Source organism: Zobellia sp. 1_MG-2023 (assembly GCF_030549125.1).
Taxonomy (GTDB): Bacteria; Bacteroidota; Bacteroidia; order Flavobacteriales; family Flavobacteriaceae; genus Zobellia; species Zobellia russellii.
In genome coordinates this window covers 1-57,671 of the sequence record NZ_JAUOSY010000011.1, presented here as the reverse complement: position 1 = coordinate 57,671, position 57,671 = coordinate 1, and the positions used below count along the sequence as shown (strand labels likewise).

The following is a 57,671-nucleotide window of genomic DNA, read 5'->3' as shown; positions in this document are numbered from 1 at the left end:
ATAGATTGTGGTGGTTTATGTTTTCTAGCTTCTTGTTGAAACCTATGTAGAACAATAATGAAGATGGAGCAAAAGTTTTCTTGTTCCAGTAGGCTTCTGAATATTGCCTGTGTTCGGGGTCTAACAAAGTTTCGGAATGATGATAGTCGGCTCCGCTTAAAATTACATCGGCAGAAATATCTTTTCCGTTAATTGTAGCTCCAACGGCAATATTATTAACCACCTTTATTTTTTCTGCTGCTGCATCGGTACATATTTCTACGCCCAATTCTTCCGCTAGGTCATTCATGGCTTTAACCACCTGGTACATACCACCTTTTGGATGCCACGTTCCTAAACCAAAATCGGCATAGTTCATAAAGTTGTAGAAAGAAGGTGTACGATTGGGTTTAGCCCCTAGAAAAAGCACTGGAAACTCTAATGTAGAAACCAATTTAGGGTTCTTAAATTTTTTACGAACTTCTCCGCTAATCGTTTTAAAAAACTGGTCTACTCTTAAGGCCGTCTCAGGGGTAATGAGCTCTAAAGGTGATAGACCTGGCCGTAACACAACTTTATTTATGGCTATATCATAGTTCTTCTCTGCCTTTGCAATGAAATCCTTTAGGTGATTAGCACTTCCAGGTTCAATACGTTCAAATTCTTTGCAAATATCATCCATGCAATCACCAATGGTGATATTGTCGTCCGTAAAAAATATTTTATAAGCAGGATTTAATTTATCTAGCTGATAAAAATCTGCTGTTTTCTTTCCAAAGTCATTGAAGAACGAGTCAAAAATGTCCGGCATCCAGTACCAACTGGGCCCCATATCAAAAGTGAATCCGTCTCTGACCAGTTGTCTGGCCCTACCACCTACGGTTTTGTTCTTCTCATATATGGTTACATCATGACCTGCTTTTGCCAAGTAGCATGAGGCCGATAGTGAAGAGAAACCTGAACCGATTATGGCAATCTTTTTTTTCATTATTAGAGTAGATTCATTTTAAAGCTGTTCAATAATTTTATCCATTGAATTAAAAATCTCTACGGTATCGGGTAAACTTTTTGAATCTATATGCTGGGTTTGGTGACCTAGTAACCAGAGCTTTTTATTTGAATAGTTTGATGCGAGTTTGTCAAATTGATAAACATAGTCGTCTATTTTGTCCTTGGTAGGTGAAACTGTAAAATATGACACAAATGTTGTGTTGGAAAAGGTCTTCATTATTTCTTCTAGGTTCTCTAAGGGAACGGTTTGACCCAGGTAGACAGATTTGTACCCGTGCAGGGCAAATTCATAGTTAAGATAGAGCAATCCTAATTCATGAATTTCATTTTCCGGTAAATAGGCTACAAAAGTTGTGCTATTGTTGCTAGCGTCCCTTTCTTGAAGTTCTTGGCTGTTGATAAGAATTTTTTGTTTAATAAGGTTAGATACAAAATGCTCGTGAGCAGGACAAATGGTATCTGTTTGCCATAAAAGACCCAATTCGTTCAGGAGTGGTATAAAAACTTCTTTAAACACTTCAGAAAACGATTTTTCAAAAAGAAGAGTTCTATAGGTTTGGTTAAAGAGCTGTTGGTCAAAATTGATCATAGCAAGTTTAAACTCATTAATAACATTACTCTTATCATTTTTAGAGGTTAACTCCGTAACCAACTTTGGAATCTTTCTCTCATCTAATTTGGCAATCTTTGATATTTTATGACCATAATTATAAAGTAGAGTAATGTTTAGGAGTTTTTGCAGACTTTCTAGGCTATACCTTCTAATGTTGGTATCTGTTCGCTCCGGAGAAAGCAAGTTGTATCTTTTTTCCCATATTCTAATGGTATGAGCTTTTATTCCAGAGAGGTTCTCAAGATCCCGTATTGTGAAGGTTTTTTTTAAAGTGTTCATTCTTTTTGTAAAAATGTTAAACGAAATTACGTTTTTTTTCCCAAGATGCTCACTTGAAGTGTGCTCTTTTGCGGAAAAAATTGATTAGATAAGGAGAAGATAAGAAATATAGATAGAAAAAAACCATCAACGAATCTCATTGATGGTTTAATGTGCGCACGAGAAGACTCGAACTTCCACGGCCTAGTGGCCACCAGCCCCTCAAGCTGGCGCGTCTACCAATTCCGCCACGTGCGCATGAGGGTTTTATCAAGTGCTCAGATCAAAGTGTTAAAGATTTACAAACCTTGCGGATGTAACACCATATTTATCTAAGCAGGCTGCAAATATCCACAAAATTTATATTGTTTTCAAACTACTTTGATAAATAGCTTAAGAATCATGGTAACTCTTTGGTAGATAGGTAACTGATTTTATCCTTTTGCATAACAAGATTTAATTTTTAATAGAAAAAGTGATTTCACCTAGTTTTTTTAGGTAATTAGTCATTCATGTGTTTCTTTGGGTAAATGGCTTAACCAATATAATTTTCCATTCGTCTACAGTTGTAGGCTATTCGTCTATACCTAATAAAAATTACATTATTTATTTAGGAGCTTTGTAGTTCACATTAATAATGAGGCTATGGATATTTTATTGATTGAAGACGATGCTATTGAAGTAATGAAATTACAGCGAACTGTAAAGAAACTAGAACTCAAGCATAATATCATTGAAACGAAGAACGGTGAAGATGCTTTAAAAATCTTGAAATCAGGGAACCGATTACCGGATATTATTCTACTTGATTTAAATATGCCTAGAATGAACGGTATTGAGTTTTTAAGTATTCTAAGGGCAGATGATGTTTTAAAATACCTTCCTACAGTTATTCTTACAACTTCCGAAAATAGAGCGGATTTATTGGAGTGTTATAAAATTGGAGTGGCGGGCTACGTTATTAAGCCTTTGAAATACGAAGAGTACGAATCCAAACTACATAAAGTTCTTGACTATTGGAACATCAATCAATTAGTGAAAGGCTAACAATATATTGACTTTCACAACAAAAATTCGTTAGTACATACTACTTTTCCTACTTTTATTGATAAATAGAAGTATATGAAAGGTATAGTTTTTACGGAATTTTTGGAAATGGTAGAGTCTAAGTTCGGTCTTGAGACTCTAGATAACATTATTGAAAATGGTCAGTTGGCCTCAGAAGGTGTCTATACATCTGTAGGTACGTACGAATTTAATGAGATGGTTACGCTCATAACCAACCTTAGTGAAGAAACTAAAATTCCGGTTGGTGATCTTATATATGCGTTTGGTCTATACCTTTTTGCAGGTCTGGCCAACTCGCATCCTGAGGTTATTAAAAATTACAATACTCCACTAGGTCTACTTTATTGTATTGAAGACCATATTCATGTGCATGTCAAGAAGTTGTACCCTGATGCGGAACTACCTTCTTTTAAAATTTTGGATAAAACGGACACCACAATTTCTATGGTATATTCTTCTTCTAGGGGGTTGTATCGCTTAGCACATGGTCTTATAGAAAAAGCTTTTGAACATTTTGGTGGTACGGCAACAATTACCTATGACCTCTTGAAGGAAGATGGAACCGAGGTTAAATTTGATATTGTTCAAAATGGATAGCAGTAAAGAGATTGAACTTCTTAAAAAAGCCTTAGAACGTCAGAAAAAAGCGCGTCAACAAGCTGAAAAAATCTTAGAGCAAAAATCTACAGAGCTTTATGAAACGGCACAGCGCTTAAAAGAGGCCAATGGCAAGTTAGAAAATTTGCTTACAGAAAAAGTTTCGGAGTTAGATGGTGTCTTCGTTAACATTATAGATCCTTATGTAGTCATGGATCTGCAAGCCAACGTTATAAAGATGAATACTTCGGCCAAAGATTTTCTAGGGTATGACAATACCAAGGAAGACGTTAACTTAACGGGCCTTGTACATAAAAAATACCTTCAATATACTGCTGAATCTTTCAAATACCTTTTAGAAGTAGGGACACTTAAAAATTACCGAGCAAAAATTAATGTTAAGAACGGTGATGAGAAATGGATAGAGATTAATAGTAGTCTTATTTATAATACCAAACAAGAACCCATAGGGGCTCAAGGTATCATTAGAGATATTACCCAAGAAATGGAAATCAAGGAGTTGTTGGCACAACAACGCAAGCAACTGGATGTCATTGTGGAAAACTCACCTTTAGGCATTGTTCTAAGCGTTGGAGGTGAAATCATAAAAGCAAATACTACCTTCACGGAACTTCTGGGCTATTCGGAAAGTGAACTCAAAACCATGAAGTTGGATGACTTTTCTAAGGAGGAGGAAAGTTCTGGATCAGAAGATGTTGTACAGCAAATGCAGGAAGGAAAAACCGATAAGGCAGTTGTAATAAAAAGATACTTCAAAAAAGGAGGAGGCTGTTTGGTTGCAAAGACATCCGTAAGTGCTGTTAGAGGCGGAGACGGTAAGTTAAAGTACCTGTTGGCCATGATAGAAGATATTACAAGAGAGCGTGAGGCCGAGGAAAGACTGAGATACGAACGGGAAAAATATGCAAACATCATTGCAAACATGAATCTTGGTCTGGTAGAGGTAGATACAGATGATGTAATACAACTGGTAAACCAGAGCTTCTGTAACATGAGCGGTTTTAAAGAAGAAGAACTTCTAGGTAAAAAGGGAACCGAGATGCTAAGGGTACAGAATAAGAACGTTTTAGAGCACGAGGATGAAAAACGAATGCGGGGTGAATCCGATTCATACGAGCTGGAGGTTATTGATAAAAGTGGAAAAAAGAAACATTGGTTAGTTAGTGGAGCACCACGTTATGATAATGATAAAAAACTAATTGGTTCTGTAGGAATACATTTAGATATCACCAAGCAAAAGTTACTGGAACTTCAAAAGGAACAATTGGTAAAAGAATTGGAACAAAGCAACCAAGGTCTTCAGGAATATGCACATATTGTTTCCCATGACTTAAAATCCCCTTTACGGAGTATAAGTGCATTGGCAACATGGATTCAGGATGATTACAAAGATGTACTGGACGAAGCAGGCCAGCAGAACTTAACCTTAATGCAAGAGAAAGTTGCCTCTATGGATAAGTTAATTCAAGGTATCTTGGAGTATTCTACCGCAAATAATTCGGAACTGGACAATTCCAGTGTTGATTTAAATGAAGTAGTAGAAAATATCAAAGAGAGCATCTTTATTCCAGAGCATGTATCCCTTGTGGTGCCCAAGGTCTTACCAACAATTGTTGCGGATAGTACAAAGATGCATCAGCTGTTCCAGAATATACTTTCTAATGCAGTGGTTCACATAGAAAAGGAAGTAGGGCTGGTAGAGGTGTTATACGTAGAAAATACTACGCACTGGCAGTTCTCTATAAAAGATAATGGTGTAGGGATTCCAAAGGAATACCATAAAAAAATATTCGAAATTTTTCAGTCTATCGGAGCAAATGAAAGATCAACAGGAATAGGGCTTTCTATTGTTAAAAAAATAATTGACCGCTATGAAGGCGAAGTATGGGTAGAGAGTGAAAAGGACATGGGTACGGAGTTTCACTTTACCATAAAAAAAGAACCAACTAACCTTAATAGCTAAAAATGAAAATCAAACAGGCCGTAAAGGAACCGGGGCAACCGTTCAAAATTGTATCAAAAGTAGAATCTACTTTAAAGGAACCTCTTGTTTTGGTCTTTGGAAATAGATACGCGTTGGAAGATGCCAAGCTTTATGATGAAGTAAGAAGTATATTTCCGGACGGAAATATTGTGTTTGGTAGCACGGCTGGTGAAATCATAGGCGATTCCGTAAGGGAAAATACAGTCTCCTTGACCGCTATTGAATTTGAAAAATGCTCATATTCCATAAAGAGAAAGAACATATTGGAAATTGAAGATGATTTTAAATTAGGCGAAACTCTTCTTGAGGAATTTCCTAAGGAAGGTTTAAAACATATATTCTTGGTATCCGAAGGAAGTTCTGTTAACGGCAGTGCTTTAATCCAAGGTTTTGAGGGTGTTAGGATAGATAATATTGGCCTTTCGGGAGGTTTGTGCGGAGATGATGACCGTTTTGAAAGAACTCTCGCTTCCTACAATGAAAGCCCAAAGGAAGGCGAAATTATCGCTATCGGGTTTTATGGGGAGTCCCTAGAAATTACAAGCGCCAATTTTGGCGGGTGGACCCCTTTTGGTCCCGAACGGATTATTACAAAATCTAAGAACAATATACTTTATGAACTAGATGGTCAGCCGGCATTAGATCTTTATAAAAAATATCTGGGGGATAAAGCAAAAGAATTGCCAACATCGGCTTTGCTATATCCGCTTAATGTACGCATTAACGAAGACGAGGAACCTCTGGTTCGTACCATTCTTACCATTGATAATACTGCAAATACTATGACCTTGGCGGGAGACGTGCCTGAGGGAGCCCGTGTGCAATTAATGATGTCTACTGTAGATGATATAGCAGATGGGGCAAATACGGCCGCTCAATTTGCTATGAAGGACAGAAAAAATAAACCGGAACTGGCTATCTTAATAAGTTGCGTAGGAAGAAAATTGGTAATGGATCAGAGAACGGAAGAAGAGGTAGAGGAAGTAATATCCGTCATTGGTGATAATGCAGCGGTTACCGGATTCTATTCTTATGGAGAAATGGCGCCATTTGCTGGCCAAGATGCCTGTAAGTTACATAACCAAACTATGACATTAACCTTATTTAGCGAATAATGCACGCTCTACTTAAAAGACAGCTAAAGAAAAACCTACCGGCCCACCTTATTGAAAATGAGGAGATGCAGGAGTTTTTTGCTGCTGTAGAAAGGTCATATGAAAATTATGACGATAAGTTAAGTATGATACAAAGGGCTACCGCCATTAGCTCAGAAGAATTGTTCGAAGCCAATAAGGAGTTAAGAAAAGAAGCGGAGAGACAGAAAAAAATATTAGCGTCTTTGGAATTGGCAATGAACAGCTTAAATTCAAATTTGGATGCGGGCGAGCAATTTCAGAACAATTCCGATCAACAGTTTGATGTAGAAAAACTGGCCAAACATATTAGCCATTTGGCCGAGGAGGTAACCAAAATTTCAGAAGAAAAAAAACTGCTTTTACAAGATTTAGAGACTAGGAACGAATCTCTTAATAATTACGTGCAAATGGTATCGCACGATTTAAAGTCGCCTATTCGCAATGTAAACGCCCTGTTGAGTTGGATCAAGGACGATAATGAAAATACCCTTACCCAGGACAGTAAGGAAAATATAGAGTTGGCATCAAGTAATTTGATTAAAATGGACAATTTAATCAATGGTATTCTGGAACATGCCACAATAGGCATCAATATGGAATCCAAGATGAATGTTGATGTAAATACTCTTCTAAAAGAAATAGAAAGTTACGTGCCTTTGCCGGAAAATGTATCTATGGTTTATGGGGCTGGTTTTCCTGTAATTCATATTGAAAAACATTTGATAGAGCAGATTTTTGCCTATTTGATAACAAATGCAATCACAGCTACAAAACATCTGGAAAAGGGCTTGATTACCATAAGTTTTGAAGATGAAGATCAGTTTTGGAAATTCTCGGTAAAAGACAATGGAAAAGGAATACCCCAAAAGCACCAATCCTCTATTTTTGAAATGTTTAAAAAACTTGAAAACAATGACAGTGCCGCAGGTGTAGGCCTGGCATTGGCCAAGAAAATAGTAAAGTTGTACAACGGTTCCATAGAATTGGAATCAGAAGAGAATAAGGGAGCCAATTTTTCGTTTACGATTAAAAAATAATACTATGGAACAGCCCAACCTTAAATATATAAAGGAGTTATCCGGAGATGATATTGAGTTTGAAGAGAAATTTATTTCTATCTTAAAGGACGAATTTCCTTCGGAGAAGGCATCGTATCAAGAACACATAGTCAACAAAGAACTAGCTTTGGCCGCTGATGTTGTGCATAAACTGAAACATAAGTTCAATATTTTGAGCATGGAAGACGCCTATAGGTTTGCGGTTACATTTGAAGAACAGTTAAGAGCCGGAACAGCTGATATGGATTCGGATTTTTTAGTAATTTTAAACAAAATAGAAGATTTTCTAAAAACCATTTAATAGTATGACCTGTATTATCGTAGACGACGAAGCAACGGCACGCGCCATAGTGGAAAAGCATTGCTCTACCGTGGCAGATTTAAATGTCGTTGGTGAGTTTGATAATGCCATAGATGCTATTAAATTCTTAAATCAGCAAGATGTAGATGTGGTTTTTCTGGATATACACATGCCCGGATTTAGTGGTGTAGATTTTGTTCAGACCTTAAAAAATTGTCCTAAAGTAGTGTTGACCACATCAGATACGGAATTTGCCATAGCTGCTTATGAATATGAATCTATTGTAGATTATATGGTCAAGCCCCTAACGGCGGACCGGTTCAATAAGTCTATTCAGAAAATAAAAAATGCACTCGCCAAAAAAGAAACTCCTGTTACGGATATTAAGGCTAAGAGTAGTTCAGATACCGCTCAAGATCTATATATTAATATAGACAAAAGGCTTATAAAGCTTAAGTTTGATGAAATTTTGGTCGTTAAGGCGCAAGGCGATTATATTGATATTAACACAGAGGCAAAAGACTATCGCGTACATACCACGCTTAAAAAAATAAAGGATAAATTACCTGAGAAAACATTTCTACAAATACACAGGTCCTACATAATTAACTTTACGAAAATAATTGATATTGAAGACAACAGTGTCCTCATTAAAAAAATGGTAATTCCCATTAGTCGATCAAATCGTCCGGAACTCATGAGACGATTAAATTTGGTTTAGATTATTTCTACAGTTTTACACCGTTCACCTATAGGTTAAAGCAATTCATCGTAAGTGCTTTCCTATTTTTGAACATGAGGTGTAAATTTGTAACGAATATTTAAGCCATCTACACATGAAAGCAAATCTTTTATACATTTTAAGCTCAAAAGGAGCCGCTATACGTTTGATAGGTGTACTTGCTTCTGTTATTATAGGAATTGTTCTGGCTATTGTTAGCCTATGGAACTATTAAAACTTAGAACCGGTTGGTTCTAAGGATTACACTTTTCAATTCTAAATCTTCACGTAAGATTAAAATCTATAATTAGGAGCTAGAGTTCCTAGAAAATATTCTCATTTTAATTTGGGTTCGTGAGAATACATTTTGTCTCAAGACAATCTTGCTTAATTGACAGGTTGTCTTTTTTGGTTAGACCGATTTTTTTTGCAAATACTATTTTGCGATTTTCTTATAGAATAAAGGTTTTTTGGTCATTAGCCACTTTAATTTTAACCCGATTTCCGTAAACTCAAAACCAGCTGCCGTGGCCGAAGCAATATTGCTATACTTCCCGTAAATGTTACCGGTAAAGCGTTTAGAAAATTTATGGGTTACACCGGCTTCAGCCCTAAAAATTACCGTATTGGGGTCTTCTTCCACTTGTTGCAAACCTGTAGCAGCACTCATCATATATTGGGTGTTCTTAGAAAAATCCCCTCTAAGGTCACCAAAAATCTCTACAGCTTGGTATTTTTCTGGACTAAAATATATAGTAGGTACTTGTTCCGCAAATGAGAGGTACTGATAATTAAGCCCAACTTTCAAGGCCGGTTTCTTCATCACGTTATAATATAATGAAGTAAATAAAAGGTTACGGGTATTATTGTCACTTTGGGTAGTGTGTATGGCCTGCGTATACCAACCCAAATTAAAATTAGTACCCAGGTTATAATTCAACCCAAAATGGTTCATGACAATTTCCCGTTCAATTAGGTCTGCATTAAAGCTTTGAATTTCTCGTTTATAACCTAATTCCAGGTTTTGCAGTTTAAAAGGCTGCAATAATAGTTTAGCATCTATTACGGGTTGGGAATAGGACTCAGAACCAAAACTGGATTTATTCAAACCTAATACCCCTTTAAATAATGTTTTAGGAAACAACTTGTAATCCAACCCTGCGGAAAGCACATGGGAGCTCGCCTTATTATCTGTAATGGAATTGGAGGTTGTTCTAAAGTTATAGGATAAGTTGGTACTTAACTTTGTGGATAATGGTGCTGTGGCGGTGGTATTGGTTGAAAAAGCAACATTTTTACCATTATCAAAAGTATAGGCAAGGTGTTCTTCTAGAGTAGGGGTAAAGGATATGTTCAACTTATCTATAAATCCTAAAGCGTCTTTTTGGTCTTTGAAAACCTTTAAAGTTCCAAATGCAGCTTTGTAAGCTGGAATTATACGATCAGCAGCAAAAAGTGCATTGGCTTTACCTAGATTTCCATCAAAAGATGCACTGTCATTTTTTAAAATAGCATCGTAATTGGCGACACTCTTTTTTGGTGAGCCCGTATAAAGACCGTGCATAGCTTTTAAAGCATAAATCCAATTACGGTTCTTGTATTTGGTTTCTAATACTTCTATTTCTGCTTTTGCCTTTACATATTTTTGGTTCCATATCAAGGCTTGAACATAACGGTCATACGTTTGCTCCTTTAACTTTTCATCATCAACTAACTCAACTTTTTGTTTGGCGGTCGTTGCTACAGTTAAAGCCTGTTTGTCATCTTCTGCTATATGTTCGGCAAGGGCAATTCCGTTTAGTGCGGTAATGGAATCTTTTTGAGAAGTAGCTAAACGCCTGTAAGTTAATTTTGCCTTTTCGGTACTTTTTGTAATTAAATAAAGGTTGGCAAGGTTAAGTAACGCATCTTTATCTTCGGGAAAATCAACAAATATTTCTTTTAAAAGCGTTTCTCCCTTTTTGTAATTCTGTTTATTCACATAAGAATTGGCGTAGCCTAACCTCATATACTTTCTTGAAGTTTTAGCACTTGGGTTATCTGGTTGTATTTCTAAAGCCTTTTCTACCCATTGTAAAGCTTTTTCATATTTTTGGAGGTTACTCAATGTATTAGCATAGCCTAAGACAGCGCCAAAGTTTTCAGGGTACTCTTTTACGAGTTGTGCATACAAAGGTTCTGCTTCTTTAAATTTTTTGGCCCAAAGGAAAGATTCGTTATAGTTTATCTGTATTTCAAAATCACCGGGATAATCTTCTAAAAGATTGGCGAACATTCCTGTAGATTTCTCAGGTTCACCGCTAAGGCCAACAGCACGGCCATAGCAGAGTAGAGCAGTTTTATTCGTTGGGTCATCTATAAGGTAGTCTTTAAAAAAAGTTTCCGCTTGCTCAAAATCCCCTTCTTCCAACAGGGTAAATCCGGGTTGAAGCGGACTTTGTGCTATTCCATAGAGCGATAATAACAGGAAGAAGCAGAATAATTTAAATTTAAACATTAAAGTAGGGTTTTTACCACAAAGATATAACGCCCTTAAAACTGATTTATTGGTGTTCAGTGGATAAATGTTGAGAAAACCTTTTTCAGGGTTGGATACAATAAAAGTTTCTCATTTACAGTTATTTAAAGTCCATTAATAATGCTTTTAGGTCTATTAATACCTATTATGTTATGTATTGTACTACGAGCGAAAATTAACCTACAAAACTTTAAGATATGCCATTACAAATTACAGAAGCACGTGGAATATTCTGCATTCATGGAAACTTGAATAGTACTAATGCAACTATTCTTATTCGTCACATTGGTAGATATTTGGGGTCGGACAAGCAGATAGTGCTCAACTTGGAACGTTTAAAAGGGATGGATGCGAACGGAGCAAACGCATTGCGGCAGTTATATGATTATGCCATAAATAAGAATAGGCAAATAATAATTTTAGGAAAGACTAATGAAAATGTGCTTTCATCTTTACAAAAGATAAATTGTACTTACATTCTTAGGGCTAATCAAGCCTAGTTTTCTTACATGTAAATTTTGTTTGATTGAAAAAGTCGTGCTTCGACTTCATAAAATCGACTCTTTTACGGTTGGTTGTTTATGAAAATATGGTAAACGGGCTTTTTCTCACCATTATCGTCCAAAAGGCCAAAATGACGCTGGCGGACTTTTCGCCACGGTAACCGCCCAACAACCGATGTGGGAATATTTCTGAAATCATAGAGTGTCCATATCATATGGGACAAGTTCTCTTTTTCTACCACGTTTTGAATCGTCTCCATATATTCCTTTTGCTTTTCGTCCGATCCTGTATAAGCGTTCCATATTCCGTCATAGGAAGAATATCCATATTCTTGCAATAGTAGAGGCTTATCGGCTATCTTGTCTTTTAAGGTCGTAAAAGCTTTTTCAAATTCTGGAGCTTCACGGTAATAGTGAAAAGAGACGATATCTAGCTTATCCTGTAAGTTTGTTGCCGCTTCCGGACTAGACCACCCTATAGTTATAGCATGTTTTGGGTCTATTTTGCGAATACGTTCCACAGTCTGTTCCAACCATGCCAAAACCTGTTCTTTCCCTCTAGATTCAAAATCCAGATCGGGTTCGTTTTTAACGTCCCAGGCAATTATTGCTTTATGGTCTTTTAAAGCGTCTACAACTTGCTCTACATGCCGGTTGGTCATTGTCCAATCATGAATACTGTAATTACCATAGAAATCAAAAAGTGTGGGCATGATGTCCAATCCATTTTTCTCTGCTATATCTAAGGTGAGTCTTACCTTTTCTATTTTTTCTTGGTCTACATGTTCTTTGCCAAAGGATTCATAAGGAATAAAGATTCGTAAGCTGTTTACACCCATTTTGGCCATGAGTTTAAAATCATGCTTGATAATGGAGTCATTGAATTTTTTACCGAACATATCCCATGGAGTATCCTGTGGGTAATAATTAATACCCTTAAAATGGAAGTTGTCTAGATTCTGAACCTGAGATTCTATGGCTTTGGGCTCTTCTGGTAAAGAGGTTTCCACCAACTGCCGTATTCTCCAAAAACCGTCTTCCAACAAAAGCATTACTTTGTAATCCGATAGCAGTTTTCGTTTGGTAACCAAGCTTTCGTTTTGGTACACTTCTTCATAGGCTTCAACGTTTTTATCCGTAAAAACTACAAGCTTTCCGTCTGTACTGTAAAATTCCAATTTAGGGTGATGTTCTAGCGTAGTGGTCTTTAAGGTAATCTTGTTTTTAAGGTTGAGGTCCGTGATTTTAAATAGCTCGGTACGCATACTATCCGTATAATAATCGGCTATACCATAAGGCACATTGTTAGCATATGCTGCGTTGCGTACTTGCCAAGCACTCATGTAATCTCTCTCAATTTCACCTAGTGTCTGTTCTTCCATGGGCCTACCTTCGTTCATCGCAACCTCCCACTTTATTTTTGGTAAATAGCTAGCGGAAATATCCTCATGCAAATGAAGCATTGAGGTACGGTCCGCACCCGTATTCAAATACGTCCACGCGCTACTGATGCCGAAAAGAATTAAACCGTTAAGGGCTAAAAACGTTACCAGCAGAAAAATGCGATATAAAGTTCTGTTTATTTTCATTTTAGTTCTACTGATTTAGTCTTTGTTATTCCGGCAGTTTTTATCTGTAACTCATAATTTCCCGGAGGAAAGAAATCCGGTGACAGCTCAAATTTTCCTTCTCCCTGTACTGATGTGGTTCTAAGTACGTCCAATACTTTTCCATCCGAATTTTTGACCGTTAAGGACATTGGCATTCCATCCGGTACCAATTGATTCATGAAACTTTTTAGCGGACCGATAATCAGGGTTCTGTAATTGTCCAAGAAGTGCGTATCGTAATCGGTCACCGAAGCCTTAAAGACAATTGTTACGGGTTTGCTCCTTGCTGCACCGGTAACAAAAGCTTCAACGGACCAAGTAGCTTTATGTTCAGGATGTAACAACCGTGCTTCCGCCTTTCCATTCAGGGTTGTACCCTGAGCTTTAAGTTTTGCTCCTTTATCGTCCGTAATGATAAAGGAAACCAAAGTACCTTCACTGGCAACATTACCAAAGGTGTCCCTGATAATATCGGTTCTGAAAGTAATGACTTGGTTCCCATCTGCATATTCATGGTTTCGCTCATAGAAAATAGTAAAGTCTACCGGATTTGCTGGATAGATAATGGTTGTAAATTCTTTGGAGTCCGTTTCATTGCATGCTGCGGAAATGAGCATACGACCGGATTGCTCTGGTGACCGTACCTTGGTCCATGCCATGAGGTTTTTGGAACGTAAGACTTTTTCCGACTGACTATTTTGAAACTGAACTTTACTTAAAATGGCCGTACTATCGTTTAGTGGATTGTCATATAAATCTGTGGCCACCATAACGAACATGGAGTAATCTTCAGGACCGGCCGTAAGGCTCCTTGGACCTAGATAAGATTCTAAAAATGTACCTCTTTTCGTGTTCACCTGAATGTTTAACTTCCCGCTCATTTTCTCTTGGGAATTGGAAATTAATGACCAATAGCAAATACCCGATTTTTCATAGAAATTTTTGGGGACGTCAAATTCTAGTGTTCCATTAGTATGTGTAGCGTTTAGAAGGGTAGTGCCCACAGCATTTCTAAAGACCAAATGCGGACTAACTTCTTCCGAAGCTTTAAATTTTAGGGAAAAAGGTTCTCCGGCGATAAAATTTTCTTCATTTGTGAGCAGTTCAAAATGTGCATCTATATCTTTTTTTACTTCTTCTGGTTCTTTTGAACACCCTAGAAATAGCATGACAACCAAAATACCAATATGTAGATGATGCGTTCTCATTTGGGATTCCCTATGTAACTGTTCAACTCAAATTTTAAATAGTCAAAACCATTTCCGGAATAGGGTTGGAGTTGGTCTTCCGCATGCGATGTATCTCTATCGGGAAAAAGTTTTTTACTGATTTCCGAGTTGGGACTTCCGTTTACGAAACAATTCTCTAGGCTGCTGTTTATAAGTTTTATATCCGTTAAACAAGCGGGTTCATACTCAAAATAGCGCTTTCTTTGAATACGTACTCCATCGGTCAAAAACTCGTGTTCCACCCACAAAAGGTCTTTGTTTTCACCATAATAGGAAATTAAAAGTTGAGGGATGGTCACTTCCTGTATTCCCGAATTAAATAGCGTACCGCTTATTTTATCGCCTTCAAAAACCAACTCCTGTAGGCTTACCTGTTTGTATAGGTCTGTATTGGCAACATTACCTGCACATTGTAAATTGAATTTAGTGGGTTGTTCTTCAAACGTCATAGGGGTAAACTGGTCAGGATTGAATGTAGGGGGTAAAGTATCCTTTGTAGATGACCATGCGATACCTTCAAAATCTATCCTGAACGTAGTAGTTTCTTTAGGCATTAACTTATGTTTGGCTACGTCCTTGGCGTTGTACGTAGCCAATTCTTTGTTCAAGTCATTGTATAAAGTTCCTTTTATAACCACATCTGCAGGTACATGGTCTACATTTTGCAATTCGCCTATAATGCTATAACTCCCTTGGTACTGCACTAGTTTGGCTTTGAGCACCTCAAGAACTGGTTGTTTCAATACATCTTCATGATGCGTTTGCTGGGTAGTTATTTTTCTCCTACCATGATTAAAGAAGGTAGTGTTGTTAGAAGTAAACAATTGGTCCGGAGGCAAATCATTATCCAATGAAGAGGGTTCTATATACCACTTGCCTTTCTGTTTTATAAGACTGTGGTAATAGTCTTTGTTTATACTTTCCAAAGGGGTAATCCATCTTGTAGCCGCTTTTACTCGTGCACTGGTATCGTTTTCCTGTAAAAATTCAATACCTAATGAATCCAATTTGGCGTAAGAGCTAAGAATGCCATCTGTAACGGAAACCTCTAGCATGTATTGCGCAATGGTTTTTCCGCTATCCGGATTAAGAAATGAATGAGCTTTGTTGAACTCTTTAAAATCCAAGGCATCATAATAAGCTTCCACTACATTGGTAGGAGCTATTTGGTCTACATTCTTGATATAGAATAGATAAATACCGTACCCAAGAACAATTAATAGTATAAAGGCCCAAATATGATTTATAACCACTAGTTTCTTTGGAAAATTTTTGTGCTCAATGGCATACTTCATGAATTCTCCTTGCGGCAAAGCTTTTGCCTTTAATGCCCTGATCCAAATCCATTGAATATTGATCACAAATGCAATCAGCACGGTTAAAATGGGAATGATGCCCCACATCACCTTTAACGCCACGTGAACATCTTCCTTGGGCATAATGGTTGGAAAGGGCGGAACGTTCAGCTTTTCCCAGACCATGATACCGTTCTCCAATTGTTGCAGTCGTTGCCATCCGCAGAAATAGAGAATGGGATCATAGAATTTATCGTTGGAAAAAATGTATTTCAGGTTGTATTTTTCGGGTACGGTCAAAAATTGCTGTAATGAACCAATACCTTCTACGCCCCTAAATTTTGAATTTTCAAGACGTTCAATAGCTCTTGTGGTCAACTCGGGTAAACGCCGTGCAGAATGGTAATTTCCGTCTACGGTCATAGCTCTGGTCTGTGCCGATAACCATGCCATTTGATCTCCGAATCCCAAGGGTAGATAGCGCCAATGGTCATGTGAATCCTGACTCAAGAAATTAACAATAGGCTGCATCTTTATTTTCTGCGGTTGCGATGGTCTAAAATAACCCAGGCTCATAGTGAAAATAACCATGAACAAGATACCGCCCATAATGACGCCACCAAGAATACGGTGGTAAACGCGTCCCCAATATTCTTGAATACGGTCTTTTAGGTCTCCTTCAACCATACGGTAGGCAAACTCCCCAAAAAGGGGCAATGCCATTATGGTAGCCCAGAGTGTAAAGCGATCCAACGTCAAAATATTAAAAGCAGTTTCACCCAACAGTATTAGTGGAAGAGGTGTTGTACCTCCAGTTCCCAAGAGCGTAAGTGCGGAAAAAGATAAACCAAAAAAGATGTATCGCCTACTATAATACCTATAGAATAGAAAAGGGAGGATAAAGGTTAAAATCCCCCAAGGGATAACAAAAAACACGAGTCCGGATGAAGTAACCTCAAGAAAATTATCACGGGAACCATGTGGTATGGGTACTTGGGTAATCGGGTTTTTTTTTGAATTTATCCAGTAGGGCAGGATACAAGTAACGATAAGTACTAAGGAGGAAAATCCAAAAATAACTATTCTCCAAAAGCACTTTTTAAATTGCTTGAAAAAGACCCAAAAACGAACTTCCTTAAAACTATTTACCTGATCTCTGGCAGAATCCATTACAGCCATCCCCAGAAGTGGGAATATGAAAAAAACCATGCCGAATATTGGGGTAACATGATGAGAAGTTACGGTTACCGCTATTAACGACAGACTGGTGGCTATGTATCTGGATTTTCCGGTTTTTACCCATAAATAGATCTCGGGTAAGGAGTGTAGAAGCACCGATAAACCAACGATACTTGGCAATTGACCAAAAATATGAAGGGTTTCCACAAACGTGGAAGAAAATACCGCTAGGAGTGCTGTGTACCCGGCAATTTTTCTGTCTCCTGTCATGAGAAGCCCAAACCTATAGGCGCCGGTAATAAATAGGATAATGCCAACCAATGCTACGCTGAACATTCCAAATTTGAGTCCGCCAATATAAGATAAGATTCCAATGGACTGATGTACGAGTGGAGGATAGGCCTGTACTGTAAAACCTGTATACCAACGGTAATCCCAAGGTTCAAACCAACTATTGGCGTAATGGTCCGCAAAAAATAGATGTATCAAAGCGTCATAGGTAGTCTCAAGGGTAAAGAAGATACTAGACCCGTGAAAAGCGATACCTATGACCAGTGCTAAGATTAATAAAACATTGGTGCGTTGCATTCCTGAATAATTGTCAGAAAATATAACATTATAATGCTATTAATATTGTATTTCGTCGATGGTATTGCTTGTCTATTGCTTTAAGCCATTCATCTACGGTTAAGTGTAGATGGACTTTTATAGGTCTAAATTAAGGTAGATTGACTGAAATTTGTTTTAAAAAAAACGGCCTATCTAAAGCCATTAAAGAACTGTTTTAGTTTCCAATTATTGATTTTTATTGATTTAAAAGGGTTGTTTAACAGACGTTAGAGGGCATCCTAGGAATAAATCATTAATACTCTAATGAAGATGAAGGTTCTGCTTTTGCATGTACATTTTATCGATAAAATGCCGATTAGTTCTATGAAATGCTACATTTTATCGATTATAAGTTTAATCCTACAATAATCTTATAAAATTCCGTTTAGGTATCAAGCTTATATTTTGAACAAAATCTTGCTGCTACATATTTGAATCCCAGATAGCTATATATTTTAAATACTAAAATGTTCAAGAAAGCACATAATAAAATAATTACAGCATAAACTAAGACCACACCAACTATGACCGCCATTAAGTTAATGTTTAAGAAAGTTTCTCAGGAACAATTGTTCATGGGAAGCGTGCTTTTGGTCAATGGGGGAAACTACTTGTATAACCTTTTATTAGGTAGGCTATTAGGGCCGGCTGCATTTTCAGAAGCGGCACTTCTTGTCACCTTATTATTGGTACTATCCTTTATGGGAATGACCTTTCAACTGGCAACGGCAAAATTCGCGGTTATATTCTCTGGTAAGGAATGGGACATTTTTAAGAATATAACCTATCGTCAAGCTAGTGTAGTTGGTCTCATCATTGGAGTACTCATTCTTATTTTTTCTAAACAATTACAAGCACTTTTCAATACGGAAAGTCATTGGATGTTTATCATATTTGGTCTAGGTATACCTATTTACTTTTTTATGAGTGTAAATAGAGGAGCATACCAGGGCAGACAGGAATTTGGAAAACTGTCGATCACCTACCAGACGGAGATGTGGAGTAGGTTGGTGCTTACGATGCTTTTACTTTTTCTATTGGATATAGAACCGGGAACATTGGTGGCATTGGGCATTTTCCTTTCTTTTCTTTTTGGACTTTTTCCATCCGATAGCACATCAATATCCTTTGGGGAAACTAGAAAGCTTGATGCAGAAAACACAAAACGGGTTTCTCAGTTTATTTGGTTGACTGCCTGTTATGAGTTCACGCAAATCATAATCAATAATAGCGATGTGCTTTTGGTAAAGCATTACTTTGAACCTATGGAAGCCGGTCTTTACGCTTCACTGGCCTTAATTGGAAGGGTGGTGTATTTTGTAGCATGGATGTTCGTCATGTTATTGCTTCCGGTAGTGGTGCAAAAACAAAAAGATGGCGAGCCAACAGCTCCCGTTTTATTTAAATATGTATCCTACATCGGGCTACTTTCAGCAGGCATTGTTGTAGTATGTTATTTGTTCCCTGAATTGATAATATCATTAATGTTCGGCGATTCCTATATAGCCATGTCCAGTTTATTATGGCAATATGCTTTGGCAACATCGCTCTTTGCCATCTCCAATATTTTCGCTTATTATTTTTTATCGTTGGATCATTATGTGCCGGTTATATTATCCGGTGTATTGGGTCTTTCGCAAATTGTGTTAGTGGTATTGTATCATGACACTTTAGAAAGTGTGGTGTATATGCAATTAATAGCCATGAGTATATTATTGGTAGTCCAGTTGATGTATTTTTCAAATAAAGAAATAAGAAAGAAAAGTATATCCGAAAGTTGAAAAAATTAAAATCCAGAAATATAATTAAATAGTCCCAAATCTATCAAACCTGTAGTATGAAACTAGCCATTGTAACTGCATATCCGCCCAGTAAGGTAACCTTAACGGAGTACGGATATTATCTTGTAAAGCATTTTAGATTACAAGAAGAAGTAACTGAAATCATTTTAATGACGGATAAGACCGAAGCTCCAAAGGATCTTTCTTTTGAAGGGGAAGGTTGTAAGATAACCGTTTCGGAATGCTGGGAGTTCAATAGCTATTCTAATTTACTTACAGTAAACAAAGCTATTAAAACCCATAAGCCAGATGCCGTACTTTATAATTTACAGTTCTTAAAATTTGGGGATAAAAAAATTCCTGCGGCTTTAGGTTTGATGTTGCCTTATGCAACCAAATTTAAAGGAATTCCTACCATATCATTATTACATAATATTTTAGAGCAGGTAGATTTGGATAGTGCCGGTTTTACCAAAAGCAAAATATTACAGAGCATATATGGTTTTATAGGTACGACCTTGACCAAGTTTGTTCTTGCATCGGATATTTTAGCCGTGACCATAAGCAAATACGTAACCATCCTTGAGAAGAAATATAAAGCAAAAAATATAGCATTAATTCCTCACGGCTCTTTTGAAACTCCACCAGAACCGGATTTTAATCTTCCAGCTGGACCAAAACAGGTAATGGCTTTCGGGAAGTTCGGGACCTACAAAAAGGTTGAGGTACTTATTGAGGCAATAGAGGTAATTCGTAATAGGAGCAATGAAGATATAGAAATTGTAATTGCCGGAACGGATAGTCCTAATACACCAGGCTACCTTAAGAAGATGGAAGAAATATACAGCCATGTACCGCAAATACGATTTACAGGCTATGTAGCCGAAGAGGACGTGCCCGTTATTTTTGGAGAAAGTGCGGTAGTGGTCTTCCCGTATACCTCTACCACAGGTAGTTCGGGTGTATTGCATCAAGCAGGAAGCTACGGGAAAGCAGTTGCTCTTCCTGATTTGGGAGACTTGAGCGTACTAGTTAAGGAAGAAGGGTATAGGGGCGAGTTCTTTTTACCCGAGGACAAAAATTCATTAGCGGACGCCATAGAAAAAATACTCACGGATGATGCCTATAGAACGGAGTTGGCCCAAACCAATTATGCGGCTGCATGTTCATTGCCTATGAGTACCATTACCCAAATGTATCTGGATTATTTTAAGGCTATTCAGGTTCAAAAATCCAAAGGGCAGATTATAGACGTTAACGCCATTGGACTAACCCACGAAAAAGTAAAAGCATAAAAAAAAGGTTCCCACTTCTTAATAAAATATACCACCATGAAAATATTAACCATAGACGACCAGCAATTGATTTTGCTTTCAGTTGAAAAGAGACTATTAGAATTAGGTTATGAGGTTAAAACGGCCAGTTCTGGAGAGCAGGGCATAGAAGTATTTGATAGTTTTCAGCCAGATTTAGTTTTGGTAGATATAAATATGCCGGGCATGTCAGGCCTTAGGGTAGTTGAGCATATAAGGATCGAAAAGAAATCCGAAACACCTATTCTGGTCATGTCAGGTAATACCGATGAAAAAATCATTGTAGATGGTTTTGATCTGGGAATAAATGACTACATGAAAAAGCCTGTGAGCCTAGACGAAATGGCGGCACGTATAAAACGAATTATTGGCGCTCCTGAGGTTGAAGAGAAAGCGTTTAAAAGTGATAATGCACGTATGCTTCAAAAGAATTGCGTGGGTGTAATAATTCCTTGTTATAATGAAGAAGACCGTTTGTCCGGTCCTGAATTTAAGGAGTTTGCGCATAAGAATTTAGGCTATCATTTATGCTTTGTAAATGATGGAAGTACAGATAGAACTTTAGAGGTACTTCATGAACTACGCAAAGGGCATGAATCCAATATAAGCGTTTATGATTGTGAGAAGAACGGTGGTAAGGCCGAAGCGGTACGACAGGGAATTTTGCACATGATAAAAGATGAACAGTTAGATTACCTAGGGTATTTGGATGCCGATCTTTCAACTGATTTTAGAGATTTTGATGATTTAGTAAAAACCATTGAAAACTCGGATTTTAAAATTGTAAGTGGTTCCAGAATCAGTAGAATGGGGGCGAACATCACCAAGGAGTCGGCTCGTAAAATTATAAGCATGACCATCAATATGATCATACAGACTATTCTTGGTATGCCGTTTAAGGACACCCAATGTGGAGCCAAAATAATGGACCGTGAGATAGCTTCTACCATGTTCAACAAAAAATTTATTACCAAATGGCTTTTTGATGTGGAGATTTTTATGCGCATGAGAAAACACTATGGTAAAGAAGAAGCAAAACGCGTTATTTGTGAGCAACCATTAAAACGATGGATTCATGCAGACGGTTCTAAACTTTCTATGAAGGATTCAGTTAAAATTGTTGGCCAACTCGCCAAGATTGCTGTATCGTACAGATAATTCAATATATTCCTTAATTAGTAGACAGTTCAAAATTTTAATTCATGGGGCTATGAATTAAAGGTTTGAGCTGTTTTTTTTATCCCTAAAGCTAAAGTATTCTTAATTTTTTGTTCGTTTCAAAGCAAGTGCTTAGTTTTGTATCGTAGTTTAGAAATAATGGCTAGAAAAAAAAAATATAACGAAGATGAAGTAATAGAAAAGGCCACTGCTCTTTTTTGGAGAAATGGTTATGAGGCTACTACGGTTCGTATGCTTGAAAAGGAAATGGGGATTAACCAATTTTCTATTTACTCTAGCTTTGGGAATAAGCAAGGGGTTTTTGTTGAAAGCATTAATGCCTACCGGAAACGTGTACGCGTCATAACGGATAAACTTTCTAAGTCTAATAATGGTAAGGAAGGTATTAAGCAATATTTTTATGATTTCTTGGAGTTTGCAAAAGAAGATGGGAAGAATAAGGGATGTTTGGTAACCAATACCGTAAATGAAATTAACGCAGATGCAGATCCAGTAATTAGGGAGCAGTTAATTGAATTTGCCAATAGCATCAAGCAACTATTTGTAGATAATCTTTTGCAAGAAGAAGAAAACACTCAAGAAGAAGCTATTAGGCAGTCAAATTATTTAATGAATACTTTGTTGGGTTTGTCAGTTTCATCAAAAGTTTTCGACCAAAACCAAATCAATGATACGATTGAAATAACGTTTTTGAATATTTAAAAATTTTTTAACCCTAAACTAAGCATTTGCTTAGAAATATAAATAAATTAAAATTAGAACTATGAGTACATTAACGATTCACACTTTAGAAACCGCACCGGAAGATAGCAAGCCATTATTGGAAAAATCAATAAAGGCGTATGGTAATATACCTAATCTACATGGCGTATTGGCCTCGGCACCCGGTCTTTTGGAAGCATACCAATCTATACACGAGCTTTTTGTAAACTCTTCATTTGATAATGATGAACTTACTGTAGTATGGCAAACCATTAACGTGGAGCACGAATGTCATTATTGTGTACCGGCACATACCGCAATCGCAAAAATGATGAAGGTAGATGATGCTATTACGGAAGCGCTAAGAAACGGAACTCAATTGCCATCCGAAAAGTTACAGGTACTTCATGAGACTACCCTTAAAATTGTTCGCAATAGAGGGTATATTGACCCTAAAGATGTTAAAGCATTTTATGCAGCGGGTTATGATGAAAGACAATTGTTGGAAATCATTTTGGGACTTTCTCAAAAAGTAATTAGTAACTATGTGAACCACATTGCAGAAACTCCAGTTGACGCTGCGTTCGAGAAATTTGCTTGGAAAAAGGAAAACGAAGTTGCCTAATGTAAGCTAATGAAGCTTGATGGCAACATATAAACCTTCCGTTTTATGCGGGAGGTTTATTTTTTCATTTATAAATAAGGATTGAACACACAATGCTTATCAATTTTTTCGCATAGATGGTCTATTCATCAACTTTTTTAAAAAAAAGTACTATGATAAAGTTAACCGTAATGTACCCGAACAGTGAAGATTTAGAGTTCGATAAAGAATATTACACAACAAAACACAGTCAATTATTGGAGGACTTAATGGGGGATGCCATTAAGGGGTTGGATATTAATTTTGGAATTACCGGAGCAACCCCAGCGGATAAAGCCCCATACGCGGTTATTGCGAATTTACTTTTTGACTCGTTAGAATCCTTCCAAGAATCGTTCGGTTCCAATGCAGAAAAGATTTTAAGCGATTTACCTAATTTTACAAATGCTAAACCTCAAGTTCAAATTAGTAAGGTTGTATAGGCAAAATCGTCTTAGATAGAGAGTTTGCCAAACGCGTTTGGCAAATTGTTTATTGGTTAAAAATGATATGATATAAGTTATGGCAGAAAAGATAAAGATAGATTTGGTTTCGGATGTGGTTTGTCCTTGGTGTGTAATTGGTTACAAGCGTTTAGAACGTGCTATTTCCGAGTTGGGTGTTGAGGATAAAATCGAGTTGGAATGGCAACCCTTCGAATTAAACCCGAATATGCCTGCAGAAGGACAAAATGTTCAAGAACATATTGCCGAAAAATATGGTTCATCTCTTGAGGAACAAAAATTGTCTCAGGAACGTATGACGGAATTTGGTGAAGATTTAGGTTTTACATTCGATTATTTTGATGAAATGAGAATGGCCAATACCCGAGATGCACATGTTCTGTTGGAATACGCTCATGAAAAAGGAAAGCAGACCGAACTTAAGATGCGTTTGGTTTCCGCATTTTTTAGCGAAAGAAAGAATGTGTCCGATAGAGAAGTTCTAGCTCAAGAATTGAAAGCCGTTGGCTTAAATGTGGAAGAAGCAATGTCCCGTTTAGATGATGATACCGCCCGTTACGAGGTAGCTTCCAAGGAACAGTATTGGCAGGGGCTTGGCGTATCTTCTGTGCCTACTTTTGTGTTTGATAAAAAGAGCGCACTTACAGGTGCACAACCCGTAGAAACGTTTAAGAAGGTACTTGCAGACCTTATAGAAAAATAGACCGGAACCTGGTATATAAAATTATGAGTTACTTATAAACGAATACCTGTTTGGTATGAAAGCCATAAACTAATTTTAGTTTATGGCTTTTTTTAGTGAGCGATTTAAAGAAATAGGGTTGGAGAAATGAATTTCTTATTCTATTTTCGGACTTGCGGTAAAATATGCTGTACTGTCTTTAGGCGGATCAATGGGCAATAAAATGCCTTTTGAATATAAGATTCCCTAAAGTGTTCGGTTCAAAAACCAATCTGCTTAATTAATCAACCTATGTCAATGAAAATACATTCACTCTCCAGAACACGTTTTTCAGTATTAAAGTGCATCATTATGTTGGCACTGCTTGTATTTTTTATAGTATCAAGCTGTAATGTGTCCAAAACCGGAACGGACAATTCAAATAGCGCATCAGAACCGGTAGCAACAGAAGTATCAACTGTAGACTCAAATACCGCCCAAACCAATAACACTACAATATCTAGTGGAATTTACCGGCAATGGCACACGGTAGAAATAGATTTTGAAGGTCCTAAAACTTCGGAGGATGCAGAAGACAATCCGTTTTTAAATTATCGTCTAGAGGTGGTTTTTACAAATGCACAGACCAGCTATAAAATTAGAGGGTTTTATGCGGCAGATGGGAATGCTTCGGAGACTAGCTCAAAAAAAGGAAATATTTGGAGGGTACGTTTTTCACCGGATTTGCTGGGAGATTGGAGTTATTCCGCAAAATTGTACCACAAAGACAGCATCGCCATTCAGGAAAACGTGTCAGAAGCAAAAGAGGTGTCTATTTCAAATGCCAAAGGCATTTTTAAAGTAATTGAATCCGATAAAGAAGGGGTGGATTTCAGGGCAAATGGTAGGCTTGTGGTCTCCAAGGGCTACTACAAATTTAAAAATACGGACACCTATTGGTTAAAAGTAGGGGCCAACAGTCCAGAAAATCTGCTAGGCTACGTAGATTTTGATGGTACGTATAGGATAGCTTCTTCTAACGATGAAGGAGAGGCGAGCACTACAGATGAAATACATTCCTATCCATCTCACATAACTGACTGGAAAGCGGGAGACCCAACGTGGAAGGACGGTAAAGGAAAAGCTTTGATTGGGGCGTTAAATTACCTTGCAGATACAGGAATGAATACCGTTTATTTCTTAACCATGAATATCCTTGGTGATGGAAAAGACGTATGGCCATATACAAAACCGGAGGAGCTTAGCCGTTTTGATGTGAGCAAACTGGAGCAATGGGAAATTGTTTTTCACCATATGCAATCAAAGGGGTTGATGCTTCACGTTGTACTACAAGAAACAGAGAATGAAACGCTATTGGATAATGGAGAAACCGGGCCAATGCGAAAGCTTTATTTAAGCGAGTTGATAGCCCGTTTTGGCCACCATTTGGGCCTTACTTGGAACTTGGGAGAAGAAAATGGACCTGCGGAATGGTCGCCTTTGGGCCAGAACGATGCGCAAAGAAAAGCTATGGCCAAATTTATTAAGGAGACAGACCCTTACAATCATCCGCTGTTGTTACATACGCATGCTCATGCCCCTTTGAGAAGCGAAATTCTAGACTCTATTGTGGGCTATAGATATGTAGATGGGCTCTCATTACAGCAAGACGAAAGAAAGCATGCTGCTAATGTTGTTGAAGAATGGAGGACGAAATCTAAGGAAACGGGCCATGAATGGATGATTACCATGGATGAGATAGGGAAATGGTTTCAGGGTGCTGTTTTGGATAGTGAAGATCCAACCCATGAAACTTTACGAAAATACGTGCTTTGGGGAAGTTTACTTTCTGGTGGAGCTGGAGTGGAGTGGTACTTTGGAGCCAAGCATCCGCACAACGATCTTACTTCAGAAGATTGGCGCCAGCGGGATAGACTTTGGAAAATATCAAATCATGCACGTTCGTTCTTTCAAGAAAACCTGCCGTATTGGAACATGCAGCCACAGCACGATTTGGTCAATATAGATGAGGCGTATTGTTTCAGGGAAAAAGGTAAGGTCTATGCGGCATTCCTTCCCCAAGTAAAAGAGGCTACGATCAACCTTTCTGAGGAATCAGGAGAGTTTGAGGTTTTTTGGTTTGACCCTTTAAATGGAGGAGAACTTCAAAAAGGCTCTATCCCGATTGTTGCCGGAGGTGCTGTTAGAACTCTCGGAAATCCGCCGGCTACATCCGGGTTAGTACATGAAGACTGGGTGGCTCTTTTAAAGAAGATGTAACCGTCGTCCGGTCAGTCTAGTTTTAATTTTAGTAATGGAGGCTTAATTAGCTGTTGGCACATTCAAGGAAGTGGGAAGCTCAAAAACCTCTAAATTGAAATAGGGCAATGCGGCCAAGAGGTGGTCAAAAATATCGGCCATGATATACTCGTAATTTTCCCAGCGCTTATCCGCACTAAAAGCATATATTTCCAAAGGAATACCTTGTGCTGTTGGTGCTAGTTGGCGTACCATTAAGGTCATACCCTTATTTACGGCGGAATGGTTTTGAAGATAATCATTTACGTATTTACGGAATACACCGATATTGGTCAGGTTCCTGCCGTTTATAGCTAGATTTTTATCTATTTTATTGGTGGTGTTGTATGAGTTGATTTGCTCATTCTGATTGATAAGATAAGGCTGTATAAGCTGAATTTTTTCAAGTGATTCCATATCCTCATCGGTTAGAAAACGTATGCTTTTTTGACTGATGATCAAAGCTCTTTTAATGCGTCTTCCACCCGAAACTTCCATACCTCTCCAGTTTTTAAAAGAATCGGAAATAAGGGAATAGGTAGGAATGGTGGTAATGGTCTTATCAAAATTCTGGACTTTTACGGTGGCCAAGGTAATTTCTATAACGTCGCCGTCTGCACCAAATTTTTCAAAGGTAATCCAGTCACCAATACGCACCATATCGTTTATACTAACCTGTATACTGGCAACCAGACCTAAAATGGAATCTTTGAATATCAGAAGAATAACGGCCGAGCCTGCACCAAGTGCCGTGAAAAACTTCCAGATGAGAACATCCGTAATTATAGCAAATATGGTTAAGATACCAATGAACCAGGCAAAAATCATAAAAACCTGAATGTAACTGTCCATGGGTTTATCTCTAAACCTAGGCTTGGTCTTTAAGTAATCATTGGTACTTGTAAAGAGACTTTTGACAATTAAAATCGTTAGGATAACAAATAGAATCTGCAGCAATTTAAGCGCCAGTTGGCCCACATAGTCAAAATGGAAAAATGCAAAAGGAATAAACTCGAACAGAATTAGCAAAGGAATTATGTGGGCTACGTAACGAGGTACTTTATTGATAACAAGAAAGTTGTCAAAGTTGGTTTTTGACTTTCGGGCAAACCTTAAAGAGATGTAGCGTAAAACGCGCCAAATAATTAGGTCTAAGAACCAGGCTAGGATAAGTGCCGCCACCAGTACTATTCCTAAATTTAGGTATGATGCTAGGCTGTCGCTCATTCCTGTTTTTAATAGGTAATCGTATAGTAATCTGTGTAAACCTTCTTCCATGGATTTTATGCTCTTTATTGCCGGTGCAAAATTACATCAAAGAAGGAATAAAGAACGGATAAAAGGGGGAATAATTGATGGGTTTAGAAAAGTGGTAGACAGATGTAAATCTGCTCTTATAAGGTAGTTTAACAGACGTGTTCTACCTATCATTTAATGCGAGTACGGGTATATTTTCAAAATAGCCTAATTTGCCCAATGTATGTTTTCCAAAACCTAGCCTCTCCCAAAACGTTCGTTTTTTATTAACGTAACTTACCATGTTACTTTTTCTAATTTTAACGAAACAGTTTAATGCAATATCCATTTTTGCATTATGTACTATGTTGAAGCCAAGGTCTATATCTTCAAAATATTTGATAAGCATTATTTTATTCTCTTTTTGCTTAGGATTTAAAGTAGCATCGCTTTCTAAACTGAGTACTTGAATACTGGATTTGTTCAATTTTGCTATTTCAGCCAATTGCTTAACATCAAAAAAATTGAAATCGGTTTTAAAGTCCGTAGCAAGAACGATTTCTTTTGGATGATTAAAGATTGCATTTCGTGGCACCACTAAAACAGGACATTTTCTAACGCTTTCTATTACAGAGAGTGTGGTTTTTCCGTATTTTCCAGTTCGCTTGTTTGTCATGCCTTTGGCCCCCATGATGACCATGTTTATATGCAGAGATTTAATAATATCATCTATGGCATCTAATAGCAGTGTGGAACGAGAAAGAACATGAAAGGCATGTTTGGGGTTTTTATCCTCAAAAGTCAAGTGAGTTAAAATAGCTCCTAAACCTTGTTTTGAACGTTTTTCGGAGAGTTTATTAAAAGCATCGTCCGGGTCTAGACGGTTGAGGCTATCAAGGCCATATCTATCTTGGGAATAGATGTTGAGAATATAAAAATCGCATTTTTCATGCGCATATAGTTTTATGGCATATTCAATTGCGTTCAAAGAATTTTTTGAAAAATCTGTTGGTAATAGAAGCTTTTTCCCCATGATCATAATTTTTTAATTGTTTTCCTCAATCCAAGATGAGTAGGTCTTGGATCTCACAAACTTCTGTTTACGGTATTTAGATGTACTAAGACCTTATGGTTTTCATAGATTAGTATGAAGTATGGGGAACAAGTACATTCTTTTCTATGATACCTAAAGAATAATAAGCAAAGAGCGTGCCTTTGTATTTTATTTTTTTCTTTAAACAATTGATTACAAGTGAATTATATTGTTTTCTTAACGAATGACCATATAACCGAGTGAGGAAAATTTACCCGGTTGATTCATTATAGGCCAATGGATAGTTGGACCTTTCTAAAGGGGTAAGATTAAAATTTATGGGTTTAACTGTAAAAACCTCGTAAATCCATGATTTACGAGGTTTTTACTTTAGGTTTTTCCCAAATTGTGACCTGGCTGGGGCTCGAACCCAGGACCCTCTCCTTAAAAGGGAGATGCTCTACCAACTGAGCTACCAGGTCATAATGTCAAAAACTAATGTGTGTATTTTTCTAAAAAAACGGCTCACATGATTAAATAAAAAAGCCTCTTTATTTGTTCAAGAGGCTGTTATTTAATTGGTGACCTGGCTGGGGCTCGAACCCAGGACCCTCTCCTTAAAAGGGAGATGCTCTACCAACTGAGCTACCAGGTCAATAACAAATAAGGATTGATTCCCTCAATGCGGGTGCAAATATAAGTCGATTACTTTATTTTCCAAGCCCTTTTTGAGATAAATTTATTTTTTTTTGAAAACCCCTAGAAATAAGCCACTTTTACATTAAAATAAAATTGTGAAAATAGTATTGTTGGGTTATATGGGTAGTGGCAAGAGCACAATTGGCAAGTTGCTATCCAAAGAAAGAGGTTTAGAATTTATAGATTTAGATAACTACATTGAGGAAGCAGAGCAAATGTCCGTGCCCGATATTTTCAAAACTAAAGGCGAACTTTATTTTAGAAAAAAGGAATATGCGTATCTAAATGAAGTACTTGCCCAAATGGACAATTTTGTGTTATCCTTAGGAGGTGGTACCCCGTGTTATGGTAATAATATGCAAGCAGTTCTGGATGCTACAAAAAATGCTATTTATCTAAAGGTATCTATAGCTGAACTTGTTAATCGTCTTTTAAAGGAAAAGGACCAACGTCCGTTAATAATGAATATACCGGAAGATGAATTACCGGAGTTTATTGGTAAGCACCTTTTTGAAAGAAGTTATTTCTATAACCAAACAGATAAGGTCATTAGTTCGGACGGAAAAAATCCAGAGGAAATTGTGGCCGAAATGGGAGCCTTATTAGTCTAGGTAGACCATGTCATTTTTAGCCTGAAACAGTACGTGTACATGCTCTTGCAGTGAGGTAGATAAGGAAATACCTTTATAATCTGCCTTCACAGGATATTTTTTATGGTTTCTATTTACTAGAACAGCTGTCTTAAGTTGTTTTACCGGTGTTTTTAGAAAATGATGAACACCGTAAATAAGGGTAGTACCGGAGTTAAGCACATCATCTACCAACACAATGGATTTATCTGTGTATTCCGACTCTGGAATAGAAGTCTGTACGCCACTTTGTAATGGATTTTCTTTGTCCATCATAACCTTGCAAAGTGTTATTTCGGCATCGGTTACTTCTTTGAGTACCCGTTGCAATTTTTTGGCAAAATTCAGTCCTCCACCATCTATACCGGCAATAATAATTTCTTTTTCCTCAACATTGGCCTCGTATATCTGATAAGCTATACGCTCTATTTTATGCTGTATTTGCTGGTGGGTAAGTATTTTGTTCTCCATAAACGGGTATTTTCAATTCAAAGATAGCCAACGCTATGCAAATTCACTCTTTTTATTCGGTGCTTTTAAAATCTTCAGGAGCTTGGTTCGGGTCTTCCAAATACTCCTCAATATCACGACGGTCTTTTTTAGTAGGTCTTCCGGTTCCTTTCTTGCGGTAATGTTCTTTGGCCTGCTTAAGAAGTTCGTTATGTTCAAAAGCTTCTTTAGGAGTCGTATCCGTACGGTAAATATCAACCAATTTGGCGCCCACTCTGCTTTTAGGAATGTCCAGAACCGTTAGTTGTAGGTTAATTTGTTCCTTCCTCACTATAATTTTATCCATTGGGTACACTTCTCGAGAAGGTTTCGCCACTTGGTCATTAATTCTTACCTGACCTTTTTTACAGGCCGTAGAGGCAATGTTTCGGGTCTTAAAATAACGGGTACTCCACAAGTACTTATCAATTCGCATAACTATTAAAAATCTTTGTTAAGGCTCTCTACAAAAATAAGGGAAAATTGTATCTTGCCGCCTGTAAAAATGAATTGATGAATTTGAATCGAATAGTTGCCTTATCGGCGTTAGTGGTTGTACTGTACTCTTGTAATAATGATGATGGAGGTGTAACGATTGAACCACCAAGACCGTTAAGTGAAGTTTTAAGTGAAGATGAAGCGGAGATTCAAGAATATCTTAAAACGCATTATTACAATTATGCCGAGTTTGAAAACCCCGCTGAGGATTTTGATTTTAAAATTGAAATAAAGGAAATAGGTGAGGGTGATTCTGATAAAACACCTCTTTTGGACCAAGTGGTTCCTATTGAAGTAAACGTACCTTCTACACATTTCTTGATTTCTGGGGAAGAAACGAATACAAAACACACGTTGTACTATTTGGAAGCTCGGGAGGGTGTGGGTGATGCTTTAAGCGTGGCCGATTCTGCTTTTGTACGCTACAGTGGAAATCTTATTGATGGTACTGTCTTTGACGATAATAATGAAAATGATCCAGTATGGTTTGATTTGGCAAGTTTACAAGCGCCGGCAACACCCACTGTTTCAGGTACTCCTGCTAGGGGTTTTTCTGAGGGAGCGGCACTTTTAAAAGGAGGAGCACCTGCGGAGATTAATGATGATGGTACGTATTCTGTAAACGGATATGGTGTTGGAATGATAATTTTTCCATCTGGTTTGGGTTATTTCAATATAGCAAGAGGTAGTATACCTGCCTACAGCCCATTAATTTTTAAGATGGATATGTTTGCGGTAAATCAGTCAGACCATGATGGTGATGGTATTCCGTCTATTGAAGAGGACACGAACAAAGACGGTTACTTGTTCAACGATGATGCCGATGGAGATGGTATTCCTGATTATCTAGATGCCGATACAAACTAAGAAGTAAAATTATTTACTACCTATAAATAAAAAGAAAGCCCGAAACATTTGTTTCTGGCTTTCTTTTTATAATAACAGTTTCCTTATAACGTCAAAGATAAACTAACGATCAACTGGTCTGGGCGCGCATCTACACGACTAGGGCCTAAGTTGGTAATGTTCGTATTGATAAAGGTAGCCTCGTTGCTGTTAAAACCTCTTTCGTACCTAATATCAATTCCCAGCTTTCCTAAATCTACACCGGCGCCTATATTGGCTCCTACGCTAAAATCATTTTCAATATCATCTATTGAGATACCATCAAACTCGGTATCAAGAATATACTGAAACGAAGGACCTGCAAATACATGCAGCGGACCTAAAATTTTTGCGCCTACCAGTAAGGGCATGTCCAACTTACTTATGTCCAACTTATCACCGCTATAATCAGACTTGGTTTTGGTGTACATTAACTCAGGTCTAAAATAGATGCGATTAACGCCTATTTTAGTGAAAAGACCTAAGTGGTAACCCATGTTTCGGTCTGGATCTCTGGCCGCATCACCAATAGATTCAAAATAATCTCCGTTGGCGCTATAGTTAAGACCGGCCTTAACGCCAATTTCAACTAAATCTTTTTGTGAAAATGCAGCAATGCTTATCAAAGCAAAAACTGCCGTAAGGAGTGTTTTTCTCATATGTTCTCGTTTTTAATACCACAACAGTATCAAAAACGATACCATTGTTATTTCCTTTTCAATACCTTTAAAACGGCCTTTTCAATAGCTTTATTGTTTAAACCGTACTTCTCCATAAGCTGTTCAGGAGTACCACTTTCACCAAAAGTATCTTGGGTTGCAACAAACTCTTGAGGCGTAGGATTATGAATACTAAGGGTTCTAGCAACACTCTCTCCAAGTCCGCCTAAGAAATTGTGCTCTTCAGCAGATACAACACAACCTGTTTTTTTAACGGATTTTAACAGAGCTTCCTCGTCAAAAGGCTTAATCGTATGGAAATTGATAACCTCTGCAGAAATACCTTGCTCTTCCAATTTCTCAGCAGCGATCAACGCTTCCCAAACTAAATGTCCTGTAGCAACGATGGTAACATCTGTACCTTCGCTAAGCATAAGTGCTTTTCCAATTTCGAACTTCTGGTCAACCGGAGTAAAGTTGGCCACTTTTGGTCTACCAAAACGTAGGTAAACAGGTCCTTCATGCTCGGCAATGGCCAAGGTAGCTGCTTTTGTCTGGTTGTAATCACACGGGTTGATAACGGTCATGCCCGGAAGCATTTTCATCATACCTATGTCTTCTAGAATCTGGTGGGTAGCACCATCTTCACCAAGGGTTACACCGGCATGGGAAGCACATATTTTTACGTTCTTACCAGAATAGGCAATAGACTGGCGAATTTGGTCATAAACCCTTCCTGTAGCAAAGTTGGCAAATGTACTTGCAAAAGGAATTTTACCACCAATGGTAAGGCCTGCAGCAATACCCATCATGTTAGCTTCGGCAATACCTACTTGAAAGAATCTTTCTGGATTCTCATCAATAAAAGGTTGAATTTTTAGCGATCCAATTAAATCGGCACAAAGGGCTACAACATTAGGGTTGGTTCTTCCCAATTCCGTCATGGCAGCTCCGTAGCCACTTCTAGTATCGTTTTTTCCTTGATCTATATATTTTGTCATTGTGTTTCGTTTTTGTCGTTTCCGTAAAACGGAAAACTAAAATTTTAAGATAGTTGCGGAATTTTAATAGTCACCTAAAGTTTCAGGATTTTGACCCAAAGCGCTCTCTAGTTGCTCATCACTTGGCGCTTTACCGTGCCATGCGTGCGTGTGCATCATAAAGTCTACACCATTACCCATCATTGTATCCAAAATGATACATACAGGTTTTCCTTTTCCGGTTCTGCTTTTGGCTTCGTTAAGACCGTTAACTATAGCTTCAAGATTATTTCCTTCAGCAACCTCAATAACATCCCAACCAAAAACTTCAAATTTTTCTTTTAGGTTTCCTAGCGGAAGGATTTCTTCCGTAGGTCCATCTATTTGCTGTCCGTTTCTGTCAATAGTAGAAATTAGGTTGTCTACTTTGTTTCCTGCGGCATACATGATCGCTTCCCAGTTTTGACCTTCTTGAAGTTCGCCATCACCGTGAAGGCTGTATACCAATTTATCGTCTCCGTTTAATTTTTTACCTAAAGCGGCACCAATTGCTACGGACATACCTTGGCCCAATGAACCTGAAGCTACACGAACGCCGGGAAGACCTTCATGAGTGGTTGGGTGACCTTGCAGACGGGAGTCCAATAAACGAAAAGTGTTCAACTCTTCTACCGGGAAATATCCTTTTCTGGCCAAAACACTGTAAAATACAGGAGATATGTGTCCGTTGGAAAGGAAGAAAAGATCTTCGTCCTTACCGTCCATATCAAAACCTTCTTTAAGGTCCATTACCTCATTATAAAGTGCTACCAAAAATTCAGTACAGCCCAAAGAACCCCCTGGGTGACCTGAATTTACTTTATGTACCATACGTAGAATGTCCCTTCGGGTCTGTACTACGATATCTTGTAGTTCGTCTAATTTTGCCATTTGTAAATGTTCGTTTTTAGTAATTTTCAAATGTAATCGCAATCTTTTGGGAATACAAATAGGACCTTGTTTATTTTTGCCCTCAAATCAAAAAAAGAGTGACAAAAGCAACAGATGCCAATATTTTGAACAATAAGGGGTTGTTTGACCAAAAAGCCCATAATTGAGGAGTGCCTGCCGATCCAAAAGTATAGTTATGACCTAGGACTATTTGGTAGATGCAAACTTTATTTTTTCGTTAAGCCTTTTATGCTAGGCAGTTGTTTATCTTTGCGTCCATAAATACAATTTTGAAGTTTACATTACACCACACAGACCCAAAAAGTAAAGCTCGTGCCGGAACTATGGTTACCGATCACGGAGTAATAGAAACCCCTATATTCATGCCGGTTGGTACGGTTGCATCCGTAAAAAGTGTGCATCAAAGGGAGCTAAAGGAGGAGATTAACCCAGATATTATTCTTGGGAATACATACCACCTTTTTCTTCGGCCTAAAACCGAAATATTAAAGAAAGCTGGCGGACTCCATAAATTTATGGGGTGGGATAGGAATATTCTAACTGATAGTGGAGGATACCAAGTATACTCACTTTCCGGAAACCGAAAAATAAAAGAGGAAGGGGTAAAGTTTAAATCGCATATAGACGGTTCTACACACCTTTTTACACCGGAAAACGTAATGGAAATACAGCGTGTGATCGGGGCCGATATTATCATGGCCTTTGATGAATGCACACCTTACCCCTGTGATTACCGGTATGCAGAACGTTCTATGCACATGACACATAGATGGTTGGAGCGTTGTATTGCGCACTTAAAGAAAACACCTTTTGAGTACGATTATTCTCAAACGTTCTTTCCTATTGTACAAGGTTCTACCTATAAAGATTTAAGAAAACGCTCTGCGGAGTACATTGCCGGCGTTGGTGCCGAAGGTAATGCCATAGGCGGTCTATCCGTTGGGGAACCTGCGGAAGAAATGTATGGTATGACCGAGGTGGTCTGTGAAATTTTACCGGAAGACAAACCTAGGTATTTAATGGGGGTAGGTACGCCTATTAATATTTTGGAGAACATAGCCTTAGGAATTGATATGTTTGATTGTGTGATGCCTACGCGAAACGCTAGAAACGGAATGTTGTTTACCGCTCATGGCACGATAAATATTAAGAACAAAAAGTGGGAAGATGATTTTTCTCCGGTAGATGAAATGGGAATTACCTTTGTAGACCTAGAGTATTCAAAGGCCTATTTGCGTCATTTGTTCGTAGCTAAGGAGTATTTGGGCAAACAAATAGCCACTATTCACAACCTAGGATTTTATCTTTGGTTGGTTCGTGAAGCTCGAAAGCATATTTTAGCAGGAGATTTTACGGAATGGAAAGACCGTATGGTTAAACAAATGGATAAACGATTGTAGTGCTTACCATATTAGATAAATATATACTTAAGCGATATTTGGTCACTTTCTCGGTGATGATCTTGCTATTTATTCCTATTGGGATCATGGCGCATTTGGCCGAGCAAATTGGAAAAATGCAAGCCAATGAAGCTCCGTTGGATGAAATACTCGTCTATTTTGGAAACTTTACTATCTATATAGGAAGTCTTCTATTTCCTATTTTCCTCTTTCTGTCTATAATTTTCTTTACCTCTAAATTGGCGGGAAATACGGAAATTGTGGCCATTCTTAGTTCAGGTGTATCGTACTCTAGATTCTTGCGCCCCTATATTATTGGAGCCTCTATTATTGCGGTAATTATGTTTGTTATGGGTATGTTTATAGTACCTAATGCTAGCAAGGGTTTTAACGAGTTTAAATACAAGTATCTTAAGAAAGGAAAGCAGGACCGGGTTACCAATAATATTTTTACACAGTTAAACGCCAATGATTTTATTTATGTGAGCAGTTTTGATCCTGCCAGACAGATTGGATACAACTTTACTTTTGAAAGGTTTAACGAAGAAAATGAGTTGGAGTTCAAAATATCGGCGGCCAATATCAGATATGTAGATAAGGATAGTGTGTACCGTTTAACTACCTATAAAAAACGAAAGATTCTCAATAATACGGCTTTGGTGGAAACCAAGCGTCGTTTAGATACCCTTTTCTCTTTTCAAATTGGAGACCTTACCCCGGTGTCCTATGCCGCGGAAACCAAGAATATTTTTGAACTGAACCGGTTTATAAAGGACCAAAGGTTAAAAGGGGCATCCAACATCAATACCTATATCTTGGTAAAGTATAAAAGATGGGCTCTGCCCATTACAGCTTTTATATTAACGATAATCGCTGTAGCTGTGTCGTCCGTAAAGAGGCGTGGAGGTATGGGGGTTAACCTTGCCTTTGGAATTATAGTGGCCTTTGTCTTTGTTTTCTTTGATAAAGTTTTTGGTACCCTTGCGGAGCAGTCTGGCTTTTCGCCTTTATTGGCAGTACTTATACCCAATATGATTTTTGGAGTGCTGGCCGTAGTTTTACTGCAAAAGGCAAAGCGGTAACGCGTTTTCGTTTAAATAGGCTTTTATGGGGGCTCAGCTAAAAAATTACCTGCACTTACATCTTATTGTTTTTATTTGGGGCTTTACGGCAGTACTGGGTAAACTTATTACGTTAGAGGCTATGCCTTTGGTATGGTACCGGATGCTTATCGCCTCAATATTTATCTTGATCTATGTTATAGCCAAGAAATACTCCTTAAAGGTTTCGAAGGGTATGTTTTGGGCGCTCATAGGAGCGGGAATAGTAATTGCGCTACACTGGGTGACTTTCTTTTTGGCCATTAAGGTATCCAATATATCCATTGCGTTGGCCACGATTTCTACGGGTGCTTTTTTTACGGCGATACTTGAGCCCTTTTGGTACAAGCGGAAGATGATTTGGTATGAAATTGTTTTTGGTATCGTTGTTATGCTTGGGCTGTACCTGATTTTTAAGGTAGATACGGAGTATCTGTACGGTATAGTTTTAGCCTTAATATCCGCGTTTTTGTCGGCGTTTTTCTCATTGATCAACGGGAAGCTCATACAAAAGGAAAGGCCTTCTGTAATTTCTTTTTACGAATTGGTAAGTGGGGTGGGGCTGTTGACTTTATTTTTGGCGTTTCAAGGAAGGTTTAATGCAGAGTTTTTTAGTCTATCGCAAAACGACTTGCTCTATCTGTTTATACTTGCATCAATTTGTACTGCCTACGCCTTTATAGCATCGGTTAAGATTTTGAAATATATAAGTCCGTATACGGTAATGCTCACAATAAATTTGGAGCCTATTTATGGAATAATTCTGGCGTTTATTATTTTTGGCGAGTCGGAGAAAATGAACCCCCTATTTTATTTTGGTGGAGGCATCATCCTATTGACGGTCATTGCCAACGGAATACTGAAAAATAAGAGAAGGTTTAAAAAACCCTTCAGGACATAAGCTTAAAATCCTATATTTGCCTATCAAACTAAACCTATTACACTAATGGAATATCTCGATTTTGAACTCCCTATAAAAGAGCTTGAAGACCAGCTGGATAAATGCATGATTATTGGGGAGGAAAGCGAAGTAGATGTGTCGGAGACCTGTAAGCAGATTGAAAAGAAGTTAGCCGATACCCGAAAAGAAATATATAAAAACCTTACCGCATGGCAACGCGTACAGTTGTCCAGGCACCCTAATAGACCTTATACTTTAGACTACATCAACGCTATTTGTGGCGATACATTTTTGGAACTTCACGGTGATAGGAATGTAAAGGATGATAAGGCTATGATTGGTGGTTTAGGTAAAATTGGTGATCAGAGCTTTATGTTCATTGGTCAGCAAAAAGGGTACAATACAAAAACTAGGCAGTACCGGAATTTTGGTATGGCCAATCCGGAAGGTTACCGCAAAGCTTTACGATTAATGAAATCTGCGGAGAAATTTAATGTTCCTGTAGTATGTTTCATAGATACCCCAGGTGGTGCCGCTGGTATTGAAGCGGAAGAACGTGGTCAAGGAGAGGCAATTGCCCGTAATATTCTTGAGATGACTCGCCTTAAAGTACCTATTATAGTGGTTATCATTGGAGAGGGAGCTTCCGGTGGAGCTTTGGGCATAGGAGTAGGAGACAAGGTATTGATGTTGGAAAACACATGGTACTCCGTAATATCCCCAGAATCCTGTTCTTCTATTCTATGGAGAAGCTGGGAGTATAAAGAAGTAGCTGCAGAAGCGTTGAAACTTACGGCTACAGATATGAAAAAATTAAAGTTGATCGATGAAATCGTGCGCGAACCGGCAGGTGGTGCCCACGCAAATCGGGAAAAAACTTTTGAGGTGGTAAAAAACAAAATATTGACTCAATTTGAGGCTTTAGAAAAGTTATCCCCAAAAGAATTGGTCAATACCCGAATGGAAAAATACGCCCAAATGGGTGTTTTTAACGGTTAACGGACACTTTTATCAAGCTGACTAAAATCTGAGAAAGACTTTTCTCAGATTTTTTTTGTTATCAACATAAAATTGTAACTTATTAACAGTATAATGTTCATTACCTGTTAACTTTACTTCGCTTTATTTTTTAGTTAATTGCATAATTTCGTGAAATGGAAAAAATTAATCCGGTCGTAGCCCGTAAAATAGATAAATCTACCCTAATCAATTTAGAGCGTGGTAAAATTCCGCCACAATCAGTTGATTTAGAGGAGGTTGTTCTTGGTGCGATGATGATTGATAAAAAGGGGGTAGATGAAGTAATAGATATCCTACATCCTGATGTTTTCTATAAAGATGCCCATCGTTTTATCTATGAAGCGATTTTTAAGCTGTTCGAAAGTTCCGAACCAGTGGATTTATTAACGGTTTCGTCACAATTAAAGCGAGACGGACGATTGGATGCCGTAGGAGGGGATTTTTACCTTATAAAACTCACTCAAAAAGTGGCTTCATCTGCCCACATTGAGTTCCATGCACGTATTATTCTTCAAAAGTATATTCAGCGTAGCTTAATAAAAATATCCAACGAAATCATTGAAGAGGCTTATGATGAATCTACGGACGTTTTTGACCTTTTGGATAGTGCGGAATCTAAATTGTACGACGTAACTCAAGGGAATCTTAAACGATCTGCGGAGACAGCTATGGATTTGGTAATCCAAGCCAAGAAAAAGATTGAGGAAATTTCCAATAAAGAGGGGATGAGCGGTATTGCTACCGGCTTTGATAAATTGGATAAATTAACCTCTGGATGGCAGCCCAGTGATTTAATTATTGTTGCGGCGCGTCCTGGTATGGGTAAAACGGCATTAACCTTATCTATGGCGCGTAATATTGCGGTAGATGGTGGGCAGGGTGTTGCTTTCTTTTCCTGTGAGATGTCATCTGTACAGCTTATTACCCGTTTGATTTCTTCGGAAACCGGACTGTCGTCCGAAAAATTAAGGACCGGTAAACTGGAAAAACACGAGTGGGAACAATTGAACGTAAAGGTAAAAGCGTTGGAGAAAGCCCCATTGTTTATAGATGATACACCGTCCTTATCCATTTTTGATTTACGTGCAAAGGCCAGACGTTTGGCCTCGCAGCATGACATTAAGATTATTATCATTGACTACTTGCAGTTAATGACCGCCGGTGGAACCGGTAAAGGGGGTAACCGTGAACAGGAGATTTCTACAATTTCGCGTAACCTTAAGGCCCTGGCAAAGGAATTGAATATTCCTGTAATTGCACTTTCTCAGCTGTCTCGTGCCGTTGAAACCCGTGGCGGTAGTAAAAGACCTTTACTTTCGGATTTACGTGAATCTGGTGCGATTGAGCAGGATGCGGATATTGTATCGTTCATTTTCCGTCCGGAGTATTATAAAATTGATGAGTGGGATGACGAAGAAAGAAGCCCAACCCAAGGTCAAGCAGAGTTTATTGTAGCAAAACACCGTAATGGTGGTCTTGAGAACATTCGTCTGAAATTTATCGGTAACCTTGGTAAGTTTGATAACTTGGATGATTTTGATTCTCCGTTTGAGTTTCAATCCAAAATGAACGAAAATGAGGATAATCCATTTATCACAAAGAACTTGCCGGATGCCAACCAAGCATTTGGTAGTTCTATGAATGATTTAAGTGCGGATGAGGATAGCGATGTTCCTTTCTAAAACAATATAACTAAGCAAAATCCAGCAGTTTTCAAATAGCTTTAACTTTGTGTGCCTTAAAAAGCGAGGTTTTTCAAGTATCTTTAGAAAAAATCTAAGTGCTAGAAACATGGTGAAATCGTTCTTGTCAATTTTTTTCATACTTGTTGGGGTTCTACAACTTTCGGCATCTTCCATTTTAATACCTATGGATGCCGAGAGCCAGAGAGATCATCTAAAGGCTTACGGAATTACCTATTGGGTGCTAAGTAAACAACAAAAGGTACAGTGGCTTTTAAACTATAGGGGAGGGTCCTTTTTATTGCCGGATGGAGATGCTATCCGAAAGGAATGTCAAATACGTGGGGTTTCCTTTGAAATTTTATCGGATGGCCAGACACAAGGTATACTGGAAGAAATTAGTAGTCCTTCCAAAAATCAAGATGCCGTAATTCTTGAAAAGGCCCCGAAAATCGCCGTTTATTCCCCAAAAGGAAACCAACCTTGGGACGATGCCGTTACCATGGTTTTGACTTATGCCGAGATTCCTTATGTTACCGTTTATGATGATGAGGTATTGGGAGATAAATTAGCCCTTTATGATTGGTTGCACCTGCACCACGAAGATTTTACCGGTCAGTATGGAAAGTTCTATGGCGCATACCGTGCCGCCCCTTGGTATATAGAACAAAAAAAGGAAGCTGAAGCAATGGCTGCGGAGCACGGTTTTTCTAAAGTTTCGGAGGAGAAAGGTGCGGTAGCGCAAAAAATTAGGAAATATGTCATTGGTGGAGGGTTCATGTTCGCCATGTGTTCGGCTACGGATAGTTTTGATATAGCGCTTTCCGCGGAAGGAGTGGATATTTGCGAGCCCATGTTTGATAATGACCCCAGTGATGCCAACTACCAAAGTAAGCTGGATTATAATAAAACTTTTGCCTTCACGGACTTTACTTTAGAGCGAAACCCACTTAAATACGAGTTTTCTTCCATAGACATGACCAGCAAACGGGGCAACGTTCCCAAAGAATCCGATTATTTTTCGTTAATGGATTTTTCCGCCAAATGGGATGCTGTGCCTACTATGCTTTGCCAGAACCATACGGCTTTGGTAAAAGGTTTTATGGGGCAGACCACCGCCTTTAACAGAGATGAGGTAAAACCCACGGTAATGGTGTTGGGAGAAAATAAACTAAATGGAGAGGCACGATATATTCACGGGGTTAAAGGAAAGGGCTTTTTTACGTTTTATGGCGGTCATGACCCGGAAGACTACCAGCATAGGGTAGGGGATCCCAAAACGGAATTGGAGCTGCACCCCAATTCTCCGGGGTATCGTCTAATTTTGAATAATGTTTTGTTTCCTGCGGCACGTAAAAAGAAGCAGAAAACTTAATGCGATAACCTGTTATTCAAGCTTAATGTTTCACTTGTCTAATAACAGTCCATTTTAATTTGCTTTCGGTTTTGATAATGGCTAAGGTCCTTACCTAAATATGCGTTGCTCAATTCCTGTAGTTCTTGTAGCACTTCTTTTTGCATGGCTATGGAACCACAGATCATAATGCATCCCTTATTTTTCAAAACCTCTAAAAATAATTCTTGGTCTTGTTTAATTAGGTGCTGAACATATATTTTATCGGCTTGCTGGCGAGAATAGGCGGTTTTAAAATTGGTCAACTTGCCTTCTTGCAAAGCCGTTTCAATATAATCTTTATAAAGATGGAAGGCATCTTTGGTACGTGCTCCCCAGTACAAGTGAATTTCCTTTCTTTTTATATTCTCCTGTATCATTCCTAAAAAAGGACCTATACCCGTTCCGGTTGCTATAAATACTGTTTTTTTAGAGTTTTTAGGAAAATGGAAATTTCTGTTGTTTACTACCGTGGCGTTCAGTTTTTGTCCATCTTCCAGTTGATGCAAGTAATTGGAACATAGTCCTTTTTCGTGCCTCCGAATGCTGATTACAAGGGTGTCCGTATTTACTTTACCAATTGAATATAAACGCTCTCGAGCTCCATCGGCGGGTACGACCGATAATAAATCCCCCGAAACTGGTTTTGACCCGTTCAAATTTTTAAGGCTCAATAAGAAGGTATCGTCTTCAGGTAGCTCCGCTTTATGAATGACTTTAAAAGTGGAGGCAGGTTTTGAACTGGTAACCAGTTTTGGTTTTTTCAGTTGAACAGGCAATCCCATTTGGTTGGCCCAAACCGAACACCAATTGTTGAAAGACTCAAAAGATTGGTCGTTAACCGTAAAGACCTCTTGTAGAGCAGTACTGTTATTTAACCCTTTTAAAGCTTCATGAGTTTCATAAGCAAACTGGCAAAAATTGGGATAGGCAGTAGATCCAAAGCCCACTACGCTAAAAACAAAAGCCTGTTTCTGGGGATTCTTTTTAACCAATTGTATAAAATTCTCTGCGGATGCCGGTGCTTCTCCTTGTCCGTATGTTGCCGTAATGACAATTAAATGCTCCATTTTCTTGAAATGGGTGTATTGGTTCATTAATGCTAAATGACTTTTTTTACCTGATTTCAAAATTTGTTTATGTAACTCTTGAGCAAATTGAAGCGTGGTACCCCCTTCGGTGCCTAGCAAAACCACATATTCACTTTCATTTTTTGAATGCTCATTTTTGATCTTGGTTTTAGGCCTTTTAAAATAAACGATAAAGCCGGTAACCGTTAAAAACGGAATGGCTAGACTTCCCAAGCCAAGTACGATGGACCATAGAATGCTTCCTTCTCCGGTGTGTAATACCGTAGCCCAAGAAGACATGACCTGTACGGTGGGATATTTTTCTTCGGCTAAGATATCTCCGGTAACTTGGTTGAGATATAATTCCCTATCTCTTAAGCGGATGATGTAGTAATCCTCTACGAACTCGGAAAAAGGGTATTCCAGTTCACGTAGTTCGGAAAGAGAGGTAGTTTTAAAAAAGTCAAATTCCGTGTACTTTTTAAAAGGTTCTTCTTGGATAGCATCAAAATCTACTTGTAATGAAACTTTGGAATCCGGAATAATATCAAACCGAAGAAGTGAAAGATATACGCCCGTAATGGCTAGCACTAATAACGGAAGTAAAGAAAATCTGGCGTATACAACGTGATGGTATTGTGAAAAATTTTCACGAACAACGGGAGCAAAGAATTTCTTGTATCCTCCTTGTCTCTTGGCAATTAGAACAATACCCGAAATGCTGATGAGAATTAGTAAAAACGAGGCGAATCCGATTAGAAAACGCCCCGTAGATTTTAGAAATAACGATCGGTGTAGGTTGGTAGCAAACTGGAAAAGAGGTTTTTTTTGAATAAGATTGCCCAATTTTTCACCAGTAAATGGATCAATATAGAATTCTTCATTCTTTCCATCTAAGATAACCGTAATGCTTACAAAACCATTTCGGTCTCGTTTTACCGCAAGTACTTCTTCATATTTTGTATTGATATGCTTTAGGGTTTCCGACAAAGAAAGTTTATCTGCGTTGGAAACACTGTAGGGTTCAATTTTGTTGGAAATTGGTTCTACAGCTAGAATAACACCGGTAACCGATGCAATCAAAAGAAAAACAGAAGAGGCAATGGCAAAAAGCAAATGGCTATACCTCCATACCGATACAATCATAAAAATTATCTGTTTGGTACCATTCTAATATAACGGATGTAACCTTTACCGTCTACTTTCTCTTTTATAGTTGCCGAATTCAAGTCTATCTCTGCATCTATGGCGTAATATTCCTGATTTTCTACAGCAGACTCAAAGCGAACTTTGTAACCGGCATCAATATGCGAGGCGTCAAAGCCTAAAGAAATGATGTTTCTTTCGCCGTTACCAATGGTAGCGCCCGAAATGGCATCGACGTTTTCCTTGGAACCGTCACTGAACTCCCACCAGTTTTTCAAATCCGGGAACCACTCTTTATCATCTCCTTGAACGTAAAGCGTCTTCTCATATTTTCCTTCAGGATTTATCAATGAAACCACTACATAAGCTTTCTCACCTGTATAGTTGGTCATTTGAATCATACATTTGTAACTTACTTCAGGTTCTTTTACAAAAGAAGATAATACAAAGAATGCAGAAGCCAAACAAAGGGCACCAACCGTCTTAACAATTATATTTTTCATGTACTATTAATTTAAAAATTGAAGATTAACCTTGTTCTTGGCCAACAGTTCATTTTCGCTTGCAAGGTCGTGTGCAGTTTCACCAAACTCTGTAGTAGATTTTAGGTCGGCACCATTAGCTATCAAGTACTTTAAAATTTCTGCATTTTCGGTTTTCATTGCCGCGTAATGCAATGGGGTATTTCCGTCTTTGTCCTTACCGTTGATGTCAGCACCAAATGCTTTCACCTTTTTTAGAAGGCGCAGATCATTCTTTGCAACCGCTAAATGCCATACGGTACTGTTATCGCCTTGTACTTGCGTAAAATCAAGGCCTTTGTCTTTTAATACGGCAACCTTAGCATCAAAATCACGAGGTTTACCACGACCGTTAAAAAGGTAAGAAACCAAATTGTTTCCTTTGTTATCAAGCACATCAACACTGGCTCCTTTAGAGATTAAATAGGTTACTACGTCTGCGCTGTTATTTTGAATTGCAGCGGTTAAAGCAGTATGTCCGTCTTTATCTGCATGGTTTATTTTATCCGTTTTTTCGGCAAAATAAGAGATAGTTTCCAAATTATTTCTTCCGGCAGCTTTAATTAAGGCGGTTTGACCTTCTCCATCTACCGCATTAGGATCGACTCCCTTTGATATGAAGTAGTCTAGAATTTTAATGTCTTTTGATGACGCTAAATTGTGCAAAGGAGTAGTGCCACTTTTAGAAACAACATTTGGAGAAATACCAAGTTCTTCTAAATACTTGAAAACCTCTATACTATTGCCACCGCCACGGCCAACTCTACTTGCTGCAAGCATAGCATTGTCTCCGGTTTTATCATTTTTAGCTATTGAAACCCCACGTTCTTTTAGGGATTTAAGAACATCTATGTTTCCACCTTTTGCGGCATAATAAAAGATACCATTACCGTCATTATCCGTAGTGTTGATATCTAGTCCTTTGGAAATTAAATAGTCTGTAAACTTAAGGTCTTTAGCGCTGGATGCTGCCACTAAAAGTATATTGGCACCATGATGGTCTTTTTCATTTTTTAGATCGGCACCATTTGCAATAAACAATTCATAAATTTTTGGATCGGTTTGTCCGCCAGCTGAAGCAAACGAGCTGGGGTAGTACCCATGAGAGTCTACTACGTCTAATTTGGCACCCTTTTGAATAAGGTATTCCATTGCTTCTACGTTTCCTTTGTAAGCGGCCCAAAAGATATAAGTACGGGAATCATGTGTTTTTTTGTTAACGTCGTTACCATGCTCAACCAAATATTTAATTGTAGATAGAGGATTATTGGCCAATAGAGCATAAGTGGTTGCATCAAAACCACCGCCGTTGGCTACAGTGGCCGAGTGGCCCTCTTTTATGTTAGCTTCAATAGTGCTGATACTTGGTTGTTTTTCCCAATAGTCGCCACTTAAGAATGGATTGGGGTCTTTGGGTGTATTCCTTTGTGCAAAGGCACTTAAAGAGATAAATGCAAAGCAGAGAACTAAGGCAAAAGTTCTGATACTATTTTTTTTCATGGCCGTGTATATTAGATTTCAAATTACTAAAACCATTACCGGGCTTTGTTACCCGATAATGGTATAGTTTACTAAAAGTTATAATGGTTTACCAAGCGCCGATAAAATGGCTTCCTTCTACATTAATTAGCTCGGCACCTTTGGTTACAGTTCCAGTTTCGGTATCTATAACATAAATATTTCCGTTTTTACCAACGGGTGCTTGAGTAAGGTAAATTTCGTTTCCGTCTACGGCATACCCTTGGTACTGGAATAATTCAAAATCTACCTCGTAAGGAATATCGGTTATTTTGGTTGCTGTTTTTGCATTCAAGTCAACTAGGGCAAAAAAGCTTTCTCCTCTCCCCGAAATACCTTCTGCGGAACCATCATGACGGTAGGCTAAAACTGCTTTTCCGTTTGGTGCTGGTCTCCAGGCCAATACATAAGCACCATCAACACCCAAGGCATCATCTAAATTAAAATCATACGAATCGTCATACAAATTGTCAGCTCCAATTTTTAAAATATGAGAACCTTCAGGATCACTCTGGTTAGCTTGGTATACGCTTCCGTCATACAAAAAGGCGTTGATGCTACGGTAACCGTTGGTATTACCGTGTCCTACGCTAGAAGTAATTAGCGTTGGGTTCAATAAAGAAGGATAGTCCAATACAATAGTTTTGGAACCAAGAATCTCATAATCACCACTATCACTTTCTAAAGTAGTCGGGTCTATCTTGCTTAAGCGCGCACCAATGTATAATTTGTCTCCAGCGGCATTAAGTGTTGGCATATCTATTCTAGAGATGTAGTAGCCTGCTGCAGATTCTTCTTCGCTTAACGTAATAACATGCTCTTCAAAGTTGTTGATTTGAGAATCCACTAAGTCTAAAGTAACAACGCCAATAGTAGAATTTGTGTGCAGATATGTGTCATCGGTTACATCATCAGGAGTGTCATTGTCATCAACTTGGTGCTCTGTAGAGACGTAAACGGCAGCACCGGTTTTGTCCCCATCAAACAATTTGATCCATCTAGGAGCAGTACCAACATAAGGGGCTATACTTATTTCAGACCCGGTTGGATTGAAAGTTCCACCACCTTCTACGGTATATTTACTGTAATTTCCTCCGGTATCTCCGGCATAACTAATATTGAAAACGGTATTGCCGTCTTCAGAAGCTTGTAGTCTTGCCGTTCTGTTAGATGGTGCTACAAAACCATTGTTAAAAGGATCTATTTGAACCGTAGGGTCCTTAGCATCTTTACTGGTTACGGAATAAATTAAGGTTCCCCCGTTTCCGTCGCCAGGGGTATCACCCATTTTGGCTCCGGCAATGGTTATCCATCTACCGTCTTCTTCGGTTTCCGTTTCTGTTTCGGTCTCAGTTTCTGAGTCGGTATCGGGGGTAACTGTACCATCATCGCTACTACAAGCGGTCATTAAACCGGCTAGAAGCCATACGGAAGCCAATGTTTTAAAGTTTAAAAAAGTTGTTTTCATGTTAGTTCTATTAAGTGATTAAAGATTATTGATTATGTAGTTCAATTTTAAATAAAAGCCTCGTCCTGGTTTTTGTACGGATAGGTTATCATAAATGGCCTGGTCAAAAATATTCTTGACATCAAAACTCATTACAAAATTCTTTTTGGGAAATGTATAGCTCAATCCAAAGTCATGAGATATCTGTTCAGGAATAAAGAATTCCTCTTCTCCTGTAGTATTAGTACCTGCCGCGAATTTGAATGCAAATTCATCTGTATAGTAGGTGTTATAAAATAGGTTTAACAGTGATTTTGATTGGATAAAATCCTTGATAGTATACCGTAATCCGGCATTCATGGTAAACAAGGGAACGTTGGGAACATTTGTTTCAACTCCGGAATTTACCGTGGTTAAGCTCATGCGGGTTATATTAAAATTGAAGCCAAGATTATTGTCATACGTGTAAAAGAATTCGGCTTCAATTCCTTTGGATTCCGCAGTGTTCTCTAGATTGGTGTATTGAACAAACTCATCACTTTCCCTTAGTCCGTCTGCATTGGCCGGTAACCCTATTCTGTTTTCAATATTTCTAGCAAAGAAGTTAGAGGTCAATGTAAACCCGTGTTTGTTAAAATTGAATTTCCCAAGCCTAAAACCAATGTTAAGATTATTACTGGTTTCCGGTTGAATGGTTAAGTTGGGGAGCAAATTGTCTCCTGCATCTCCAAAAACCTCATTTTCACTCGGTAGACGAATGGCTTTTTCAGCCGAGGTTAATAGTGTAAGGGTTGGAAAAACAATATATGAAGCCGCAAAACCGTATCCGGTATAGTCTTTATCGCTTTGGTAAACTTCATTTATTACTTCCGTATTATCCTCGTTAAATACGGGCCTAGTGTTCAGTACTTTTTGCATATACTGTTTTCCAAAAGCATTGATTTTAAACTTATTGTCAAACGCTTTAAGTTCGTAGCTTAACGAAATAATATTCTTGTATAGGTCACTAGTTTCTTGAAAGGTGTTTTCTAATAACGATACCATTTCATCGCTGTCTTCACGGTCTACACCACTATAAACATGGTTTAGTAAGACTTTATGGTTGTCATTTATAGCATACGAAAGACCTGAACGGATAGAAGAAACATTTCGGGTTATTTTGGCTAGTGTTGGCCCATTTTCACTTTGTGAACCCCAGGTATATTCGTGTGGTTCTCCATCAAAACCAATTAATCTGGTTCCTGCCCATGTATAAGCTTGCGCCACCGTATCATTAATTATACGATTACGTTTGCCGTACACACCAGTAACGTTTACGTCTAAGCCTTTAGTGAACAAATCTTTCTTTTGATAGGTTAGATTGCCCAGTACGGCATCCGACTCTAAAAAACGACCTTTATAAGGTGATATGGTAACGAAAGTACCGTGCTGTACTTCATTGTATTCATCAGAAGCGGTAACGCCCACTAAAAATTGATCGGCCCAATTAACATTGGTAAACCCTATTTGGGCCATGCCTCCCGTAGACCGGTAAGCGTCATTGAACCTTCTGGCTACAATTGGTGTTTGAACTCCATTGGGAGCTATATCTACAATAGTCCTGCCCCAGATTTTGTAATCGTTGTCCGAGTAGTTGTGAAAGGCTGATGCTTTTACGGTGAATCCTGATGTATCATGTCTATAGGCTCCGTTCAGATTGGTTTGCAGGGTGTTGAAAGATCCGTATGAAACAGATGCATTTAAATTGTTCTTACCTCCTTCATGGAGTACAATATTAATGGCCCCACCAACGGCGTCACTGGATAAGTGTCCTGGTACTACGCCTTTGTAAACTTCAATGTTTTTGATCATAGAAGGCGGAATGCTGTTCAAGCTAAAGGAAGAACCATATATAGAAATAGGAATACCATCTATAAAAATGCTGACCGATCTTCCGGACAAACCGTTTAAACTGTATTGTACATTAGACCCCAAACCACCGTTCTGTCTAATTTTTACGCCCACTGTAGTGTTTAGTAGTTCATTAGTTTGAATACTTCTAAGCCCAGCTTCTTTGGTCTCAATTGAATTTACCGAGAAACCCTTAGTCTCAAGGGCTGTTTTCTCTGTTTTTCCGCTTACGGTTACCTCGTCTAGATTTTCCACATTTTCCCGTAGAGAGAAATCAAGGCGTATGCTATTTGTGTTTTCATTGACTTCAATAGTCCGTGACCGCGTGCCGTACCCGATAAAGGAAATTATTATCCTGTGGTTTCCACTGGGGACTTTTTCAATAGTATACGCCCCGTTATCATCTGTAAGAACACCCAGTTTTAGTTCTTCTAAAACAACACTAGCAAAGGATAAAGGTTTTCCGGAAGCATCGGTAACAATACCGGCTATTGTTGCGGAAGGTTCTTGGCCCAAGACGGACAAGGAAATTAGAAATAGGAAAGCCGTAGCTAGGTTCTTCATAATTAGTTTAAAAAAAATCAATTGTTTTTATTAAGATTTAGTCTAAATAAATAACTTTGCAAAACTAATCTAGGATTTCAGGTAGCACTAACGCAAAAAGAAGTTTTAGTTACGAATTAGGAATAAATGAGAATAGGTCTTTTTCCGTCTGCAAATTATAGTGCCAAAAATGGTATTGATCCCATGAAACAGATGGGTGATACTCATGTGATATCTGATGAACTTGCTTTAGGAAAAGGGGTTGCAGGAAGCCAACAAGTATTGTGTTTAGATGGTGCTTCCATACTATTGCGGAAGTTAAGTTTAAATAGTATTTCTAAGGTAGAATATGAAAATAATCATTTCTGTTTTGGAGTTCATTTTTTGCTTGAAGGCAATTATAGCTTTGTTAGTACGGAAAGTAAATCTAGACTTAACATTACTTCTGGCAGCTATAACCTTGTGCAGTGGCCAAAGACCAATGGAGTTGAAAAGCTTAAGGGAAGGGAATATACTTCTATAGAAGTTTTCTTTACTCAGGAGTTTCTTGAAGATTTATTAGGAACTGAGTACAATTCGGCTTTTATAAAATTTGCTGATGCCTTCGTGGATAAACCTAAATATCTGTGGAATGAAATGAAACCAATACCAGGTAGGTTAAGGTTGTTGCTACTGGATATTTTACATTGTTCATATACCGGAATCGCCAGAACCAATTTTATAGAATCTCAAATACGATGTTTGCTGATAGAGGTCTTTTTGGGAAAAGAGAATGGTATGGAGCAGATAGCAGGGGAGACAACGCTATCTACTTTGGATAAGGAGGCCATAGATGAAGTGGTTTCATATATCAAACAGAATCTTAAGCGGAAATTAACCATTAAGGAACTGTCCGAGGTAGCTGGATTTAATACTACCAAACTAAAAAGTTGTTTCAAGAAGGTGCATCAAACCACAATCTTTAAGTTCATTACACAGCTTCGCATGGAAAAGGCAAGACTTTTGGTGTTAGAAGAAAATTACACTGTTGCTCAAGCATCTTATGAAGTAGGGTATTCCAACCCACAACATTTTACCGTAGCCTTCAAGAAGACTATGGGCTATTTGCCTAGTCTTTTGCTTACCAATTTGTCTTAGGTTTTTTATCGCCAATATATAATTCCAATCATATCGTTATTCATCCCATTAGATTTGATTAGATACGCTTTCTAATGGTATATTGATTTCGGTTTTCAATTGGGAAAAATTTTAAGAGTTATGGCGCTTTTAAAGAGACTCTTGGTAAAAGATGTAAAAATTGTGTGACTTTTTAGAGAACATTGGTGTCTTAAATATTGAAGGAAGAGGTGATATTTTACTATTCCCATAATCAGTACTATTTAAATTAAAACGATAAAAACTATGATCGATCAATTGAAAAGCTTGGCTTTTGATAAATTAAAAGATGCGATGGCATCCAACTCTTTAGGTGAAGGTGAAACTACAGCTGCAGCGGAACAAGGTTCTGCCGCTTTGGTGAATAGTTTGATGGAAAATATATCGACCGGGGATTTGGGTTCCATTACCAGTTTGTTTTCTAATGATGGTAATGCTTCTGAAGACAATGGTGTTTTTAAACTTATTGTAGGTAAACTTGCTGGAATTTTACAAGGACAGGGTATGGACGCTTCAGCGGCACAATCTGAAGCGAGTAATATAGCACCGGACTTAATAAATAGTCTAAAAGAAAAATTTATGTCAAACGATGCTGCTGATAGTAGCTTTGACCTAGGAAGCATTGGAAGCCTTCTTGGAGGAGGCGAAGCTGGAGACCTTCTTAGTAAGGCTAAAGGCTTGTTTTAGTAAGATTGTATTTGAGTTGGTAATTAAAAAGGTTGCTCTTTACAGGAGCAACCTTTTTTATATATGTGAATCAATTAGTTTTTGTAATACTGTTTCTACACCAAATTCGTCATTGTTCAAAGTTTCAAATTTTGCTGCTTTTTTTACATTGGGATGTGCGTTTTCCATGGCAAAACTGAAATCCGAAAGAGCTAACATTTCAAGATCGTTATTGTAATCGCCAAAGACCATGGTTTCTGCCGGGGTAATGTTAAATCGTTCCTGCATTTTTTGAAGAGCGTAACCTTTATGGGCATTTGGGCTGGATATGTCTACCCAATTTTCTCCGGATACCTTAACCTTTAAAGACCCTTCTAGATGGGATACGGATGGATAAATGTACTTTTCCGAACTTTCAAAGTGGTAGATGGCAATCTTGAGTATTTCGCCATCAAAATCCTTTAGGTCGTCAACAACTTTATAATCGGTGTAATACTCGCGTAACTTGGCTTCAAATTCCTTGGAGTCACTCTTTATGTAAGCATTGTGTTTACCGCAAAGTACAGGGTGAATGTTGCCTACGGTGTCCAATATCTTAAGAACTGAATTTTTGGCATCATTAGGCAATGGTGTTGCAAGTAGTTCGGTAGTCTTTTGCATGGCAAATGCACCGTTCTCTGCAATTACGATAATGTCGTCCTTAATAGGTTCTAATTTATCAACTATACTATGGTACTGTCTGCCACTGGCAGCTATAAAAATGATGCCTCTTTCTTTCATTTGTTCAAAGAGCTCAAAAAAGCGACTGCTAACTTCGTGATTGGAGTTTAATAGCGTGCCGTCCATATCCGTGACGACCATTTTTATATTTGATAGATCCATGTGTATTTTTTAGAAGATGCAAAGGTATCTGTTCATAATTTAATTAGGGTTCGTATTTAGAAAGTTTTACATTTATTTGATATAAAAAATGTATGAAATTCTATCAAAAAGAAATTAAACTAAAAGCTTATAATCGTGGTTTTCATTTAGTAACCGAAGCTATTTTAAGCTCGTTTCCGGAGCTTAATACTATAAAGAAAGGAATGTTTCAGGTTTTTATAAAGCACACATCTGCTAGTTTGACCATTAACGAGAACGCTGACCCCACGGTGCGATTGGATTTTGAAAGCCATATGAATAAAATGGTGCCGGAAAATGCTCCCTACTATATACATACATACGAAGGTCCGGACGATATGCCTGCGCATATAAAATCATCCTTAATGGGAGCATCCGTACAGATTCCAATAACAGGGGGAAGGTTGAACCTTGGGATATGGCAAGGTATATATTTGTGTGAGCATAGAAATTATGCCTCCGGAAGAAACTTGGTAATTACCGCATTTGGGGAATAAAAAAAGCCAGTACACAAATGCACCGGCTTTCTTATAAGTGAGATATATTCTTAATTTATTTAACCTTGTCTACGATTGCTTTAAAAGCTTCTGGATGATTCATCGCTAAATCTGCAAGAACTTTTCTGTTCAATTCAATTTCACTAGCTTTTAATTTCCCCATAAACTGAGAATAAGACAATCCGTGTAAACGGGCACCTGCGTTAATACGTGTAATCCAAAGAGCACGAAAAGTTCTCTTCTTGTTTCTTCTATCGCGGTAAGCATATAACATTGCTTTCTCTACCGCATTTTTGGCTACTGTCCAAACGTTTTTACGTCTTCCAAAGTAACCTTTGGCTTGCTTCATCACCTTTTTTCTTCTGGCTCTGGAAGCAACTGCATTTACTGATCTTGGCATAATTTTAAATTTTTGTAGTAGGCGGTGCTTTTTTTTGCACACTTTTTGAGCCTAACTCCATGGTTAATACTGTTTTACCGTAAAGAATATTACTTTAAACGTAATTGTTCTTTAATACTGTTAACGTCATTGGCGTGAACCAATGTGTCATGCGTTAACTTAAGCTTTCGCTTCTTTGACTTTTTAGTCAAGATATGACTCTTAAAAGCGTGCTTTCTTTTAATTTTACCAGTACCGGTTAGCTTAAAACGCTTCTTGGCACTCGATTTTGTTTTCTGTTTAGGCATTTTTCCTATTTATATGAATCTCACTTATTTATGCTGAAACTGCCCGTAAATAACGGACAGATATCAGTATCTTTTGTAGTAACTTAGAAAAACTAGGTTACTTTATTTTTTAGTTTTAGGGGCAATGAACATGGTCATTCGCTTACCTTCTAATCTTGGTAATTGTTCTACTTTTCCCCACTCTTCCAAATCTTGGGCAAGTTTTAAAAGTAGAATCTCACCTTTGTCTTTATAAACTATAGAGCGTCCTTTAAAAAACACGTAAGCCTTTAATTTGGCTCCGTCTTGCAAAAACTTTTCTGCATGTTTCTTTTTAAAGTCATAATCATGGTCATCAGTATTTGGACCAAAACGGATCTCTTTTACGATAACCTTTGTGGCCTTGGCCTTCATGACTTTTTCGCGCTTCTTTTGTTCGTAAAGAAACTTCTTGTAATCTATAATCTTACATACCGGAGGCTCGGCATTTGGTGATATTTCCACCAAGTCCAAACCCATTTCTTCCGATTTATCTAGAGCTACCCTTATAGGGTATACACCTACTTCAACGTTGTCACCTACCAACCTTACCTTAGGTGCTAGTATTTTTTCATTGATTTTGTGAGGGTTTTTGTTTTCCCTCCTAGGTTGGGGCCTAAATCTCTTTCGTATTGCTATGACTAATTCTTTTTAGTTAAACTTTAAATTTTTTAAAACGACTTTAAGGTACTATTTATTTCTTTAGTTACCAAGTCTGAAAACTGTTCAAGGGAAATAGAGCCTAAATCCTCACCACCATGTCTACGTACAGATATGGTATTTGACGCTTCCTCGTTTTCCCCAACGATCAGCATAAAAGGAATTTTATTCATTTCTGCTTCACGTATTTTCTTGCCTACCGTCTCATTTCTAGCATCAACAAGGGCGCGAATTTCGTCATTTTCTAAGGATTTTAAAACTTTTTCCGCATATTTTTCATGTTTCTCGCTCACGGGCAGCACAATAGCTTGTTCTGGGATAAGCCATAAAGGAAAATTACCGCCTGTATGTTCCAGTAACAGGGCTATGAAACGTTCCATGCTACCAAATGGGGCACGGTGTATCATAACCGGTCTGTGCAACTCGTTATCACTACCTTTATAGGTAAGGTCAAAACGTTCAGGTAAATTGTAGTCTACCTGAATGGTTCCTAACTGCCATTGTCTGCCAAGGGCATCTTTAACCATAAAGTCTAATTTAGGGCCATAAAATGCAGCTTCACCTTGTTCAATTATAAAGTCAAGACCCTTTTCTTTCGCAGCGTTAATAATGGCATTTTCTGCTTTCTCCCAGTTTTCTACAGTACCAATATACTTCTCCGGAGTGCTCAAATCCCTAACTGATACTTGTGCCGTAAAGTTTTCAAATCCTAATGAACCTAAAACATATAAAGATAGGTCAATAACATTTTTGAATTCTTGATCCAATTGGTCCGGAGTACAAAAAATGTGTGCATCATCCTGTGTGAAGCCTCTTACTCTTGTAAGACCATGAAGTTCACCGCTTTGTTCATATCTGTAAACTGTTCCAAATTCTGCATAACGTTTTGGTAATTCTCGATAACTGTAAGGGCGTACATTGTAAATCTCACAATGATGTGGGCAGTTCATTGGTTTCAACAGAAATTCTTCATCTTCCTTTGGTGTGTGAATAGGCTGAAAACTGTCTGCGCCATATTTTTCGTAATGCCCGGAAGTAACATAAAGTTCTTTTTGTCCTATATGCGGCGAAACCACCATTTCGTATCCTGCCTTTTTTTGAGCTTTCTTTAGAAAATTTTCAAGACGTTCTCTAAGTGCTGCGCCTTTAGGAAGCCATAATGGTAGTCCTTGACCAACTTTCTGAGAAAAAGCAAACAGTTCAAGTTCTTTGCCTAGTTTTCTATGGTCGCGTTGCTTAGCCTCTTCAATTAAAGCAAGATACTCGGTAAGTTCTTTTTGTTTAGGGAAAGAAATACCGTAAACCCGGGTTAATTGAGGGTTCTTTTCGTCACCTCTCCAGTAGGCGCCGGCAACGTTCAGTATTTTTATGGCTTTAACAATACCGGTGTTAGGTATGTGCCCACCTCTACATAAATCCGTAAAAGTGTCATGATCACAAAAAGTAATGGTTCCGTCCTCAAGATTTTCTATAAGCTCAACCTTATATTCGTTTCCTTGACTCTTATATAGTGATAGAGCTTCGGCTTTTGATATAGGGCGCATTTTAAAGTCATGCTTACCGCGGGCAATTTCCAAAGCTTTCTTTTCTATAGCGGGAAAATCTTTTTCGGAAATAGAATGCGCTCCAAAATCAACATCATAATAGAACCCGTTTTCAATAGCGGGCCCAATAGTTAATTTTATGCCAGGGTATAATTCTTCTAGAGCCTGTGCTACAATATGTGAAGAAGAATGCCAAAAAGCTTTTTTACCTTCTTTGTCGTTCCAAGTATAAAGAACAAGTGCCCCGTCTTCGGTAAGAGGGGTGACAGTTTCTACCACCGTATCGTTAAATTTTGCCGAAATAACGTTTCGTGCAAGACCTTCACTAATACTTTTGGCAATGTCCAATGGAGTGCTTCCATTTGCAAACTCTTTAATACTTCCGTCAGGTAATGTAATTTTTATCATGCCCATTTTTTGTAATAAGGGTGCAAAGATAGTATACGCGTACAAGGCACACAATATATAGGGTTAAGTTTATTGGTTGAATGTTGTGGGTGTTTTGTAATCTTTTTGGAAATCTAGTGTGTATGTTGACTATTACTGTTTGTGGTCATAAATTTTTCGTTAGATTAGAAGGGAATGTAAAATTGAGGTTAAGAAAAAAAATATTCTAAAATTTGGAAGGAAACTATAGTTTGGGGCTTGTGGGAATGAATAAAAAGTTCTAATTTTAAGACCCTTCTTTTTTGGTAGAAGTGTAATTTATTGAAGCGCAGGGGTTTGTGAAAAATCCAAAACTTTATTCAGAAAATTCTTTGAGAATTAAAAAAGGGTGTTACATTTGCAGCCCGCTAAACAGGTATGAAGATGTTTGTTAAGCGGGGGTTAAAAAAGAGTAAACGTTCCTTGTGGTATATTGTTTTGAGACGGCGAAAAAAAAAGATTTCGATTTTTTTTAAAAGAAAGTTGCCGGTTAGAAAAACAGTTGTATATTTGCAGCCGCTTAGACAGACAGTAAGATGTCGGGAAGCGTTTTCCGGGAGACCGGGAGGGATATAGAAGTTCATTTGACATATTGTGGAGACAGCGTAAAGGGATAAATTGGGAAACCTTTTTGTTCCGGTGAATTACGAAACAACATACAGATTAGAGTTTAAGATTTTTATTTTAGGATGAGAGT

At 38.1% G+C, this 57,671-nt stretch carries 50 protein-coding genes and 3 tRNA genes (1 of these 53 running past the window's edge); 27 read left to right on the top strand and 26 right to left on the bottom strand.

Features of this window, described 5'->3' with window-relative positions; genetic code table 11:
- The 3 genes from Q4597_RS17725 to Q4597_RS17715 form a co-directional block, all read right to left on the bottom strand.
- Positions 1 to 967, bottom strand: the 5' portion of a protein-coding gene (locus Q4597_RS17725) for an NAD(P)/FAD-dependent oxidoreductase (RefSeq protein WP_303407422.1). 491 nt of this gene lie to the left of the window's left edge; 967 of the gene's 1,458 nt are visible here — the first part of the coding sequence; it begins with the start codon at positions 965 to 967; its stop codon lies beyond the left edge, outside the window.
- Positions 968 to 985: 18 nt separating this feature from the next.
- Positions 986 to 1,882, bottom strand: coding sequence for a MerR family transcriptional regulator (locus Q4597_RS17720; protein WP_303407421.1), 897 nt, complete (start codon positions 1,880 to 1,882; stop codon positions 986 to 988).
- 153 nt (positions 1,883 to 2,035) lie between these two features.
- Positions 2,036 to 2,119 (bottom strand) — tRNA-Leu (locus Q4597_RS17715).
- Between the two features lie 387 nt (positions 2,120 to 2,506).
- On the opposite strand from Q4597_RS17715, the gene Q4597_RS17710 reads away from it, so the two are divergent.
- The 7 genes from Q4597_RS17710 to Q4597_RS17680 all read left to right on the top strand — a co-directional run bounded on the left by Q4597_RS17710 (position 2,507) and on the right by Q4597_RS17680 (position 8,747).
- Positions 2,507 to 2,908 carry a response regulator gene (locus tag Q4597_RS17710; RefSeq protein WP_215441826.1) on the top strand — a complete coding sequence of 134 codons (402 nt, stop codon included), beginning with the start codon at positions 2,507 to 2,509 and terminating at the stop codon, positions 2,906 to 2,908.
- A gap of 75 nt (positions 2,909 to 2,983) precedes the next feature.
- Positions 2,984 to 3,526, top strand: coding sequence for a heme NO-binding domain-containing protein (locus Q4597_RS17705; protein ID WP_215441827.1), 543 nt, complete (start codon positions 2,984 to 2,986; stop codon positions 3,524 to 3,526).
- On the top strand, positions 3,519 to 5,510 hold the full coding sequence (locus Q4597_RS17700; RefSeq protein WP_303407420.1) for a PAS domain-containing sensor histidine kinase: 1,992 nt from the start codon (positions 3,519 to 3,521) through the stop codon (positions 5,508 to 5,510). The genes Q4597_RS17705 and Q4597_RS17700 overlap by 8 nt, the downstream gene beginning before the upstream one ends.
- A 2-nt stretch (positions 5,511 to 5,512) precedes the next feature.
- Positions 5,513 to 6,646 (top strand): FIST signal transduction protein, encoded by a 1,134-nt coding sequence (locus Q4597_RS17695; protein WP_303407419.1) that lies wholly within the window; start codon positions 5,513 to 5,515, stop codon positions 6,644 to 6,646.
- Positions 6,646 to 7,704: an ATP-binding protein gene (locus Q4597_RS17690; RefSeq protein ID WP_303407418.1), complete on the top strand. Its 1,059-nt coding sequence runs from the start codon at positions 6,646 to 6,648 to the stop codon at positions 7,702 to 7,704. The genes Q4597_RS17695 and Q4597_RS17690 overlap by 1 nt, the downstream gene beginning before the upstream one ends.
- A gap of 4 nt (positions 7,705 to 7,708) precedes the next feature.
- On the top strand, positions 7,709 to 8,026 hold the full coding sequence (locus Q4597_RS17685) for an Hpt domain-containing protein (RefSeq protein WP_215441831.1): 318 nt from the start codon (positions 7,709 to 7,711) through the stop codon (positions 8,024 to 8,026).
- A 4-nt stretch (positions 8,027 to 8,030) separates the two neighbouring features.
- Positions 8,031 to 8,747, top strand: a complete 717-nt coding sequence (locus Q4597_RS17680) for a LytTR family DNA-binding domain-containing protein (protein WP_215441832.1) — start codon at positions 8,031 to 8,033, stop codon at positions 8,745 to 8,747.
- A gap of 436 nt (positions 8,748 to 9,183) precedes the next feature.
- On the opposite strand, the gene Q4597_RS17675 is transcribed toward Q4597_RS17680, so the two are convergent.
- The gene (locus Q4597_RS17675; protein WP_303407417.1) at positions 9,184 to 11,244 is read right to left on the bottom strand and encodes a lipopolysaccharide assembly protein LapB; all 2,061 of its coding nucleotides are present in this window, start codon (positions 11,242 to 11,244) and stop codon (positions 9,184 to 9,186) included.
- A 218-nt stretch (positions 11,245 to 11,462) separates the two neighbouring features.
- Here Q4597_RS17675 and Q4597_RS17670 point away from each other — a divergent pair, with 218 nt between their 5' ends.
- Positions 11,463 to 11,765, top strand: coding sequence for an STAS domain-containing protein (locus Q4597_RS17670; RefSeq protein ID WP_303407416.1), 303 nt, complete (start codon positions 11,463 to 11,465; stop codon positions 11,763 to 11,765).
- 65 nt (positions 11,766 to 11,830) lie between these two features.
- On the opposite strand, the gene Q4597_RS17665 is transcribed toward Q4597_RS17670, so the two are convergent.
- The 3 genes from Q4597_RS17665 to Q4597_RS17655 are packed head-to-tail and all read right to left on the bottom strand — an operon-like array spanning position 11,831 to position 17,669.
- On the bottom strand, positions 11,831 to 13,357 hold the full coding sequence (locus tag Q4597_RS17665) for a cellulase family glycosylhydrolase (RefSeq protein ID WP_303407415.1): 1,527 nt from the start codon (positions 13,355 to 13,357) through the stop codon (positions 11,831 to 11,833).
- A complete protein-coding gene (locus tag Q4597_RS17660) occupies positions 13,354 to 14,586 on the bottom strand; it encodes a hypothetical protein (RefSeq protein ID WP_303407414.1) in 1,233 nt (410 codons plus the stop codon). Before Q4597_RS17660 ends, Q4597_RS17665 begins: the two co-directional genes overlap by 4 nt.
- Complete coding sequence (locus tag Q4597_RS17655) at positions 14,583 to 17,669, bottom strand: hypothetical protein (RefSeq protein ID WP_303407413.1); 3,087 nt, start codon at positions 17,667 to 17,669, stop codon at positions 14,583 to 14,585. Before Q4597_RS17655 ends, Q4597_RS17660 begins: the two co-directional genes overlap by 4 nt.
- 545 nt (positions 17,670 to 18,214) lie before the next feature.
- Here Q4597_RS17655 and Q4597_RS17650 point away from each other — a divergent pair.
- The 8 genes from Q4597_RS17650 (at position 18,215) to Q4597_RS17615 (ending at position 26,713) form a co-directional block, all read left to right on the top strand.
- On the top strand, positions 18,215 to 19,471 hold the full coding sequence (locus Q4597_RS17650) for an oligosaccharide flippase family protein (RefSeq protein ID WP_303407412.1): 1,257 nt from the start codon (positions 18,215 to 18,217) through the stop codon (positions 19,469 to 19,471).
- 56 nt (positions 19,472 to 19,527) lie between these two features.
- Positions 19,528 to 20,766 carry a glycosyltransferase gene (locus tag Q4597_RS17645; protein WP_215441839.1) on the top strand — a complete coding sequence of 413 codons (1,239 nt, stop codon included), beginning with the start codon at positions 19,528 to 19,530 and terminating at the stop codon, positions 20,764 to 20,766.
- Positions 20,767 to 20,802: 36 nt separating this feature from the next.
- Positions 20,803 to 21,942 carry a response regulator gene (locus Q4597_RS17640; RefSeq protein WP_303407411.1) on the top strand — a complete coding sequence of 380 codons (1,140 nt, stop codon included), beginning with the start codon at positions 20,803 to 20,805 and terminating at the stop codon, positions 21,940 to 21,942.
- Between the two features lie 159 nt (positions 21,943 to 22,101).
- Entirely contained in the window at positions 22,102 to 22,665 is a 564-nt protein-coding gene (locus Q4597_RS17635; protein WP_303407410.1) for a TetR/AcrR family transcriptional regulator, read from the top strand.
- Between the two features lie 61 nt (positions 22,666 to 22,726).
- Positions 22,727 to 23,290 carry a carboxymuconolactone decarboxylase family protein gene (locus Q4597_RS17630; RefSeq protein ID WP_303407409.1) on the top strand — a complete coding sequence of 188 codons (564 nt, stop codon included), beginning with the start codon at positions 22,727 to 22,729 and terminating at the stop codon, positions 23,288 to 23,290.
- A gap of 152 nt (positions 23,291 to 23,442) precedes the next feature.
- Entirely contained in the window at positions 23,443 to 23,751 is a 309-nt protein-coding gene (locus Q4597_RS17625; RefSeq protein ID WP_303407408.1) for an EthD family reductase, read from the top strand.
- 79 nt (positions 23,752 to 23,830) lie between these two features.
- Positions 23,831 to 24,475: a DsbA family oxidoreductase gene (locus Q4597_RS17620; protein ID WP_289063090.1), complete on the top strand. Its 645-nt coding sequence runs from the start codon at positions 23,831 to 23,833 to the stop codon at positions 24,473 to 24,475.
- A gap of 276 nt (positions 24,476 to 24,751) precedes the next feature.
- Positions 24,752 to 26,713 carry a DUF5060 domain-containing protein gene (locus tag Q4597_RS17615; protein ID WP_303407407.1) on the top strand — a complete coding sequence of 654 codons (1,962 nt, stop codon included), beginning with the start codon at positions 24,752 to 24,754 and terminating at the stop codon, positions 26,711 to 26,713.
- Positions 26,714 to 26,755: 42 nt separating this feature from the next.
- On the opposite strand, the gene Q4597_RS17610 is transcribed toward Q4597_RS17615, so the two are convergent.
- The 4 genes from Q4597_RS17610 to Q4597_RS17595 all read right to left on the bottom strand — a co-directional run bounded on the left by Q4597_RS17610 (position 26,756) and on the right by Q4597_RS17595 (position 29,655).
- Positions 26,756 to 28,009: a mechanosensitive ion channel family protein gene (locus Q4597_RS17610; RefSeq protein WP_303407406.1), complete on the bottom strand. Its 1,254-nt coding sequence runs from the start codon at positions 28,007 to 28,009 to the stop codon at positions 26,756 to 26,758.
- Positions 28,010 to 28,151: 142 nt separating this feature from the next.
- Positions 28,152 to 29,000, bottom strand: a complete 849-nt coding sequence (locus tag Q4597_RS17605; RefSeq protein ID WP_303407405.1) for a universal stress protein — start codon at positions 28,998 to 29,000, stop codon at positions 28,152 to 28,154.
- A 409-nt stretch (positions 29,001 to 29,409) separates the two neighbouring features.
- A tRNA-Lys gene (locus Q4597_RS17600) sits at positions 29,410 to 29,482 on the bottom strand.
- Positions 29,483 to 29,579: 97 nt separating this feature from the next.
- Positions 29,580 to 29,655: transfer RNA gene (locus tag Q4597_RS17595), tRNA-Lys, on the bottom strand.
- A 139-nt stretch (positions 29,656 to 29,794) separates the two neighbouring features.
- On the opposite strand from Q4597_RS17595, the gene Q4597_RS17590 reads away from it, so the two are divergent.
- Positions 29,795 to 30,310, top strand: coding sequence for a shikimate kinase (locus Q4597_RS17590; protein ID WP_303407404.1), 516 nt, complete (start codon positions 29,795 to 29,797; stop codon positions 30,308 to 30,310).
- Here Q4597_RS17590 and Q4597_RS17585 read toward each other — a convergent pair.
- Both Q4597_RS17585 and Q4597_RS17580 read right to left on the bottom strand, forming a co-directional pair.
- Positions 30,302 to 30,799 (bottom strand): phosphoribosyltransferase family protein, encoded by a 498-nt coding sequence (locus tag Q4597_RS17585; protein WP_303407403.1) that lies wholly within the window; start codon positions 30,797 to 30,799, stop codon positions 30,302 to 30,304. The genes Q4597_RS17590 and Q4597_RS17585 overlap by 9 nt on opposite strands.
- 52 nt (positions 30,800 to 30,851) lie before the next feature.
- Complete coding sequence (locus Q4597_RS17580; RefSeq protein ID WP_215912744.1) at positions 30,852 to 31,253, bottom strand: RNA-binding S4 domain-containing protein; 402 nt, start codon at positions 31,251 to 31,253, stop codon at positions 30,852 to 30,854.
- Positions 31,254 to 31,330: 77 nt separating this feature from the next.
- Between Q4597_RS17580 and Q4597_RS17575 the strand changes: the two genes are divergently transcribed.
- Positions 31,331 to 32,182 (top strand): FKBP-type peptidyl-prolyl cis-trans isomerase, encoded by an 852-nt coding sequence (locus Q4597_RS17575; protein ID WP_303407402.1) that lies wholly within the window; start codon positions 31,331 to 31,333, stop codon positions 32,180 to 32,182.
- Positions 32,183 to 32,265: 83 nt separating this feature from the next.
- Here the strand turns inward: Q4597_RS17575 and Q4597_RS17570 are convergent, their stop codons facing one another.
- The 3 genes from Q4597_RS17570 to Q4597_RS17560 all read right to left on the bottom strand — a co-directional run bounded on the left by Q4597_RS17570 (position 32,266) and on the right by Q4597_RS17560 (position 34,793).
- Complete coding sequence (locus Q4597_RS17570) at positions 32,266 to 32,859, bottom strand: porin family protein (protein WP_303407401.1); 594 nt, start codon at positions 32,857 to 32,859, stop codon at positions 32,266 to 32,268.
- Positions 32,860 to 32,906: 47 nt separating this feature from the next.
- A complete protein-coding gene (locus Q4597_RS17565; RefSeq protein ID WP_215441858.1) occupies positions 32,907 to 33,860 on the bottom strand; it encodes a transketolase family protein in 954 nt (317 codons plus the stop codon).
- Positions 33,861 to 33,923: 63 nt separating this feature from the next.
- Positions 33,924 to 34,793 carry a transketolase gene (locus Q4597_RS17560; protein WP_303407475.1) on the bottom strand — a complete coding sequence of 290 codons (870 nt, stop codon included), beginning with the start codon at positions 34,791 to 34,793 and terminating at the stop codon, positions 33,924 to 33,926.
- Between the two features lie 266 nt (positions 34,794 to 35,059).
- Between Q4597_RS17560 and tgt the strand changes: the two genes are divergently transcribed.
- The 6 genes from tgt (at position 35,060) to Q4597_RS17530 (ending at position 42,268) form a co-directional block, all read left to right on the top strand.
- Complete coding sequence (gene tgt / locus Q4597_RS17555; protein ID WP_215441860.1) at positions 35,060 to 36,190, top strand: tRNA guanosine(34) transglycosylase Tgt; 1,131 nt, start codon at positions 35,060 to 35,062, stop codon at positions 36,188 to 36,190.
- Complete coding sequence (locus Q4597_RS17550) at positions 36,190 to 37,272, top strand: LptF/LptG family permease (RefSeq protein ID WP_303407400.1); 1,083 nt, start codon at positions 36,190 to 36,192, stop codon at positions 37,270 to 37,272. The genes tgt and Q4597_RS17550 overlap by 1 nt, the downstream gene beginning before the upstream one ends.
- 25 nt (positions 37,273 to 37,297) lie before the next feature.
- Positions 37,298 to 38,191 (top strand): DMT family transporter, encoded by an 894-nt coding sequence (locus Q4597_RS17545; protein WP_303407399.1) that lies wholly within the window; start codon positions 37,298 to 37,300, stop codon positions 38,189 to 38,191.
- Between the two features lie 45 nt (positions 38,192 to 38,236).
- Positions 38,237 to 39,190, top strand: a complete 954-nt coding sequence (locus Q4597_RS17540) for an acetyl-CoA carboxylase carboxyltransferase subunit alpha (protein ID WP_215441863.1) — start codon at positions 38,237 to 38,239, stop codon at positions 39,188 to 39,190.
- Between the two features lie 155 nt (positions 39,191 to 39,345).
- A complete protein-coding gene (gene dnaB, locus Q4597_RS17535) occupies positions 39,346 to 40,893 on the top strand; it encodes a replicative DNA helicase (RefSeq protein ID WP_215441864.1) in 1,548 nt (515 codons plus the stop codon).
- Positions 40,894 to 41,002: 109 nt separating this feature from the next.
- Positions 41,003 to 42,268 (top strand): asparagine synthetase B, encoded by a 1,266-nt coding sequence (locus tag Q4597_RS17530; protein ID WP_289063072.1) that lies wholly within the window; start codon positions 41,003 to 41,005, stop codon positions 42,266 to 42,268.
- A 38-nt stretch (positions 42,269 to 42,306) separates the two neighbouring features.
- On the opposite strand, the gene Q4597_RS17525 is transcribed toward Q4597_RS17530, so the two are convergent.
- The 5 genes from Q4597_RS17525 to Q4597_RS17505 form a co-directional block, all read right to left on the bottom strand.
- Positions 42,307 to 44,502: a PepSY domain-containing protein gene (locus Q4597_RS17525; protein WP_303407398.1), complete on the bottom strand. Its 2,196-nt coding sequence runs from the start codon at positions 44,500 to 44,502 to the stop codon at positions 42,307 to 42,309.
- Between the two features lie 5 nt (positions 44,503 to 44,507).
- Complete coding sequence (locus Q4597_RS17520) at positions 44,508 to 45,005, bottom strand: DUF2271 domain-containing protein (protein ID WP_303407397.1); 498 nt, start codon at positions 45,003 to 45,005, stop codon at positions 44,508 to 44,510.
- Between the two features lie 6 nt (positions 45,006 to 45,011).
- Positions 45,012 to 46,523: an ankyrin repeat domain-containing protein gene (locus Q4597_RS17515; protein WP_303407396.1), complete on the bottom strand. Its 1,512-nt coding sequence runs from the start codon at positions 46,521 to 46,523 to the stop codon at positions 45,012 to 45,014.
- A gap of 88 nt (positions 46,524 to 46,611) precedes the next feature.
- The gene (locus Q4597_RS17510) at positions 46,612 to 48,009 is read right to left on the bottom strand and encodes a hypothetical protein (RefSeq protein WP_215441869.1); all 1,398 of its coding nucleotides are present in this window, start codon (positions 48,007 to 48,009) and stop codon (positions 46,612 to 46,614) included.
- An 18-nt stretch (positions 48,010 to 48,027) separates the two neighbouring features.
- Positions 48,028 to 50,442 (bottom strand): TonB-dependent receptor, encoded by a 2,415-nt coding sequence (locus Q4597_RS17505; RefSeq protein ID WP_303407395.1) that lies wholly within the window; start codon positions 50,440 to 50,442, stop codon positions 48,028 to 48,030.
- A gap of 126 nt (positions 50,443 to 50,568) precedes the next feature.
- Between Q4597_RS17505 and Q4597_RS17500 the strand changes: the two genes are divergently transcribed.
- Together Q4597_RS17500 and Q4597_RS17495 are read left to right on the top strand one after the other, a co-directional pair.
- Entirely contained in the window at positions 50,569 to 51,558 is a 990-nt protein-coding gene (locus Q4597_RS17500; protein ID WP_215441871.1) for an AraC family transcriptional regulator, read from the top strand.
- 264 nt (positions 51,559 to 51,822) lie between these two features.
- Entirely contained in the window at positions 51,823 to 52,263 is a 441-nt protein-coding gene (locus Q4597_RS17495; protein WP_215441872.1) for a hypothetical protein, read from the top strand.
- 57 nt (positions 52,264 to 52,320) lie between these two features.
- Here the strand turns inward: Q4597_RS17495 and Q4597_RS17490 are convergent, their stop codons facing one another.
- The gene (locus Q4597_RS17490) at positions 52,321 to 53,124 is read right to left on the bottom strand and encodes an HAD family hydrolase (protein WP_303407394.1); all 804 of its coding nucleotides are present in this window, start codon (positions 53,122 to 53,124) and stop codon (positions 52,321 to 52,323) included.
- Positions 53,125 to 53,216: 92 nt separating this feature from the next.
- On the opposite strand from Q4597_RS17490, the gene Q4597_RS17485 reads away from it, so the two are divergent.
- Entirely contained in the window at positions 53,217 to 53,639 is a 423-nt protein-coding gene (locus Q4597_RS17485) for a secondary thiamine-phosphate synthase enzyme YjbQ (protein ID WP_215441874.1), read from the top strand.
- Positions 53,640 to 53,694: 55 nt separating this feature from the next.
- Here Q4597_RS17485 and rplT read toward each other — a convergent pair whose 3' ends face one another.
- The 4 genes from rplT to thrS form a co-directional block, all read right to left on the bottom strand.
- Entirely contained in the window at positions 53,695 to 54,039 is a 345-nt protein-coding gene (rplT, locus tag Q4597_RS17480) for a 50S ribosomal protein L20 (RefSeq protein WP_215441875.1), read from the bottom strand.
- An 89-nt stretch (positions 54,040 to 54,128) separates the two neighbouring features.
- On the bottom strand, positions 54,129 to 54,326 hold the full coding sequence (gene rpmI, locus Q4597_RS17475) for a 50S ribosomal protein L35 (protein ID WP_038239114.1): 198 nt from the start codon (positions 54,324 to 54,326) through the stop codon (positions 54,129 to 54,131).
- Positions 54,327 to 54,428: 102 nt separating this feature from the next.
- The gene (gene infC, locus Q4597_RS17470) at positions 54,429 to 54,977 is read right to left on the bottom strand and encodes a translation initiation factor IF-3 (RefSeq protein ID WP_289041480.1); all 549 of its coding nucleotides are present in this window, start codon (positions 54,975 to 54,977) and stop codon (positions 54,429 to 54,431) included.
- Between the two features lie 38 nt (positions 54,978 to 55,015).
- Positions 55,016 to 56,956: a threonine--tRNA ligase gene (gene thrS / locus Q4597_RS17465; RefSeq protein WP_215441876.1), complete on the bottom strand. Its 1,941-nt coding sequence runs from the start codon at positions 56,954 to 56,956 to the stop codon at positions 55,016 to 55,018.
- Between the last annotated feature and the right edge of the window lie 715 nt (positions 56,957 to 57,671).

What these genes read in the sequence shown, in the direction of transcription:
- Q4597_RS17720 (WP_303407421.1), bottom strand. Translation starts at nt 1,882, where the DNA reads ATGAACACTTTAAAAAAAACCTTCACAATACGGGATCTTGAGAACCTC.
- Q4597_RS17710 (WP_215441826.1), top strand. Translation starts at nt 2,507, where the DNA reads ATGGATATTTTATTGATTGAAGACGATGCTATTGAAGTAATGAAATTA.
- Q4597_RS17705 (WP_215441827.1), top strand. Translation starts at nt 2,984, where the DNA reads ATGAAAGGTATAGTTTTTACGGAATTTTTGGAAATGGTAGAGTCTAAG.
- Q4597_RS17700 (WP_303407420.1), top strand. Translation starts at nt 3,519, where the DNA reads ATGGATAGCAGTAAAGAGATTGAACTTCTTAAAAAAGCCTTAGAACGT.
- Q4597_RS17695 (WP_303407419.1), top strand. Translation starts at nt 5,513, where the DNA reads ATGAAAATCAAACAGGCCGTAAAGGAACCGGGGCAACCGTTCAAAATT.
- Q4597_RS17690 (WP_303407418.1), top strand. Translation starts at nt 6,646, where the DNA reads ATGCACGCTCTACTTAAAAGACAGCTAAAGAAAAACCTACCGGCCCAC.
- Q4597_RS17685 (WP_215441831.1), top strand. Translation starts at nt 7,709, where the DNA reads ATGGAACAGCCCAACCTTAAATATATAAAGGAGTTATCCGGAGATGAT.
- Q4597_RS17680 (WP_215441832.1), top strand. Translation starts at nt 8,031, where the DNA reads ATGACCTGTATTATCGTAGACGACGAAGCAACGGCACGCGCCATAGTG.
- Q4597_RS17675 (WP_303407417.1), bottom strand. Translation starts at nt 11,244, where the DNA reads ATGTTTAAATTTAAATTATTCTGCTTCTTCCTGTTATTATCGCTCTAT.
- Q4597_RS17670 (WP_303407416.1), top strand. Translation starts at nt 11,463, where the DNA reads ATGCCATTACAAATTACAGAAGCACGTGGAATATTCTGCATTCATGGA.
- Q4597_RS17665 (WP_303407415.1), bottom strand. Translation starts at nt 13,357, where the DNA reads ATGAAAATAAACAGAACTTTATATCGCATTTTTCTGCTGGTAACGTTT.
- Q4597_RS17660 (WP_303407414.1), bottom strand. Translation starts at nt 14,586, where the DNA reads ATGAGAACGCATCATCTACATATTGGTATTTTGGTTGTCATGCTATTT.
- Q4597_RS17655 (WP_303407413.1), bottom strand. Translation starts at nt 17,669, where the DNA reads ATGCAACGCACCAATGTTTTATTAATCTTAGCACTGGTCATAGGTATC.
- Q4597_RS17650 (WP_303407412.1), top strand. Translation starts at nt 18,215, where the DNA reads ATGACCGCCATTAAGTTAATGTTTAAGAAAGTTTCTCAGGAACAATTG.
- Q4597_RS17645 (WP_215441839.1), top strand. Translation starts at nt 19,528, where the DNA reads ATGAAACTAGCCATTGTAACTGCATATCCGCCCAGTAAGGTAACCTTA.
- Q4597_RS17640 (WP_303407411.1), top strand. Translation starts at nt 20,803, where the DNA reads ATGAAAATATTAACCATAGACGACCAGCAATTGATTTTGCTTTCAGTT.
- Q4597_RS17635 (WP_303407410.1), top strand. Translation starts at nt 22,102, where the DNA reads ATGGCTAGAAAAAAAAAATATAACGAAGATGAAGTAATAGAAAAGGCC.
- Q4597_RS17630 (WP_303407409.1), top strand. Translation starts at nt 22,727, where the DNA reads ATGAGTACATTAACGATTCACACTTTAGAAACCGCACCGGAAGATAGC.
- Q4597_RS17625 (WP_303407408.1), top strand. Translation starts at nt 23,443, where the DNA reads ATGATAAAGTTAACCGTAATGTACCCGAACAGTGAAGATTTAGAGTTC.
- Q4597_RS17620 (WP_289063090.1), top strand. Translation starts at nt 23,831, where the DNA reads ATGGCAGAAAAGATAAAGATAGATTTGGTTTCGGATGTGGTTTGTCCT.
- Q4597_RS17615 (WP_303407407.1), top strand. Translation starts at nt 24,752, where the DNA reads ATGAAAATACATTCACTCTCCAGAACACGTTTTTCAGTATTAAAGTGC.
- Q4597_RS17610 (WP_303407406.1), bottom strand. Translation starts at nt 28,009, where the DNA reads ATGGAAGAAGGTTTACACAGATTACTATACGATTACCTATTAAAAACA.
- Q4597_RS17605 (WP_303407405.1), bottom strand. Translation starts at nt 29,000, where the DNA reads ATGGGGAAAAAGCTTCTATTACCAACAGATTTTTCAAAAAATTCTTTG.
- Q4597_RS17585 (WP_303407403.1), bottom strand. Translation starts at nt 30,799, where the DNA reads ATGGAGAACAAAATACTTACCCACCAGCAAATACAGCATAAAATAGAG.
- Q4597_RS17580 (WP_215912744.1), bottom strand. Translation starts at nt 31,253, where the DNA reads ATGCGAATTGATAAGTACTTGTGGAGTACCCGTTATTTTAAGACCCGA.
- Q4597_RS17575 (WP_303407402.1), top strand. Translation starts at nt 31,331, where the DNA reads ATGAATTTGAATCGAATAGTTGCCTTATCGGCGTTAGTGGTTGTACTG.
- Q4597_RS17570 (WP_303407401.1), bottom strand. Translation starts at nt 32,859, where the DNA reads ATGAGAAAAACACTCCTTACGGCAGTTTTTGCTTTGATAAGCATTGCT.
- Q4597_RS17565 (WP_215441858.1), bottom strand. Translation starts at nt 33,860, where the DNA reads ATGACAAAATATATAGATCAAGGAAAAAACGATACTAGAAGTGGCTAC.
- Q4597_RS17545 (WP_303407399.1), top strand. Translation starts at nt 37,298, where the DNA reads ATGGGGGCTCAGCTAAAAAATTACCTGCACTTACATCTTATTGTTTTT.
- Q4597_RS17540 (WP_215441863.1), top strand. Translation starts at nt 38,237, where the DNA reads ATGGAATATCTCGATTTTGAACTCCCTATAAAAGAGCTTGAAGACCAG.
- dnaB (WP_215441864.1), top strand. Translation starts at nt 39,346, where the DNA reads ATGGAAAAAATTAATCCGGTCGTAGCCCGTAAAATAGATAAATCTACC.
- Q4597_RS17530 (WP_289063072.1), top strand. Translation starts at nt 41,003, where the DNA reads ATGGTGAAATCGTTCTTGTCAATTTTTTTCATACTTGTTGGGGTTCTA.
- Q4597_RS17525 (WP_303407398.1), bottom strand. Translation starts at nt 44,502, where the DNA reads ATGATTGTATCGGTATGGAGGTATAGCCATTTGCTTTTTGCCATTGCC.
- Q4597_RS17520 (WP_303407397.1), bottom strand. Translation starts at nt 45,005, where the DNA reads ATGAAAAATATAATTGTTAAGACGGTTGGTGCCCTTTGTTTGGCTTCT.
- Q4597_RS17515 (WP_303407396.1), bottom strand. Translation starts at nt 46,523, where the DNA reads ATGAAAAAAAATAGTATCAGAACTTTTGCCTTAGTTCTCTGCTTTGCA.
- Q4597_RS17510 (WP_215441869.1), bottom strand. Translation starts at nt 48,009, where the DNA reads ATGAAAACAACTTTTTTAAACTTTAAAACATTGGCTTCCGTATGGCTT.
- Q4597_RS17505 (WP_303407395.1), bottom strand. Translation starts at nt 50,442, where the DNA reads ATGAAGAACCTAGCTACGGCTTTCCTATTTCTAATTTCCTTGTCCGTC.
- Q4597_RS17500 (WP_215441871.1), top strand. Translation starts at nt 50,569, where the DNA reads ATGAGAATAGGTCTTTTTCCGTCTGCAAATTATAGTGCCAAAAATGGT.
- Q4597_RS17495 (WP_215441872.1), top strand. Translation starts at nt 51,823, where the DNA reads ATGATCGATCAATTGAAAAGCTTGGCTTTTGATAAATTAAAAGATGCG.
- Q4597_RS17490 (WP_303407394.1), bottom strand. Translation starts at nt 53,124, where the DNA reads ATGGATCTATCAAATATAAAAATGGTCGTCACGGATATGGACGGCACG.
- Q4597_RS17485 (WP_215441874.1), top strand. Translation starts at nt 53,217, where the DNA reads ATGAAATTCTATCAAAAAGAAATTAAACTAAAAGCTTATAATCGTGGT.
- rplT (WP_215441875.1), bottom strand. Translation starts at nt 54,039, where the DNA reads ATGCCAAGATCAGTAAATGCAGTTGCTTCCAGAGCCAGAAGAAAAAAG.
- rpmI (WP_038239114.1), bottom strand. Translation starts at nt 54,326, where the DNA reads ATGCCTAAACAGAAAACAAAATCGAGTGCCAAGAAGCGTTTTAAGCTA.
- thrS (WP_215441876.1), bottom strand. Translation starts at nt 56,956, where the DNA reads ATGATAAAAATTACATTACCTGACGGAAGTATTAAAGAGTTTGCAAAT.